We start from the raw sequence: 57,671 nt of genomic DNA on the forward strand, positions 1-57,671 counted from the left end.
TTTTATAAAGTGTATATTCTCAATCGCGAGAGAGTATATGCAGACAAAAGAATAAAGAGGTATTTAATATTGAGTTATTGCTGAAGGCAGCTTGTATGTACGTGTACAAGCTGCTTTTATTTTAATCTGCGATGAATAAAAAGGATGCCTGACAAAAATTTTGTCAGGCATCCTTTTTATGAAAACAATAAAGTTATTTTTTCCGACGAAGTTTTTTTACCAGATTGCGACCAGGCAAAAGATGGATAACTTTTACACCTGTATTTTGAATACGGCGTAAAGGCGCAATTTTGACCTTGATATGAGGTTTCATATCTGAAACAGTACCAAAATCTCCTCTGCACAAATAAGTCATTTTTGTTTCTTCAGGTTTTATAATTTTACGTAAAGCACGAACAGTTTTTTCAGGTGAATTATTTTCCTTGCAAACGAATAAATCAATTGCAGCGTATTTTAAAGCAGGGTACACATGAATGGTGAGGTGTCCTTCATCCAAAGGAATGAAGATGACAAAATGGTTCAGATCAAAAGATTTTACTTCAGTTTGTGAAGGAGTAAGACCATTTTTATGCAAAACATTCTTTAGAGAATCTGATAATAAAGAGGCATTGCTTAATTTTTCCGGATTGCAGTTATACATGTCAATAGCGAGCTGCCGTGCTAAAATTTTCACGCAAATACTCCTTTATTCGAGGAAATCTTTAAGTTTTTTGCTGCGGCTGGGATGGCGCAGTTTTCGTAGCGCTTTAGCTTCTATCTGACGAATACGCTCACGTGTTACACCAAAACTTTGGCCTACTTCTTCCAAGGTTCTGGCCCGTCCGTCATCCAAACCAAAACGAAGCCGTAATACTTTTTCTTCTCGCGGAGTAAGAGTCTTTAAAACATCTTCAAGCTGTTCTTTTAGAAGAACGAATGAAGCTGCCTCAGCTGGGGCAGGTGCATCATGGTCTTCAATAAAATCGCCAAGATGAGAATCTTCTTCTTCCCCTATAGGTGTTTCCAGAGAAACAGGTTCCTGAGCAATCTTCATTATTTCCCTGACACGTTCGACAGTTACTTCCATTTCATTGGCAATTTCTTCAGGGGTAGGATCACGCCCTAAAGATTGCAAGAGCTGCCGTGAAACGCGGATAAGCTTGTTGATTGTTTCCACCATATGAACAGGTATTCGAATTGTACGTGCCTGATCAGCAATGGCGCGAGTTATAGCTTGTCTTATCCACCAGGTAGCATAGGTGCTGAATTTATATCCTTTGTTGTAATCAAATTTTTCTACGGCTTTTATGAGACCTAGATTACCCTCTTGAATTAAATCGAGGAAGAGCATACCACGTCCTACATATCTTTTGGCAATGCTGACGACAAGACGCAAATTTGCCTCTGCCAGCCTTTTTTGAGCATTTATATCGCCATTTTCCATTTGTTTAGCCAATGCTATTTCTTCATCGGCATTCAGTAGAGGCACACGGCCAATTTCTTTGAGATACATACGGACAGGGTCATCAATGTTGATGCCCTCAGGTATGCTCAGATCAATATCATCATCAGTCTTACTGTCAGAATCGTTTTGACCCGCGTCATCAGATAACTTCTCACTTGAATTTTCATCAACAATGTCAATGCCTTTTTTGGTAAATTTTTCATACAGATCATCTATTTCCTCCGGCGAAAGGTCAACGCTTTGCAACGCTTCCATTACTTCACCATAAGTAAGAACGCCGCCTTTTTTCTTTCCCTTTGAAAGCAGGACTTTTATGAATTCGGCACTTTGTGAGATCGCAGCAGGTGTCTGTTTAGTTGTTTGTTGCATACACATGCCTCCTCCCCAATAGTATATAAGAGTACAAACCAGTCTGCATAATGCTCAATTAACTCCATCCATTTCTTTAATAATTCGCTGAATTTCTCTAAGTTCCTGCTGAAACCCATTATCGCCTTTTCGCTCCAGCTCATCAGCTCTTAAACTGTGTTCCAGATAACTTTTTTTCAAATATGATAGATGGATAGTTTTCAGATAATCATCCAATAAATCAGTTTCAGCATTATTTTCATTTTCTACGATACAGCGTGATAATTCGGTGTAAGCAGTATCACTTAAAAGTTCTGAAGCGGTTATGTCACTGACAGGTTCATGATCAGCAGCCTGTCTTACTGTGTAGGATAATATTTCACGGTGATTTTTATCGGTAAATTCATCCATAGAGATAGAAGCCATAATATAATCCACAATATCTGGTTCACGCCAGATTTTGCTGATTATGTATCTGCCGGCTTTGATAATGGCATCGTTACCAGTTCCGTCAATAGATTTCATAGATTTTATCACAGGCAAATTTGAGTGCTTACTTTTTCGTTGATGCTTTTGCAGCTCAGATCGCAGATCCGTTTCATCAATTCCCAGCGTTTGAGCCGTCCGGATTATATAACCATTAGACTCAACTGAATTGTCTACCGAAGCCAGAACGGGAAGGATGAGAGTCACTGCTTTTAATTTGCCTTCAAGTGCCGTATAATCAATAGTATGCACTATGTGATACAAATGAAAGTCAATAAAATTTAAAGCTTCATCAATAAGCTTGGTAAAAGCAGAGGCGCTGTGTTTGCGGATAAACTCATCAGGATCTTTTCCGTCGGGCAGGGTGATAACTTTTACGTTGGCACCACTGCCGTGTGCGATTGATAAAGCCCGTATAGTAGCCAGCTGTCCGGCTGCATCACTGTCATAGCAAAAATAAATATTGGGAGAATACCGCATAAGCTTTTTACATTGTTCAACTGTAAAGGCCGTACCCAATGAAGCAACTGTGTTGCAAATACCACTGCTTGCCAGAGCGATAGCATCCATATAACCTTCAACAACTATAGAATATTCTTGGTGGCGGATAAACTTTTTTGCCTCGTTTAGCCCAAATAATAAACGGCGTTTATTGAATAAAGCCGTTTCCGGTGAATTGAGGTATTTGGGCTGATCATTACCGAGGGTGCGGGCACCGAAGCCCACAGGCTGTCCCTTTTCATCAGCGATGGGAATAATCAAGCGTTCTCGGAACCGATCATAGTGACCTCCTGATTTTTTCTTTACGATTAGACCAACCTGCAGCAACAATTCTACATTGATACCGCGTTTTATAAATGCAGACGATAATTTGTCCCATCCAGGAGGTGCAAATCCCAAATGGAACTTTTCGATAATCTCCTTATTGATACCGCGTTTTTGAAGGTAAAGTATACCAGGTTTTCCATAGCCGGTTTTTGTAAGGCAATTATGAAAAAAGTTCTGAGCCATTTCATGAATTTTGTACAGGCTTTTTATTTCCTGTTCTTTTTTTACTTGTATTGCTGATTTCTTCTTTTGGGGAATAGGAATGTTAAGCCGTTCGGCTTGGAGTCTTATCGCTTCTCCGTAGGAGATATTTTCTATGAGCGATACAAATTTAAATACATTTCCCCCTTTATGGCAACCGAAGCAATAGAAAAAGCCTTCATCCGGTACTACGGAAAAGGAAGGTGTGTTTTCTCTATGAAATGGACAACAGCCCCAATAATTATGACCGCGTTTTTTCAATGAAACATAGGAAGATACAACTTTTAAGATATCGGATGAAGAATAGACTCTTTCCACGAAATCATTATATGAAGTATTGTCTAACATGATATTCACCCGTGTGCTTGAAAATTTAACGAGACAAATAAATAAGATTCTATGTTAATGTTAAATTTCCTTTAATAAAATTTGACTTAAACACAATAATTTGGAAATTGATGGTTTATAAAGAAAACAAAGCGGAAATAGCTTTTGTTTATTTTGTGCAGTTCTCCTATAAATCAGCGTATCCATAGTTTTCATTAATTTGTTTGTTATGAATTAAATTCAATAAAAATTCCTGATATCCTTTTTTTGTTGTAAATTCGTTGTTTTTTTATATCTAATTTGTTAGGATAAGAAATATAGCATTTAGGGGGAATTAATTTGGCTGAAAATATCATATTGGAAAAAGTTCTCAAAGAATTTGGCGAACTGGCGAAAATACCAAGACCGTCCGGGCATGAAAAAAATGTGAGCGATTATATTGTCACAAGGCTGAAGAGTATGGGGCTTGTGGTTTATCAGGATAAATATAACAATGTAATAGCCGAAAAAAAGGCGGCAGATGGTTTTGCTAATGTTCCTTTAGTCATGCTGCAAAGTCATATGGACATGGTTTGCATTGCTGAAGAAGGAATAACATACGATCCGCTTCATGATCCTATAAAAATAAAGAATGACGGGAAATTTTTATCTGCCGAGGGAACGAGTCTGGGAGCTGATGACGGTATAGGCATAGCCAGTATATTTTATCTTTTGGCGCAGAATTTTAAACATGGACCCTTGCGCGCTGTTTTCACAGTAGATGAAGAACAGGGAATGACGGGAGCCCGCGGTCTTGATAAAAAATATCTGCAGGATGTTTCTTACATTATAAATTGCGATTCTGAAGATTATGATGTGGTAACCATAGCCAGTGCGGGCAGCGTACGTGTCAGCTTTGAGAAGAACATTAGGTTTGGTCAGCCAAGGGAAGATTTTCACAGTGCGCATATAGGTATAAAAAATTTGCTTGGCGGTCATTCGGGGACGGAAATAAATAAAAACAGATGTAATGCAATCAAAATGCTGGCACTTGTTCTGTGCAGTCTGTATGAGGAAAGAATAGATTTTGCTCTTGCCGAAATAAAAGGCGGTAGGGCTGATAATGCTATTGCCTCGGAAGCTTTTGCAGATATAGTGTACAATGCAGATCATGAAGGTAAGATAAAGATGATCTTAGAAAGGCAGGAAAAAGAATTTGGTGAAGTATATGGGGCGATAGAAAAAAATGCCAAATTTATTTTTGAGGAAACAGCCATGCCGCCGGCAGTGATCGTGGAAGAAGATGCAAAAGCATTGATTGCGCTTCTTTGTGTTTTGCATAGTGGAGTATATGCTATGTCACAGACAGTGAATGCGCTGCCTGAATTATCTGCTAATATAGGCAGGCTGGGTGTTGCTGACAATAAAGTTTCTGTCCGCTTATTGGCAAGAAGCGCCACAAATGCCAATCTTTCTTTTATAAAAACCGCTTATAGAAATTTGTCTGAAATGAGTGGATTTACTGCTGTATTTGCACCGACTTCACCTGCATGGAAGGGGAACCCGGACAGCGCGCTGGCAGGCATTGCCGCGGAGATATTTAAAGAACAGAATAATAAACCGATGCAGCTTGAATTCATTCATGGCGGACTGGAGTGCAATTATTTTGCCGATAAAAAAAGCGATGCAGATATTATTTCGATAGGTCCTAATAATATTGACATCCACACTCCACAGGAAAAATTGCAGCTTGATACAGTGGTACCGCAGATACTGCTTATGATGGAAATTGTTTCAAGGATTGCAGGAAACGGCAGAAAGGCGGTATGATCGGCAATATGGCTTTGAAGAAACCGCGTATTAATGCTATTGAATATATGCGCGGAATATCTATGCTGGGCGTTATAGGCATTCATGTGGGGTCTCAGTATATAATAAACACCAATGCCAATATACAGCTTATAGCCGTTTTTGAAATAATGACGAGATTTTCTGTACCGATTTTCTTCTTTATTTCAGCTTTCGGGCTTTTTTATAATTTAGATATAAATGCAAAATTTGATTATTCGCAGTTTATGAAAAAACGTTTTAAGACGGTTTTGGTGCCATATTTTGTGTGGTCGTTTTTTTATACAGCTCTTTATGCGGTCAGATATAATGACCCTTCTGTATTGAACCCCTTCCATATGGTTTATTTGTTGTTTTTCGGGATCGCTTCTTATCAGTTATATTTTATGGTTATACTTATATGGTTTTACTTATTTATGCCGCTATGGATATATATGGTCAAGCACAGCAGCAGGAAGAGCCTTTTTCTCTTACTGCTTGCCCAGATAGTTTTTGATTACTATTCCAGCTTTATAATGAATCCCTACGGTATAATAAATCCTCTTATAAAAGATCTGCTTGTGTATCGGTTGAATTATTGGGTTGTTCATTATGTATTCATATTTATTTTAGGCGGGTTTCTGGCGGTACATTTTGAAAAATTTCGGGCATTTATGAAAGAAAGACGTAAATTTATAAGAATGTTTTTTATAGCTTCTCTTGCAGGACTTTTGGGATATTATTATTACTGCATTTTTGCGGAAGGTTATACAGCCTTGGAAGCAATCAATACGGCACATCAGCTTTCACCGGCAGGAATGATTTATACAATAGGGGCGGTTATATTTTTATTCAGTGAATTCTGCAATTGCAGATATCCTGAGTCTGTGAAAAGTTTTTTCTCTCTTTTGGGACAACATTCTTATTTTGCATATTTATGTCATCCCATATTTATATCTGTGCTTGCCGCCGTTATGGTCAAACTTAATCTTGTTATGACAGCGGTAAGCAGCATGATATTTTATGCAGCGGTGGTATTTTTGTCTATCATCGCGGCTGTTTTCTGCAGGTGTTTTTCAGAGAAATATTGTCCGTATATTAATTTCCTGACAATCGGTATATATCCCAAACATAAATAAAATCTTGCATTAGCAGTAAAGTTATGATATATTATTTCTATTGTGTGTTATTCAATGAGCTTATTAAGGAGGCGTATTATAGATGGCAAATGTTTGTGAAATTTGTGGTAAGGGTGAAATGGCGGGAATGAATGTCAGCCATTCTCATTTGAAGACAAAGCGTACATGGAAGCCTAATATTCAGCGTGTGCACGCGGTTGTAGATGGTGAAGTGAAGAGCATCAATGTCTGCACTCGGTGTATGCGTACCAACAGTAAAGTCCAGCGTGCTAATTAATTTGCGCTCTCTACTTTTATAGAGCCCTTATCCCAAAAGGATAGGGGTTTTTTCTATTTGATTTTAATCAGTCAGGAGAAAAAATGTTTTCAGAAAAGATATTACAAGCAAGAGATGAGGCATTGAAGGAATGCCAGCCGTATTTTGTCTGTCCTGATAAAATGGCAGAAAAAAATACGCTGAAGATTTTGAACGCAATGAGGAAAGTAAAAGTTTCTGAAGCCCATTTTAACACTTCCAGCGGTTATGCCTACGATGATATAGGCAGGGGAAAACTTGAGGAGCTTTATGCTTGGGTATTTAAGACTGAAGCGGCGCTTGTCAGAACACATTTTGTGTCTGGAACGCATACTTTGGCAACAGTTTTATTCGGAATTCTGCGGCCGGGAGATGAATTGACGGCGGTAATGGGCGCACCTTATGATACGATGCGAACTGTTATAGGACATGAAAAAGATATTCCGGGATCTTTAAAGGAATTCAACATTGGGTATAGACAGGCAGAATTAACTGAGGACGGACATGTGGATTATGAAGCGGTGAGAAGATGTATAAATGAAAAAACGAAAATGGTTTTAATACAGCGCTCACGCGGATATAGTATGAGACCCACATTGACAGTAAAGGATATAGAAAATATATGCGGTTTCGTGAAAAATGTAAAATCGGATTGTATATGTTTTGTGGATAATTGCTATGGTGAGTTTATTGAAGAAAGAGAACCGACAGAAGTTGGTGCTGATATAATAGGAGGGTCTTTAATAAAAAACCCCGGTGGGGGATTAGCGCCGACCGGAGGGTATATCGCAGGCCGGAAAAAATTGGTGGACCTGGCCTCTTATCGTCTTACCTCTCCGGGAATGGGGGCGGAGCTTGGCGCATCACTTTCAAATAATCGATTGCTTTTTCAAGGTTTGTTTCTGGCACCGCATGTGGTGGCGCAGGCAGTGAAAAGTGCTGTATTTGCTGCAGCTTTTTTCAGCAGGCTGGGATATAATGTACGGCCGGATATCAATGATAAGCGCGGTGATATAATACAGGCCATCGAATTAAAAACAAGAGAAAAACTTATTGCTTTTTGCCGCGGCATACAGAAATATTCACCGGTAGATTCTTTTGCCGCGCCTGAGCCGTGGGATATGCCGGGTTATACGGATCAAGTGATAATGGCAGCAGGAACCTTTATTCAGGGAGCGTCCATAGAACTGAGTGCGGACGGACCGATGCGCAGCCCGTATGCTGTATATATGCAAGGCGCACTTACTTTTGAACATGGGGTTATAGCTGCTATGGGGGCAGCACAAGAAATGGAAAATATAAAGAATGGAAAATAAAAGCATGACCCGGATTTTTTCCGGGTCATGCTTTTATTTTCCGTCAGGCAGTATAAAAAGTTCTTTGTGCTGATTGATTATAGCTGCCATCAGTTGTTTACCGATCAAATCAGGATGAAGTCCGTCCGGAGAGTATTTTTCGGATAGATTGCCATTTTCATCATAAAAATAAGGTTCAAGATCTATATAATATGGCAATGTACGAATGTAATCATTTACCTGTGTCATTTTTTCTTTCCATGCAGGATCGGTATCAACATTAAAAACAGTTTCTATATTTGCGGCATTTAAGGGGGTCAATGTCAGGAATATAGGACGTATATTATTTTTTTTACACTTTGCAAAAATAGCCTGCAGATCATTTATTATCATCTGAGCACTGATACTGCTGTCCCTCAGACTGTTTGTGCCAGCCATGATCAATAAATTGCGCGGAGCAAAGATAAGGACATCTTTGTCAAAGCGTTCGAGTGACATACGGGAAGTATCGCCGCTTTTGGCAAGATTCACTGTAGGAAAATCTAAATAGGTTTGATAATTGTATTCTAAATTAGCAGGAGAATAAGAGATATTGCCGCCTCCGTGGCTTATGCTGTCACCAAAGACGGCAACATCTCTGGTTCGTTCTGCTACGGACGAAACGGTTATTTTTTGAGAATCAGACCATGTACCTATTGGCTGATCTGCTTGATCAATCGCGCGTACACGCCAATAATAGGTGCCAGATTTGATCATTGGCTTCGGGTCATAAGCGCTGAAAAGATTATCAACAACAATGGATTCGAGACGATCAAGGGAGGCAGACGTATCATTTTCCCTTAAAGGTGGATGATCAAGCAGTTCCACTTCGTATCGGCTGGCATTATACATCGGCAGCCAATGATATACAGGATAAAGAGGGACAGGACTGTCAGGCAGAGTATCATAAGAGTCCGGCAATGGCTTTGACGGCGGGGTCAAGCTTTTATCAATATGTATCTGTTGTATTTCAGAGAAAATACCTATAGGATTTCCACGCGCATCCAGGCCTCTTACCCGCCAAAAAATATGAGGGTTATATAAATAGGGAGACAGATCAGCTTGATAGCCGTGTGTAAAAATACTGCGGCTGCTGAAAAGATGATTTACTTGCGAAAGTTCAATGCCATCGGGATCATCGGGAGGACCTGATAATAACTCAAGCTCATAATAAACAGCATCGGGTACCGTGTGCCATATAAGATATGGACGTATACTGGCTGGTGAATCTGATGTATAATTTGTTATAGGCGTGGGAATAAGAGGACTGCCCGTAAAAACAGGATCACCGACAAAAGAAGAATCGGATATGATACCAAATAACCCATGAGCCCTAACCCGGTAATATGTAGGATATATAGTGGGAGGAAGTTCATACTTGTTAGTAAATGAAAAATCTCTTTTTATAAGATGAAAGGGAGTTTTGACAGCGGGATTATCAGGATTCTTTGTAAAAATATCTATTTCATAATAACTGGGATAAGGAAGCCGCTGCCATAATATGAGGTTATTTTTTTCAAATTGTACATGCCAGGGGAAATTTTCCAGATTCATGATATCTGTTTTTTCTGCCAAGAAGATACATACCAAGGTAAAATATAGGATAATAACAGCAAAGGCTATGAATTTTTTCATTTTATCGGCCTCGATAGCTATTTATGTTTTCAAATAATAAGCATGAAAATATATTTTAGCATATTTTTATTAAAAAGTAATTATCAAAAAATTAGAATGTGAGAGAAAAAAATTCTTTAATAAAATATTATAGCGAAAAGATTCAAGAAGGTAAAGTGCAGAAACTTTCATAAGACGGTCTTACTTGACGATATGAAATTTAAATCTTATAATAAAAAAATGTGCTCAGGGACTGTCAGGGATAAATCCTTTTGATAGGTCCCTTTTTGGGTTTGCAGAAGGAGGTATTTATGGACGCGCTTTTTAAAAAGATATCATCTGATCCAAGTGTGGCAGAATTAATAAACTGCTATAACCGCAGCAAGGGTCAAGCATACATATATGGATTGTCCGGTTCACAAAAGCATGCGGCAGCTGCAGCCTGCTATATGCAAAAACCTATGACTATAGTTATTGTCTGCAGTAATAATGAAGCAGCAGGGGAATGGCTGATCGATATGAATGCGCTGCTGCCAAAAGATGCAGTTATAATGGAACTGCCGGTGCTTGATATGATGACTGTTTCTGCCACGGCTAAAAGTATGGAACTGACGGCTAAGCGGATGGAGGTGTTAGGGCGGCTGACACAGGAAGAGCCCTTGATCGTCATCGCCAGTACTGCGGCGGCTGTGCAGAAAAATTTGTCGAAGGCAGACTTCGATAAATACAGCTTGACGATAAAAATAGGCAATCAGATGGACAGGGAAATATTGCTTGCTAAGCTGACAGGACTGGGATACGAGAATATAGATCAGGTAGAGCATATGGGGCAGTTCAGTTCACGCGGCGGAATAGTTGATATTTTTCCAATCAATGCAGTTGATCCTTTTCGTATAGAATTTTTTGATAATACTGTTGAATCGATACGTATCTTTGGTCTAGATTCACAAAGATCGGTAGAAAATGTAGGCTCAGTCACGGTAATGCCATTGGCTCCAGATGAAAATAATGGCAAGAAATCAATATTTTTGTCATACTTGCCAGAAGATTCTGTTATAATTATAGATGAGCCATTGCGCATTCGTGAAGAAATTTCTACTTTGGTCAAAGAAATACCGGAAGTCAAAAATAATATTTTTTCTTGGGAACAGCTTTTGGCAGCAGCCTGCAAAAAAAACGTTATATATTCTTCATTGATGCTGCAAAAAATACAATTTGCCGAACCCGATAAATTGATAAGCATCACTGTAAAGGCAATGGTGCCTTTTCAGCGGCAGCTGGAGATGATGTGTGAAGAATTAAAAAATTGGCTTATCAATAAAAATGATATTATGATTTTAATGGATGATGAACAAAAGGCAGAATATATGCATGATATTCTTAATCAGCATAATATTCCTGCCAATTTTTCGCGCTCCGGAAAATTCACGAGCGGCCTCGTGTGTATAATGACGGGGGTATTGGGGAATGGTTTTGAACTGCCGCATGCTCATTTGGTCGTAATTACAGAAAAAGATATTATGGGAAGGCAGAAAAAACGTGCTGTTCTTCGTCAAAAGAATAAGGGAGAAAAAATAACACATTTCCGTGATATTAATGTAGGCGATTATGTGGTGCATATCAATCATGGCATCGGAAAGTATTTGGGAGTAAAAACAATAACGGTAAATGGTGTGCATCGTGATTATCTGCATATAAAATATGGCGGTGATGACAAGCTTTTTGTTCCCACTGATCAGGTGCATCTGCTGCAAAAATATATTGGCAGTGAGGGGGACGTACCGAGACTGAGCAAAATGGACGGAGTAGCCTGGGGAAAGGCAAAAGCAAAAGCTCAGGAGGCCGTTGAAAAGATAGCCAAGGAACTTGTTAAATTGTATGCAGAGAGGAAAGAAGGAAAGGGATATGCATTTCCGTCAGATACTCCATGGCAGCATGAGTTCGAAGATGCTTTCCCTTATGAGGAAACACCAGATCAGTTGGCATCTGTGAAAGAAATAAAGGCTGATATGGAAAAAGAGAAACCAATGGACAGACTTCTATGCGGCGATGTGGGATTCGGTAAAACAGAGGTGGCCATACGTGCCGCATTTAAGGCTGCCATGGATGGAAAACAGGTGGCTGTCCTTGTACCGACAACGGTGTTGGCACAGCAGCATTATCAGACTTTTTCCAGCAGATTTGAAGAGTTTGCGCCGATAATAGATGTAATATGCCGTTTTCGTACGCCTAAAGAACAAAAACAAACCTTGGAAAAAGTTATGACGGGACAGATCGATATTCTTATAGGCACACACGCTATTTTGAACAGCAAAAAGGTAAAATTCAGCAATCTCGGTTTGCTTATAGTAGATGAAGAGCAGAGGTTCGGTGTCAAGCAGAAAGAGAAGATAAAGCAGCTGAGCAAAAATCTGGATGTGCTTACTCTGAGTGCGACCCCTATTCCGCGTACACTGCATATGTCTTTGGTAGGTGCGAGGGATATGAGTATCATTGAAACTCCGCCAAAAGAGCGTTTTTCGATCCAAACCTACGTCATAGAAAATAATGATGAAATTATTCGTGACGCAATAAAAAGAGAACTGCGCCGTGGTGGACAGGTATATTTTATTTATAATCGTGTTGATACTATAGATAAAATGTATTTAAAACTAACGGACATGCTGCCAGAAGCTAGAATCAAAACTGCCCATGGACAAATGCCGGAAAGTATGCTGGAAAAGGCTATGATGGATTTTTATGAAGGTAAATACGATGTTTTACTGGCGACAAGCATTATCGAAAACGGGCTGGATATAGCTAATGCAAATACAATCATAATTTATGATGCTGATAAATTTGGTCTGTCTCAAATGTATCAAATGAGGGGCCGGGTAGGAAGATCAAAAAATATGGCATTCGCCTATTTTGTTTACCGAAAGAACAGAGTATTGACAGAAACAGCGGAAAAGCGATTGCAGGCTATAAAAGATTTTGCCGAATTGGGTTCTGGTTTTAAAATAGCTATGAGGGATCTTGAGATCCGGGGGGCCGGCAATTTGCTGGGGGCACGGCAGCATGGACATATAGCCAGCGTAGGTTTTGAAATGTACTGCAGACTGCTGGAGGAAGCTGTGGAGCAGATGCGTACGGGTGAAAAGATAAAAGTGCAGGATGAACCTCTGATTGAAATAAAGATTGATGCATATATTGATGGTGATTATATTGATGATGCCATGCATAAAATGGAGATTTATCAGAGAATTGCTGCGCTGCGCAACGATGGGCAAATAAAAGGATTAGAGGAAGAACTGGCTGATCGTTTCGGCAGGATGACTCCGCCTGTTGAAAATTTGCTGAGAATAGCAGAAATAAAAAATTATGCAAGAGATCTTGGGATAAAATCAATAGTAGAAAAGAAGGAGTATATTGATTTTACTTTGCAGCAGGCACATAGTATAAAGGCAGATAATCTGCTAGTCATGCGCAGATATATGGGAGGCCTGATAAAATTTTCTCAGGGAAAAAGCAATATAATACAGCTCAAACTCACGCCTAAGAATATGGCTGATCCATTAAATATAATCATGCGTACATTAAAAAGAATGGAAGGCGAGGATCTGCAGCAGTGAAAGGAGTATTAAAATGGGAAAAATAGAAATAGTGGGACTGGGGCCATCTGGGGCCGAACTGATTACCAGAGAAACATGGAGGGTGATGGCAGGAGCGGAGTTATTATGTCTGCGGACAAAATATCATCCTGCTGCAGACGAGCTGGAAAAAGAAGGAGTCAGCTTTATCACATATGATCGTCTGTACGAAGAAGCTGACTCTTTCGAAGATGTTTATGAACGAATAAGCAATGATATTGTGGAGCGTGCGAAAAGTACCAATGTGGTTTACGCTGTTCCGGGCAGTCCGATGGTAGCTGAACGTACAGTAGGTTTTATAAAAAAATTGGCCTTGGCAAAAAATATAGAATTAAAAATATATCCGGGTATGAGTTTTCTGGAACTAATTTACACGCAACTGGGAATAGATCCGATAAACGGACTGTTAATAACAGATGCTCTTGCCCTGAAAAAGCAGGAAGTAAATCTGGCATCAGGTGTTGTCATAACTCAGTTGTATGATATTCACACGGCCTCTGAGGTAAAGCTGACCTTGATGAATGAACTGCCTGATGATTATGAGGTGGTGCTGCTTTACAGGCTGGGACTGCCGGAGAAAAAAATTACTCGTTTGCCCCTGTTTGAACTTGACAGGCATAAAGAAATTGATTATTTAACAAGCCTTTATGTGCCGGCATTTCAAAGGCAGAAGGATCAGTTTACATTGTCGCCGTTAGAGGATATAATAAATAGACTGCGTGCCCCGGGCGGCTGTCCGTGGGATATTATCCAGACACATAAATCTCTTCGCCAGAATCTTATTGAAGAAGTCTATGAAGTCATTGAAGCCATTGATTTTCAAGATCCCAAGCTGTTGTGCGAAGAATTGGGCGATCTTTTAATGCAGATTGTTTTTCATGCGCGAATGGCAGAGGAAACCGGCTTTTTTTCTATGCAGGATGTTATTGACGGTGTGACAAAAAAATTGGTGCACCGCCATCCACATGTTTTTGGTGATATATCAGTCAGAGATGCCGGAGAGGTGCTGCTTAACTGGGAAGCCATAAAAAGACAGGAAAAAAGTGAGAGAAAATCGATCCTGGATGGAATACCAAAAGATCTGCCGGCACTTATGAGTGCCTACAAGCTCCAGAATAAGGCATCTAAAGCCGGGTTCGATTGGAAGAATGTGAAACCGGTGTGGCAGAAGCTCAGCGAGGAGATAAATGAGTTGAAAGAAGCTGAAGCATCAGGCGATAGGAAAAAAATAGAAGATGAGCTGGGCGATGTTTTATTCACAATAGTTAATTTATCACGTTTTTTGAAGGTCAACGCGGAAATAGCCATGCTAGGCAGCAACGAAAAATTCCGCCGACGGTTTTCTTACATAGAAAAAAAAATCAAGGCGGAAAAACGACAATGGGAGACATATGAAATGGAAGAATTGGATACATTGTGGGATGAAGCAAAAGATTTTGAAAATGCCAGAGCAAAATAAATATTATTAATGGTTATTGTTTGAAATATAAAAAATGGCTTTTATTATGCCGTATTTTGGAAAAAACTATAAATTTTTATAAATTTTATAGATAAAAAAAGGAAACGAGCAAGTTACAGCGAATTGAGAGTATCGTAACAAAATCAAAAGGAGGCTATATTCGTGAACAAATCCGAATTGGTGGCCAGCGTTGCTGAACAGGCTGGTTTAACAAAAAAAGACGCTGAAAAGGCAGTTAACGCTATTTTTGCTAGTGTACAGGATACCTTGGTAAAGGGAGAAAAAGTACAGATAATTGGCTTTGGTACATTTGAAGTAAGAGCACGTGCAGCTCGTAAGGGGCGCAATCCTCAAACTGGTGATACCATCGAAATCCCTGAATCTAAAAATCCTGTATTTAAAGCAGGCAAGGCATTGAAAGATGCTGTGAATTAATTTGTTTGAGGAATGGTCCGCGCTGTTGCTTTGCTTTTAACAAGTTGCAAGTAAAGAGCGGTCAGATTTCGTGCATAATAATTTCTGAATCCCGAATGTGATCTTTTGCACTGGAGATAGAACTTATTAATTGATTTTACTCGCAGAGCCTGGTGATCTACTATCAGGCTCTATATTTTTTTAGGAGAAGAAAAATTGCGGACGATAGTCATAACAGGGGGTACTTCAGGAATTGGGCTGGCTTTAGCAAAATTGTATTTGAAAAACGGGGATGTTGTCACAGCAGTGGGAAGGTCAAAAAGAAATTTTGACATGGCAAGGACATCTGTGCGGGAAGGAAAGGAACATTTCTATTTCATTCAAGCAGATGTGAGTGTATGCGCTCAGTGTGAAAATGCGTCGGAAATGATAGCTGCGCAATTCCCGGTCGTTGATGTACTGGTAAACTCAGCAGGAATATATCAGGAAAAGGCGATTACTGACGTCACAGAAGCAGAGTTTGATGCTGTTATGGGAATAAACATAAAGGGCACATATTTTATGTGCAAATATATTCTTCCTCTTTTGCAAAAAAGTGTTTCTGCGCCTTCCATTGTAAATGTTTCTTCGGATGCGGGGATAAACGGCAATTATTTTTGCAGTGCCTATTGTGCGTCCAAGGGTGCCGTAACTGTGTTTACTAAAGCATTGGCTCTTGAACTTTCTTGCTGTGGTATACGTGTTAATTGTGTATGCCCGGGTGATATAGACACTCCGCTTACGAGAAAACAATTCAAAGATGAAGATGATGCCCGTGCGGCTGCTTCTCTTTATCCGATCGGACGTATTGGTACGGCGCATGAGGCTGCCTCGGTAATATATTTTCTGGCATCGGCAGAGGCATCTTTTGTAACAGGTGCAGCATGGACGGTGGACGGAGGACTTACTTCTTGTTAAGATATACGTATATCAATATTCAGGTTTCTTTATTTTATATTGATTTTATCTATTAACTCAGGTATAATCAAGCTAAATGAAAGAAAGGCTGGTATTCAAATAAATGGAAAAAAATCAGGTTCTGGATAAAGATCAGGCCTTGGAAAATGCCTTAAAACAGATTGAGCGTGACTTTGGCAAAGGGGCAATCATGAAGCTGGGTGAAGCTTCAGTCAATATGAATATAGAAGTAATCCATTCGGGAAATTTGGCTCTTGATATAGCTCTCGGGGTAGGCGGTGTGCCGCGCGGAAGGATAGTTGAGATCTATGGGCCGGAATCTTCTGGGAAAACAACAGTAGCTCTGCATATAATAGCTGAAGCACAAAAAATAGGAGGAACAGCGGCCTTTATTGATGCGGAACATGCACTTGATCCTGTTTATGCAAAAAGGCTGGGTGTCAATATAGATGAACTGCTTATATCACAGCCTGATAATGGTGAACAGGCTTTGGAAATAGCCGATGCTTTGGTGCGGAGCGGAGCAGTTGATGTAGTGGTTGTTGATTCTGTTGCGGCACTTGTGCCTAAGGCTGAAATAGAAGGAGAAATGGGAGATTCGCATGTGGGGCTGCAGGCACGTCTTATGTCTCAGGCGATGCGTAAACTTACAGGCTATATCAGTAAATCAAGGACTACCGTTGTATTCATAAATCAGATAAGGGAAAAAGTTGGCGTTATGTTTGGCAGTCCTGAGACGACAACAGGGGGACGGGCGCTTAAGTTTTATGCTACCATACGCTTGGATGTACGTAAGATTGATACGATAAAACAGGGAAATGATATAGTAGGCAACAGGACACGTATAAAAGTAGTAAAAAATAAAGTGGCACCGCCATTTAAACAGGCCGAGTTTGATATTATGTATGGAGAAGGGATTTCCCGGGAGGGGAGTATCATCGACTTGGGTACCAATTTTGAAATAGTAGATAAGAGTGGTACCTGGTATTCATACAGCGGTACCAGATTGGGACAGGGAAAAGAAAATGCAAAGCTGTTCCTTAAGGAAAACCCGGAAATGAGTCAGGAAATCGAGGACAAGATCAGGGACAAGGTAATGCCGGAAGCTCAGACGGAGATTGAAAAAAACAAAAGCATGCAGAATAAAGAAAAAAATGCAGCAGGCGACAACAAGGTGATCACTGATGCAGACAAGAAACAGTAAGTCCGCACTGGCAAAAGCTATAGATTATTTGTCTGTGCAGGATTATTCCGTAAACCGGATCGTGGATAAACTTTTTCGCTGCGGCTATGAACAACAGGAGATTGATGCTGCTGTTGCCAGGCTTATTGAAAAAAGATACTTGGACGATGAACAGCTTTGCATCAGATATTGGTCTAGGTATCTTGCAGAAAAAAAATACAGTGTTTTGCAGATCAAGGCAAAGCTTAAAATGAAGGGCTTTTCAGCGAATGTTATTGATAGATGTACACCGCAGGAACTATCAGACTATGAAAAAATCACGGCATATAGTATCTGGCAAAGATATATGAAAAAAAATAAGGATATTGATAAATTTATGCAATATCTTTATCGCAAGGGTTTTTCTATGTCAAGTATCCGTTATGCAGCTGATGAATCCGCAAATAGTGAACTTATACAGAGCAATTAAGGCAGGATGGTTATTTTTTGCCTGTTTTTGCGGCAGCAGATATATATGTATAATGAAATGATTGTATAAATGTAAAACTTTATAAGCGCTGTCAGTGAACTGCTGTTGTCTATTGCGGCAGTTTTTTGCTATATATGGTTGACAAGTGCTGAATATACGTACTATCATTTATACTAATAAATTTAGGAAATGATTTAGGAAAAGGAGAATGTAACGTGGCATATTTTTTTGAAGAACCGTCTCATACCTTTGGCGAATATCTGTTAGTCCCAGGTTATTCATCAGATAGATGTATCCCTGTGAATGTTTCACTTCAAACCCCGTTGGTAAAATTTAAAAAGGGGGAAGAGTCAAAAATAAAGATTAATATACCCATGACATCGGCTATAATGCAGGCTGTATCAGATGATACAATGGCTATTGCACTTGCTAAAGAAGGCGGTGTTTCTTTTATATTCGGATCTCAGTCGATAGAACAGCAGGCAGAGATGGTTTCCCGCGTGAAAAATTATAAATCCGGTTTTGTAAGCAGTGATTCCAATATTAAACCGACTACCACTCTCGGTGAAATATTGGAACTTAAAGATGAGACCGGTCATTCCACTATGGCTGTGACGGATGATGGCACAGCTACGGGAAAACTGGTAGGGATAGTTACCAGCCGCGATTATCGCATCACACGTATGTCTATGGACCAAACTGCGGAAGAATTTATGACACCATTTGCTAAACTGGTTTATGCAGATGCTGATACCACGAATTTGTCGCAGGCTAATGATATGATATGGGACAATAAATTGAATATGCTGCCGCTGGTAGATAAAAATCAGCGTCTGCGTTATATGGTTTTTCGTAAAGATTATACAGATAACAAACAAAACAGAAATGAAGTTATCGATAACAAAAAACGTTATCTTGTCGGCGCGGGTATCAATACGCGCGACTACGCAGAACGTGTACCGGCTTTGCTGAATGCTGGTGCTGATGTTCTTTGTATAGACTCATCAGAGGGATTCAGTGAATGGCAGAGTATCACGTTAAAGTATATACATGAGGAATTCGGTGACGATGTCAAGGTCGGTGCGGGAAATGTTGTTGATGCGGAAGGTTTCAGATTTCTCGCCGAAGCGGGAGCAGATTTTATTAAAGTTGGCATCGGCGGCGGGTCAATATGTATTACACGTGAAACCAAGGGGATCGGCCGCGGACAAGCGACGGCTGTTATTGACGTCGCCAAGGCCAGGGATGAATATTATAGAGAAACCGGTGTCTATATACCTATCTGCTCAGATGGCGGCATTGTTCATGATTATCATATGACGCTGGCGTTGGCTATGGGTGCAGATTTTATGATGCTTGGCAGATATTTTTCACGGTTTGATGAAAGTCCTACCAATCGTGTACGTATAAATGGTACGTACTTAAAGGAATACTGGGGTGAAGGCTCAAATAGGGCCCGCAACTGGCAGCGCTATGATATGGGTGGTGATAAAAAATTATCTTTTGAAGAAGGCGTTGACTCATATGTGCCATATGCAGGTTCCTTAAAAGATAATGTTGAACTTTCTCTGAGTAAAATGAGGTCTACCATGTGCAACTGCGGTGCTTTGACGATAAAGGAATTTCAACAAAAATCAAAGCTGACATTGGTTTCTTCAACTAGCATAGTCGAGGGCGGTTCACATGATGTTATTCTGAAGGATAAATTTTCTCACGAATAATTCAGGAAAATGCTAATGATCAATAATTAATGGTATAATAAAAACAGCCATTGCGTTCTGGCAATGGCTGTTTTTTAAATGGAGGCCGAAGATGAAAGTAAAGCTCATAAAATATACATCTGAACCGGAACGGACAGTGGCGATGGCGGCGCGATTGTGTTATTCACCGGTGGGAGCCGAAGAGCTGGCAGAAAAGATGAGTGATGGACAGGTCGAAAAGCTTGTAAAAAAAATAGTGAAAATGGGGCATGCATCAACTCTGGAACATGTTAGTTTTACCTTTGCAATCGAAGGAATATCGCGTGTTCTGACTCATCAGCTTGTGAGACATCGCATTGCCTCATATTCACAGCAGTCTCAACGCTATGTTGCTGAACATGATTTTGAATATATACTGCCTCCGTCTATCCAAAAAAATGAAACGGCAGCAAAAAAATTTACTGATCTGATGCAAAAAATAAGGACAGCGTATGATGAATTAACACAAATGGGCATACCGAAAGAGGACGCCCGCTATGTTTTGGCGAATGCCGCAGAAACTAAGATAGTAGTTACTTTCAATGCAAGATCGCTGCAGCATTTTTTTTCTTTGCGCTGCTGTCATCGTGCTCAGTGGGAGATAAGAGCTATGGCCTATATGATGTTGAAAGAGGTAAAGAATGCGGCGCCTCTGCTTTTTAAAAATGCAGGGGCCTCGTGTGTTGCTACAGGAGTGTGCCCGGAGGGCGATATGACCTGTGGTATGTTTGACGAAATGATAAAATTACGTGAAGAATAATGAATGGAGAAAAAGATGCCTTTTAATAAAAAAAACTCATCGAGTATAAAAAAGAAAAGCACAGGATCTGCAGAGTCTTTTGGCAGAAGAAAAAATACTAAAACTAAGGACCGGGAGGAAAGAAAATTCACTGGCAGGACCGCTAAATTCAGAGATGCTCAAAAAACGGCAGAAGCTTCTGAACAGACACAAGAAATTTCTCCGGATATAATTGCCGGGCGTAATGCCGTAAGAGAGGCTTTGAAAAGCGGCAGACATATTAATAAAATACTGACGGCAGAAAATGCGCATGGCGGTTCAATGCAGGAAATAATATCAATGGCGAGAAATTCCAGAGTTATTATTCATACTGTCAGCCAAAATAAACTTGATGCTCTTTCAGGGGCAGAACATAACCAGGGTATAATTGCATATACGCCGCCTGTTGATTATGCTGAACTTGATGATGTTCTTGCCGGAATTGCCGAAAAAAATGAAGTACCGTTTTTAGTTTTGCTTGATGAATTGGAAGATCCTCATAATTTAGGTGCTGTGCTTAGAACGGCGGATGCTGCCGGTGCACACGGAGTCATAATTTCAAAACGGCGCAGCTGTCCTCTTTCATCCACCGTTGCCAAAGTATCGGCAGGCGCCATAGAATATGTGCCGGTCGTCAGAGTGAACAATATTGCCCAGACTATTGCTGAGCTTAAGACTAAGGGGTTTTGGGTAGCCGGGGCTGATGCTTCGGGTGAGACTTTCTTTTATGATGCCAATCTGACAGGACCATTACTTATTGTAGTTGGCAGTGAAGGAAAAGGAATAGGCCAGCTTGTGCGACAATCTTGTGATTTCTTGGTAAAGATACCCATGAGGGGAAAAATAAATTCGCTCAATGCTTCTAACGCGGCGGCCATACTCATGTATGAGGTCTTGAAGCAGCGTATGAAATAAGAAGGAGAATTTGGTATGAACGTCAAAATGTGCGCACATCTTATTGTCGATGGATATAATGTTATAAATTGCTGGCCGGAGCTGCTGAAGAAGAGCAATGATTTAGAACATGCCCGTGATAAGCTTATTCATATGCTAGTGGAATATGGTGCTTATGAAAAATATGATGTTACAGTTGTGTTTGATGCTTTATATACATCTTCAGTGCAATCATTTGAGCAAATGAATGATCATTTTGAAATTGTTTATACCAAAAAGAATGAAACGGCGGACAGTTACATTGAAAGATTGGCATACGAGCTGGTTCATGAAGGCAGAGATGTATTTGTAGCTACATCTGATGGTGCGGAACAGAACGCCGTTTTGGGTGCAGGGGCATATCGTATGACTGTAAAGGAATTGAGCAAAGCAATCACTGGAGTCAGAAAAAAATTGCGTAATCGTTGTTCAAGCAGTAAACTGACTTCTGCTGCGAGAAATGAGATCGCAGATAGAATTGAACCTGCTGTATTGAAACAACTTGATATAATGCGTAAAAAACATTATGATCGGTAAATATCTTTTTATCCAGTTTCAGCTTTTATTTCGGGCAGAGCACGAAGCTTATTGTCTGCAGATTTCAGCAATAGAAGAATGTTGTCTGCTGAAAAATCCGTGAATATTATTTGATTGTGCGTAGCTAAAGTACATCATGGTACTTTTTGCAGGATTTTTATTTTGCATCTAAATGTTCGGCGGCGCGGTTTACATTTATAATGTCTGGTGTTATAATAAAAATATCAACTTCAGCATGTATTTTAGAGAGTGGGTGCAAACCCACTCTTTAGTATTATAGGCGTTATTATTTTAGGAGGAACAATGGCCGGACGAATTGAGATTGAAGCGGAAAAACTGGTGTTAAATTTGCTTGCGGGTACTGAATACGAATTGGTTGATCTTGAATATGTAAAGGAACGGGATTGGTATCTGCGTATTTTTATAGATAAAAAAGACGGTGTTGATCTTGATGATTGTCAGGGAGTAAGCCGTATGATTGATGACGAATTGGAAAAGAGCGGTTTATTGAAGGAAAGCTATATATTGGAAGTTTCTTCACCAGGGATTGACAGGCCGTTAAAGAAGGATAGAGATTTTGAACGGGAAATGGGAAAACAGGTTGATGTGACAGCCTATAAAAAGATAAATGGAGCAAGGGAAATTATCGGCAGACTCAGTGCTTTTTCTGCCGATGCTATAACTCTTGATGATTCGCTGATAATACCTCGTGCACAGATAGCATCAGTGCGGTTGCATATTGAGTTTTAATATAATTTAGGAGGATATAGATTTGGCTACCAAGAATAAAGGCTTTTTAGAAGCCTTTCGTGAAGTTGGCAAAGAAAAAGGTATAGCATTAGAAGTCCTATTTGATGCTATTGAAGCAGCACTGATTTCCGCATATAAAAGAAATTTTAATTCAGCGCAGAATGTGAGGGTTTCGCTTGATCGCACCACAGGTGAATTTCATGTATACGCCATAAAGAATGTTGAGAGTGAAGTAAAAAATGATATCACTGATATTTCTCTGGAAGCAGCTCAAAAAATACATCCTGATTATCAGGTGGGAGATGTGATCGAAGAGGAAATCACGCCTGCCAACTTTGGACGTATTGCTGCTCAAACGGCTAAACAAGTGGTTGTACAGAGAATACGTGAAGCTGAAAGAGGTATCATTTACGAAGAATATTCCAATCGTTCTAATGATATTTTAACCGGCATAGTGCAGCGTGTTGAAGGTAAAAATGTGGTTGTTGATCTGGGCCGTACGGAAGCTATGCTTACACCTGCGGAAAAAATTTCATCGGAACATTATACACCTAATGGACGTATGAAATTTTATGTAGTAGAAGTCAAAAAAACCACAAAGGGGCCGCAGGTACTATTATCACGCACACATCCGGGGCTTTTAAAAAGACTTTTTGAATTGGAAGTGCCCGAAATAAGCGATGGTACTGTGGAAATAAAGTCTGTGGCAAGAGAGCCTGGAATGCGTTCTAAAATTGCTGTTTATTCAAAAGATGAGAACGTTGATCCGGTAGGATCATGTGTAGGACAAAAGGGACTTCGGGTACAGGCTGTCGTTGACGAATTGCACGGTGAAAAAATAGATATTGTTAAGTGGAATCAAGATCCGGCAAAATATATTGCAAATTCTTTAAGTCCTGCCAAAGTTATTTCTGTAGCAATAAAAGAAAATGAAAAAATATCAAAAGTGATTGTGCCGGATTATCAACTATCTCTGGCAATTGGCAAGGAAGGTCAAAATGCACGGCTGGCTGCGAAATTAACAGGCTGGAAAATAGATATCAAGAGTGAATCGCAGGCAGTTGAAGGCGGTCTTGCTGAAGGAATGGAAATAGTCACGGTGACAGGTGAAGACTCTTTTTCAGTGGATTGAGGTAAAGGGGCAGATTTATGACTGGCAAAAAAAAATTACCGGAACGTATGTGTGTTGGCTGCCAGCGAATTCGCAGCAAAAAAGATATGATAAGAGTAGTCAAAAACCCGGAAGGTGATTTTTCCATTGACCGTACAGGAAAAAAATCAGGCCGCGGAGCATATATATGTGCTGATATTCAATGTTTGGAAGCGGCTATAAAAGGACATCGTTTGGAAAAATCATTTAAAAGTCCGATAGACGCTGATATATATGAAAAATTAAGGACAGGATTTTTTGACACAAATGAAGGATAATATGCTGCAAAATTTGCTTAATTTATTAAGTATGGCATCACGTGCCAATAAGATAATCTCTGGAGATTTTGCTATAGGCAAGGCAGCGGCAGGCGGAAAAGTCAGACTGCTGCTGGTTGCCGGAGATACGGCGCAAAATACCAGTTTAGAATATAAAGAAATTGCATCTAAATATAGTATCCCGCTTATTTTTTTGACTACGACTAAGACCGATTTGGGACATTGTATCGGTAAAAATGAGCGAGCTGCGGTTGCTGTTTGCGATGAAGGTTTTATGAAAGCTGTGACTAAAATATTAAAATGACATCAAATAATGGGGGTGGATCGATGTCCAAATACAGAATATATGACCTGGCAAAAGAATTTGAAACTGACAGTAAGACAGTTTTGAATATGTTAAAAGTCCATAATGTAATAGTAAAAAGCCATGCTAGTACAGTGGGTGATGACGAACGAAAAATTATAGAAAAAAGTTTTCTGCGAAAGAAAAATATAATTGAGAAAAAAATTGAATCTGTGCGGGAGAATATATCAATAAAAGATAATCGGCAGAAAAATATAAAAAAAATTGATAATGACAGGTCTGATAATATAAATAATATTAATGAAAACCTCGCTTTGAAAAAGCAGGGTTATGAAAAAAAACAAGTATATAAAGGTAATGATAATATAAAAACTACAATACAAAAAACAGCAGACAGCAATGTATACAGTAATGAAAGTGCAAAGGTACCTATTGAGAGAACACATAAAAATCAGCAGGCGTCTGAACATGACAGTCAAAGAAATCTGATGCACGCCAGTCAGGCCGCTGCTATTAATAGCAATGACCATAAACCAGTTGACAGAGGAGATAACCGAACAGCTGCTGGTAACAGATCTGGACAAGGCAATGGGAGTGGTATGGGCCAAAATAGCAGACCAGGGCAGAGTGACAGTGCTGGGCGCAACAGCAGACCGGGACAAAATAATAGTACCAGTCAAAATAATAGACCTGGTCAGAACAACAGTGTCGGTCGCAGCAGACCAGCACAAAATAATAGTACTAGTCAAAACAGATCTGGTCAGAATAATAGTGCTGGTCGCAGCAGACCGGGACAAAATAATAGTACTAGTCAAAACAGACCCGGTCAGAGTAATAATGCTGGCCGCAACAGCAGACCGGGACAAAATAATAGTACCAGTCAAAATAGCAGACCAGGGCAGAACAACAGTGTCGGTCGCAGCAGACCAGGACAAAATACTACTACTGGACAAAATAGACCCGGTCAGAATAACAGTGCTGGTAGAAACAACAGACCAGGACAAAATAATAGTACTGGTCAAAATAGCAGTACTGGACAAAATAATAGACCCGGACAAAATAATAATGCAGGTCAAAATAATAGATATGGCAGCAGTCAAAATATAGGATCAAATAGAAACAGCAGAAAAAATTGGAGAAATAATAGAAATAACAGAAATCATCCTATACAGCAGAAACAGGAAATAGTGAGACCTAAGGTAATAAAAGTAGGAGAAACTATTTCTGTAAAAGAGTTGGCCAGTAAAATGACTTATACGGTCACCGATGTTATAAAGAAGCTTATGATGCTGGGAATAATGACAACTATCAATCAAGAAATAGATTTTGATACAGCTGTACTGGTCGCTGCAGAATTCAGCATAAACGTTGAAGAACTGCCGCCGGAAGTGGACTTGACGGAGATTCCCGAAGTTGAAGATGCAGAAAAAGATTTGTTGCCGCGTCCTCCTGTAGTTACGGTTATGGGACATGTTGACCATGGTAAGACATCTTTGCTCGATGTGATAAGAAAAACGTCTGTAACTTCGAGTGAAGCTGGCGGGATAACGCAGCACATCGGAGCTTATCAGGTTATGTGCAAGGATAAAAAAATTGTATTTCTTGATACACCAGGACATGAGGCTTTCACGGCAATGCGTGCGCGCGGAGCACAGGTTACAGATATAGCGATCCTTGTTGTGGCTGCCGACGACGGCGTTATGCCGCAGACATTGGAAGCTATAAATCATGCTAAGGCAGCCAAAGTTCCTATTGTAGTGGCAATAAATAAAATTGATAAACCGGGAGCAAATCCGGAACATGTTAAGCAGCAGCTCGCAGAGCATGAACTTGTTGCTGAAGACTGGGGTGGGGATATTATAATGGTTCCCGTCTCAGCTAAGAAAAAGATGGGTATAAATGATCTTCTGGAGATGATTTTACTAGTTGCGGAAATGCAGGAGCTGAAAGCAAATCCAAACAGAGAAGCCCGTGGTATAATCATAGAAGCTCAGCTTGATAAAGGCCGCGGTCCCGTAGCTACAGTGCTTGTTCAAAGCGGCACACTGCATGTAGGAGATTCTATTATTGCAGGTACTGCCTTTGGTAAAGTCCGTGCCATGATCAATGATCGCGGTGAAAAAGTGAAGAAGGCTGGACCATCTGTTCCAGTTGAGGTCTTGGGCTTGTCAGATGTACCTGCTGCCGGTGATGAAATGGCTGTTTTGGAAGAACATATGGTACGTACAATAGCGGAAAAGCGTATTGGCAAACAACGTACAGAACTTATCAATAATAAGAAAGTATCACTTGATGATTTATTCCAACAGATAAATGAAGGAAACATAAAGGATCTTAATATATTATTGAAGGCTGATGTGCAAGGGTCTCTGGAAGCATTGAAGACTTCGTTGCTTGGTCTTAATAAAAGTGATGAAGTGCGAGTGAGTATAATTCACTCAGGTGTTGGCGCAGTGAATGAATCAGATGTTATGCTGGCGTCTGCGGCAAATGCTCTGATCCTTGCTTTCAATGTGCGGCCGGATGGCAATGCAAGGAAACTTGCCGATACTGAAAGTATAGATATTCGTACTTATCGGGTAATATATGAAGCAATAAACGATATCGAAGCTGCCATGAAGGGTATGCTTGCACCGAAATATAAAGAAATTATTCAGGGAAAAGTAGAAATACGCCAAGTGATGAAATTCTCCAAGGCTCTCGTGGCAGGTTCCTACGTCCTTGAAGGGAAAATTTTTAACACATCGAAAATACGTATTCTTCGCGATAATGTGGTCGTGCATGAAGGACAGATTGAGTCGTTGCGCCGATTTAAAGATGATGTAAAAGAAGTGGCTGCGGGATATGAATGCGGTATAACTATCGAAAACTATCGTGACTTTAGAGAAAAAGATATAATCGAAGCTTACAGCATGGAAGAAATAGCTCCGCAGAGCTTATAAGAGCTGATACAGAAGGTTGTGAAAAAATGGGCGTTCGTGTTGAGAAGATACAAGAACAGATAAAACAGGAAGTCAGCGATATAATATTGAGAGGTCTTAAGGATCCGCGGATCGGTTTTGTCACAATCACGAAAGTAGATGTGTCAAGCGATCTGAAAAATGCCCGGATATATGTAAGCATTCTTGGCAGCCAGGAACAATTTAAGGGAACATGGGAAGGTTTAAAACATTCGACAGGTTATATCAGACAGGAACTTGCCAAGCGCATAAGAATAAAGTTTATTCCAGAGATAGCTTTTTATCCCGATACCAGTATTCAATATAGTGCTCATATTCAAGAGCTTATTAATAAGATACACAATGCAGGAGAAGGGAAATCTGAGAATGGAAATAACGATCAGTGAAGCCGCGGCAAAGATAAAAAAGGCAAACAGCATAATAATAGCACCGCATGTGAACCCTGATTGTGACGGACTTGGCTCTACACTTGGTCTCTATCATGCGCTGACTAAAAAAGGCCATAAAGTACGAATTTTCGTAGATGATGATATACCTGAAGCATACCATTTTCTGCCTGGATGGGAACTTTTTAAAAAACCTGATCAGAAAATAACCGGTGCAGATTTATTTATAGTTCTTGATGCTGAACCGGAACGTACGGGACGTGTAAATAAAATCACAGATGCACCTATTCTCAATTTTGACCATCATCGTTCAAACACAAGAACCGCCGATTTTTTATATTTAGCTCCATACAGGGCAGCAACAGGAGAAATTATTTATGAATTATTGGCAGAACTCGGCATAGAATTTGATTATAAGATGGCGGTGTCCGTTTATGCTGCTATAGCCACAGATTGCGGGTTCTTCCGTTATTCTAATACTACAGAATTTACGATGAAGGCTGCGGGAGATCTCCTTGGCTATGGCGTCCGCCCGAACATTATATCAGAAGCTTTGGAACAAAGAAAATATGCTGATGTAAAGGCGATTGCAGACGTTATTAATACAATAGAATTGTATAACGAAGGGAAAATAGCAGTAGCCGGCGCTGATAAAGATATTGTGGAAAAATGCAGCAGTACAGAAGGTTTTGTGGATCTTGTTCGTGTTATAGAAGGTGTTGATGTAGCTGTGCTGATAAAATATGCCGCTGATAATGTGACGCGTATAAGCATGCGATCAAAAAAAACCGATGTTGCTGCAGTAGCTGAAAAGCTGGGCGGAGGCGGTCATGTGAGAGCTTCCGGCTGTAATCTGGAGATGTCTTTTCACGAAGCAAGAAAAAAGGTTATTCAAGCATTGACCAGGGAAATGGCAGGGCAGGAAAATGCCGATTAACGGATTTGTGAATGTGCTTAAGCCTCCGGGGATGACATCACACGATGTAATAAGCTGCATGCGTCGTATTTATAGAACAAAAAAAATTGGTCATGCAGGTACGCTTGATCCGGCAGCGGCCGGAGTTCTGCCGGTTGCTGTCGGTCATGCCACACGCCTTTTGGAATATATGGCCGATACAGATAAAAGCTACAGAGCTGAAGTAGTGCTGGGAATAGGGACCGATACTGATGACGATACAGGCAGTATTCTCAGGCAGGAAAATTTCATTATGCCTGAGACAGCTTTGCTGAAGACTGTTTTGAAAAGCTTTTGCGGTGAGATAATGCAGGTCCCTCCGGCATATTCGGCTATTAAAATAAATGGACAAAAAGCGTATGAACTTGCGCGTCAAAATATAGAAGTGAAAATTGCGCCGCGTCGTATAAATATATATGGCATTGAACTTTTGGGATGTATGGAAAATGGATTTTCTATGGATGTGGATTGTTCCAAGGGAACATACATACGCTCTTTGTGCGCTGATATAGGCAAAGCCCTGAATATACCGGCTGTTATGGGATTTCTTCTGCGCACCAGGGCAGGAGCTTTTAGGCTTGCTGAAGCGAATACGCTTGAGGAGCTTTCTCAAGATCCGGCTGCCTTTGTACAGGGAATGGATATATTGCGGGGAACGATGGAAACCTGCGATATAAATGATGAAATGCTTGCTGATTTTTACCAGGGGCGGAAAATAGAATATAATGGTGAAATCAATGACGGTACGGCTCTGCTGATATATTGCGGTGATATATTCGCCGGCATAGGAAAAGTAAGCGATGGTGGAGCGGCTATAGCACCCCATAAGGTATTTAACAATAAATAAAAAGCTCGGCATTTTTGCCGAGCTTTTTATTTATTATTGCTGGTGAGCCGCATTATATTGTCAAAAATTTCTTCACAGGAGCATTTATCCTTTGTTAAAATAATTGTGTTATATAAATTAGGATCAGGAGCCCATTTAGCTATGTGTGCTCTGTCGAAGACGTAAAAAAGAGATAGGACAGGAATGCCGAGTGCCAATCCTAAATGCATGGTACCGGTATCAACACTTATAAGTCCCATACTCAGTTTTAAAACGGCAGCTAAGAGCGGGATAGATGTTCTGTTGGTCAAATCAATATATTTGTCGGTATAGCGCAGTAATTGGCTGCTGTAATCAGCAGCACGTGAGCCGGCTCCTAAAAATAATATCCGATAGCCGGCGGCATGCAATTTTTCAACGAGTGCCGCGCAGATCTGTACAGGCATATCTTTTTCAGTTCTTTTTGAAACGGTGCACAGGCAGATGTATTTTTTTGCAGCAGGAGATATAGAAAACTGCTGTAAAAGCGAAAATGCCTCCCGAAAAACTTGCTGTGGCGGTTTATACAGCATAGGTATATTTTTCAAAGGCAAGTCTGTATATTGCTCAAGTAAAACAGTGTTGCGTTCCTGGACACGCTGCAGGCCGTGATAATCAATTTTCTTGTTGGATAGGAAAATACGGAGCGGCCCATTGTTTTCTGCATACACTTTTTTTGCACCTAAAAGACGTGATAAAATTATACCGCGTTCATTACCGTAGATAACAAATGCGGCATTAAATCCTTCTGCAAAAAAAGTTTTGTATTCGTAATAGAATTTCAAGGCACCGGACACGCCGCGATGTTTTCCTTTTTTGTCATAAATAATAACTTTATCCACACCATCAAGATATAAGGCAGCATCCGCAAATGGTTTATTAGTGATAAATGTTATATGGCTGCGTGGGAAAATATTTTTTATATTGCGGCACAAGGGACTTGTTAACAATATATCACCAAAAAAGGATGTGTTGATAATTAGAAATTTTTCCATATGAAAATGTATTATCTCCTTAATTTTTTATATAGATATTTGCAATACCATTTCAGAGAATTGACCTTTTGACCTGAATAAAGCAAAGCTTTTGCATAAACTTTCATTTCTTTATAATTCAAGGGCATCTGCAAAGGCATATCAGCCCAGGGCGTTTCTTTTTCATATTGAGCATAAAGATCTTTACGAAAGACAGTGCTTGCTCTGCTTATAGGCCAGGCAATATTCCATGGTTTTGGATGTGCCGCAAAATGCAGAAAAACAATTTTTTCCTTGTCTTCGGCAAAACTGTCAATACAGTTATATCTTTTCGGCAAATAGATAATTTTGTTGTGCAAGGCTATGTTCAGAGCATCCTGGTCAAGATAGCGGAATCTGACCGGATCATTTTTAAATAATGCGAGGACCTTATCCATCACATGAAAAGAATTCCATTCTTTTATATTTATGATCAACATACCTGCGTTAAAATATGTATGTTCTTTTAAGGATAAAGCGCTGCAGCGTTTTTTGTTCATCCATTCCAAATCAGGTACGGCTGCAGCAATTGCATTCTCCAGATTGCAGCTGAAGATATATTCTATTGAACTGAGGCATATTATATCGGCATCAAGGTAACAGACACGTTCTTCTTCGTTTAAGATGGAAGGAAGTATAAAGCGAAAATATGTCGAAACCGGTAAATGAACAAAAGTAGGCAGCGTGTTGAAAAAAGAGGTGTCTATCTCGTAGAGTACAATATCGGTCTGTATAAGTTCTGCCAGGTTTCTCAGCTTTTTTTTATTATCAGCGGAAAGTGTTGATGTCAGAATGTGAAAACGAAGATGCAGATTAGGATTGTGGCGGCATATAGAAAGTACTGAAGCGGCTGTGCAGCGCATATAGTTATCATCTATACCATAACCGATATGGACAATATTTTCTTTGCTTTTGCTGAACAAGTGATCATATTTGTTGCATAGGGTATCTGTAAGCATGATTATTCCTGCCTTTTCATATCTTCTTGCGTAATTTCCAAAGACCATACAGGCAAGACCATTTCAGCCAGCCTTTGAAATTTCCCGTTTTTTTCATCGTTCTGGCCATGAATTTCGCCTGTTTGTACGTATTGGGATTTTGTATTGATACGGCTTTCCACGGAGACATCATTTGATATTTTATCCATAAGGATGTCAAGAAATGGAACTGTCCCCAGCTTTGCCAGGGTTTGACGCTTCCGGAGTAGTGGAGAAAAACGGTATCATCCGCCGGGTTTTCATTCATATCCGCAAGGTGGTAGATCATGTTATAACAGTGCGGAAGAAATAATATCTTATCGGCCAAAAGCATATTTAAGACATCCTGATCATAAAATTTAAAATTACTTTTTTGTTGCAGCATTGTAATAGATTGTTCAGAAATATGATTTTTATTCCATTCATCTACATTGATCAGCATCATACCGGAGTTAAAATATTTTTCTCCGGTAAAGCCGAGATTTTTTTTTGCATAACCAGTCATAAAATCATAATCGGCAGCAACTGCTGAAACCACACCGTCAAGATCAATTTGGAAAAGCTTCTTTAACGGTTGCAGACAAAGAATGTCAGAATCAAGATATAAACACTTGTCCGTTTTGTTCTGTAATTCACCGCAAATTATGAAACGATAGTAAATTGCTTTTGACCAGGTGAATAAGATAGGGAGATGGCTGAATTTATCTCCATCAATGTAATATATATAAACTGCAACAGTTTTATATTCCTGACCCAGTAGAGCAAGACAATTTATATCGGCACTGTTCAGCTTGTCGGTAAATATATGAAAGACTATATTTGTGCCGGGGTTGTTCTTCACAATAGACGTCATCAATACACCCATGCCGAGTGCAAATTCTGCATCTATACCAAAAGCGATATTCATGCCGGTTCTTATAGATACATCATTGGCTATATTTTTTTTTGCTTTGATAATATTGCTGAAAAAATCCATAATTTATTCCTTTGTCTTAAATTGTAAATACACAGAGCAGTATAATCAGGGTGAACTTGTGCTTTATTTTGCTTTACGTTAAAATAGTTAAAGAGGTGAATTATGAAGAATTTATTTATAGTAAATACGCCATTTCATTTGCTGACATCATTTATTTTGAGCAGGAGCATTTTTGCCGCTGATGATAATTATTTGGCACTTATTCATCCGCATGGTTATTCTAAATGGGCAGAGAACCCCTTGATGGCATATATGGCATCAGACAAGAGCGGATATGTGAAAGTATTTTATTTATTAAACTGGCTTTCACATAAAAATAAAGAAAAGAGTTATAAAAAACAAGCTGATGAAGTAAAAAACAGCATCGGTAAAATTGGCATAGAAAGAGCTTTCCTTGGCAGCGATATTGATCCGCAAAATCAATTACTGGTAGCGGCATTGGGAATGAAAGATTTTTATCGCTATGAAGACGGGCTTTTTTCCTATTATAATGAAGATCGCCGCAGACCTAAAACACATGAAATTTTTCATAAATTTAAAATATGGCTCTTAAAAAAATCAGCTGGCATAAAAAGCGATATGTATATTAATACAGCAACAGCAGGAGACAGTCATGCCGGTGTTGTAGATTATATGTACGCACCGGAGCTTCTCGGACGTTATTCACCCAAGACAGTAAAAATAACCGAGAATATGATACATACTGCTATAGCAGATCTAAAAATGCATGATCTTTTGCAGGAAACTTTTACAGCAAAATGTGTATTGTTTTTGAGCCAGCCGCTGGTTGAAAAAAAATGGTACACAATAGAGCAGGAATTGACATGTTTAAAAAAATTGATTCAACCATTCGATGATAAGGCAGTGCTTTTGTATAAACCTCATCCCAATGACAGTAAGTATAAGATAGATTATTATCGACAGAATTTTCCTCAGATGCGCATCTATGAGGGGATTGAACCGGCAGAACTGCTTTTCGCCCGCGAAAAAAAGCTCATTGCTGTGGCCAGCTATCAGTCAACTGCCTTAATGTATCCTGCTATGTTTTCCGGCAGGCCGTTCAAATCCATAAGTCTTGCTGATTTCGGGCAAAGCCCTGTTCTGCATGCATATAAAGAGATCATGGAAAAAGCGGGAATATTTTTTCCTCAAACGACAGATGAGCTGGTAAATTATATGCAAAAGTAAATAAATGGAGACTTAATTCAGACGGCGTTTTGACGCCGCCTGAATAGTAGTCGAAATTATCCAGGGAGTTAGCCGCTCTTTACTCACCGCTTGCAAAAGCGGGAGTATTAGAGCGGGTTAGTCATCGGATAAAATCAGGATTAGTGAAAAATAAGTTCAAGGATAAACAAATATCCCTGAACTTATTTTTGGGGCTGGGAACATTCGTTGTACAGAGAAATAATCTCATCAAACATTTTTTCAGGAGAAAAACGGGAAATAATATCGTTTCTGGCGGCTTGACCCATCTGAAGACGCAAGATAGTATTTGCTGCTAATAATTTGAGTTTGCTGTACAAGATCTCACAATTTCCGCTGGGGATGAGGTATCCTGTTTTACCATCGGTAATAACTTCACCTGTGCCGCCGACATCATAGGCGAGCGCGGGTTTTTTCATTGCCATTCCTTCAGCGAGGACCAGACCAAAGGTTTCAAAACGTGATGGCAGAACAATCACATCGGCAGCAGACAGATAATTTTCCACATCGGGTTTATGACCAAGAAAATGTACTCGGTCTGTCAATCCATTTTTCCATATTTGATAACGCAATTTCCACTTGCCCTTACCGGTACCGATAATCAGTAAATGCCAGTCTGCAGCACCGGTTTGTTCTGATAAAAGTTTGATAAGATGCTGATGGCCCTTATTGCGGAGATTTTTTATCCGGGCAGTAATTGCCAGGCAGAAAGTTTTGTCAGCTATATTTAATCTCTTGCGAAGATCATTACGATTATCGTGAGGAGAAAATTTTTCGGTATCAACACCATTATAAATAACTTTTACTTTTTCCGGTATGGCACCGTTTTCTAAAGCAATGTGGTATACATATTGACTCACGGCTATTATTTTATCACACTGCATAAGAATCCTTTCTTTTCTGCTGCCGAACAAGCCGTGTGCAGTATAAAGAACCGGCAGATCAGGCAAATATTTTAACTTGCATTTTACTGCCGTGATACCTGCAGCAGCAGAATGAGCATGGACAAGCTCTATATCATATTTTTTTATTATGAATTTGAGAAAAAATGCCGCAAGAGAAGTGTTCAGCCGCAATGGCAGGAATATCTGAGAAATTCCCTTGGCAGCCAGCTTATCGGCAAGCTGTCCGCCGCCGGAAACAACGATAACATTATGACCGTTTTTCTGAAGAAGGGGAGCAAGCATAGCAACGTGACTTTCGGCACCGCCTATATTCATTCTTGGTACAAGAAGAAGAATATTCATTTTTCAAAACTCGATTTTTCTGGCAGAATTTTTTCAAAGGAAGCGATAATATGTCTTTTTATATTGGCAAAATCAATATTATCATTATCGTTCACACAGAGCATAGGCATGTCTTGTGATTCAATAGCAGTATATAAATCAGCATTATCTGCTTCCTGTCCGTATATTTCAAATACCTGTCCCTTAGCGTGACGGCCTATGGGCTCAAAGTCGCCCTTTATAAGCTGCCAATATCGAATAAGCCATTGATCAACATCACTGCGGCTGCGGAATTTATTGCAGCTGCTTTCATCAAGTACATCATTTTCTGCAGACCAGATATCATTATAAGTACTTTTTAAAAATGAATAGGGCAGGTGATTGTTAGAAAAACCGCGAAAATGATGCTCTCCTGAGAAAATAAAATTGCGCAAAGCATTCCAGCCATATTTAGGGGATATCCATTTCCAAAAATGCTTGCGGACTTCTGCCTTTTTATCAAAATTAGCATTCAGTACAGCCATACTGTTAAATTTTATAAAAGGCATCATATCGCCTTTTACAGGAGAACTTATGGCAGTGACAATACAAAAATCTGTTGGCAGTCCGTTTTTGAAAAATAATTCTTTTGGTACCGGTTTTAGAATAAACATGTCGTCATTAAAAGATACAAAGCGTTCGGCAAGACCTTTTATACGATGTAAATTCAGCTCTAAAGGACTGGAACTGAAAGTAGGAAGATATTGTGGAAGAAGATAATTATCGTGGCGGACGATATTTAATTTGGGATGTTCAGTATTTAACCATGCCGGTAAATGTCCGCAGGTTATAAAATGGATTTTATTTACCCAGGGCGCAAACTTTTCTACACCACGGAACCAATATTGCAGATTGTCCCAATCGCGATACCGGCTGAGACGCTTATCTCCATTTATATCAGAAGAATAGGCATTCTTTTGTTTCTGCCAGGATGGATCATTGCCGTCCACCCAGCAAATAGTAAAATCTATTGGCTGATTATTTTCTTGCATTTTATTTGCCCTTTTCTGTATAAGTTTTTGTCGCTCGATGACGCTCTACCGATTTCCATCGATTGTGCAGCCAAAACCATTCCGCAGGATGTTTTATTATATGATCTTCTATTTGTTTTGTTATTATCATGGTAGCTGTGCGTATATCTTCATGTTTATTTTGGGTTTTCGCCACAAAGATAGGTTTATGGATAATTATTTGATGAGTGAGTCCGGGGCCTTTGACTATAAAAACAGGAATTATAGGAGCATTGTTGCGGCGGGCAATAGTCGCTGCTCCGTGAGCACATGAAGCATCTCTGCCTAAGAAAGGCATAACTATACCGTCTTCAGCAGCATCCTGATCCATTATGAGGCCAATGAGCCAGCCCTTAGAGATCATCTTGAACATGTTTCGGACATCATACTTATACATGACATATACACCTATCAAGGCACGGTATTCGTTCATAAAACGATCAGCGCCGCGATTGGATTGTTCCTGAGCTACACCGACAAGCTTATAGCCATTTTGAGATAAAGCGCCGCCTAAAAGTTCCCAGTTACCGCTGTGAGCAGCTGCAAGAATACCGCCGCGGCCAAGCTTCAAAGCCTCATCAAGATTTTCTGTACCGGATAAAGTGATATATTTATTCATATTATATTTCATGATAGGAAAACGCAGTACATCGATTATCATGGGACCAAATTTTGTCCAGCTTTTTTTTACGATTTGTACAGCTTTCTTATGAGATATATTAAGGCTGAGTACAGCATTTCTTACAGCCATATTTTTTCGTTTAGGCGGAATTAAAAACCATGTTATATGACCAATGGCCCTGCCTATCAGGTACGATATTTTTTCTGGCAATAAACAGAACAGTTTACTGAATAGTTTCAATACATAATAAAGAGCGATGAAAATCACCTTCCTGTTATTAGCTGGTCTGACTTTTGATAAGAAGGTTCAAAAGTGTGGGATGCCGCTGTCCGGCAAGTTTTACTGTGCTGAATAAATTAAAATCAGCGTAAAACTGCTGTCAATTTATTTATTACCTGCTGAGGCTCAATAGAGGCAAGACAATCACGGTTAAAGCGGCATTTCCGTTTCCAGCAGTGTCGGCAGTCATAGGCTACTTCAATATAATTGTTTTTTTGATTGTAGGGTCCGTTGCGATTGGCATCTGTAGGTCCCATGATCATAATAGCAGGTTTGCCAAGAGCAGCCGCCATATGAAGACTGCCAGTATCACCGCCGACGGTGGCAGAGGCATTTTTAATTATGAATGCCAATTCTTTTAAAGCTGTTTGTCCCACCAGGTCAACGGTGTTGTTTTGTGTCAGATTTTTTATTTTATCTGCGATAAGACGGTCTGTTTTTCCGGCACCGGCTAAAAGCGGAATTATTTTTTTACCGCAGCACCAATCAATTAATTCTGCGAAATAGGAAGCAGGCCAGCGTTTATTGGGCCAATTGGCACCGACCACCAAAACCACATAAGGATCGCTGAGATTCACTTTATTTTCAAACAGCAGAGAACGGGCTTTAGCAATATTGTCTTCTGTTATGCCCAGCGGAAATACTGGATTATCAGCATTCCCGCCTAATCGGCGGACAACATCCAAATATCTTTCCACTATATGACCATTATGGTTTTTTCCGCTCAGCGGTGTACTTATGATTCCGCTGCCTTCACGCATATCCGTGTAACCAACTTTTTCTGCAGCATGGGCCAGCCAAGCAATAAGAGCTGATTTTAAAAGTCCCTGCAGATCAATACTGATATCATAGCGGCGTTTATTGAGACGTGCAGAAAAAGGTTTCATATATTTAAGAAAATCAATAGGCGAATTTAATTTCTTCCGATCGAAAATAATAATTTCATCAATTGCCGGACAATCGTTGACTATGTCGGCAGCTACGGGAGAAACTACCCAAGTAAGATGACAGTCCGGCCAAGTTTTTTTTACAGCTGCCGCCACAGGCAACGCATGGATGACATCACCGATAGCACTGAGCTTTATTATAAGAATATTTTTCATGGTCAGCTGCAGATCTCTTGTACTTTCTTTATGATGTTTGTTGTGGAGCAGCCCGGCAATAATTTGATAAACTCGGCGTGGCCGCCATATTTTTGCAGGGTTTTTGCCTCGGGCAGGGTAGACAGAGAGTAATCGCTGCCTTTTACATAAATGTCCGGCCGTACCTTTTCTATAAGCTTTTCAGCGTTGGTTTCATCAAACAAAACCACATAAGTCACAGATTTTAGAGCATTTATCACAATGGCTCGTTCATTTTCGGGGACAATAGGTCTTTTATCGTTTTTCCAACGTTTTACGGAGGCATCGGTGTTCAGACCGACAATGAGGCAGTCACCATATGAAGCAGCCTTCTCCAGATATGTTATGTGTCCGGCATGGATAATATCAAAGCAACCGTTGGTTAAAACTATTTTTTGACCGGATTTTTTTAAAACAGAGCAAAGCATTGCTATATCATCATTTTTTATAATCATAAGCTCACTTTTCCAAAATATTTTTCAGTTCTTTTACCGCTACTGTGGCTGTACCCATCTTGCGTACAGCTATGCCGGCAGCATAATTGGATAATTTTGCTGCCAGAGAAGGATCATAGCCTGCCGCTACGGCCAAGATAAATGCGGCTACACAAGTATCACCGGCACCGGAAACATCGTAAACTTCACTTTTATCAGATACGGGGATGCGAGTTGCTTTGCCGTTTTCTTCAAATAAAACCATTCCTTTTTCACCGCAGGTTACTAAAATACCTTTAGCTTTTAATTTCTTCAACAAGAGAAATCCAGCATTATAAAGATCGGTCTCTGTATTTATTGCAGAATTTACGGCGCTGGCCAGCTCAGCATCATTTTGCTTCACGTAAGTGACACCTGCGAAGGATTCTATATCGTAGCGTGAATCGACTATGCAGGGAACATTGTTTTTCTGTGAATAATTTATGGCGAGTTCACGTACCGCGGGTGTAATTGTACCACTGCCATAATCACTGAGAACAATGCCGCCGATTTTTGGCAGCAGCATACGCAGTTTTTCTAAAAGCAGTGTCTCGTCAGAAGGGCTTATCGGTGTATTATTATCATGATCTATGCGTACTACCTGCTGACTGACGGTTGCTCTTCCTCCGGCAATTATCCTGGTTTTAGTTATAGTGGTGCCTTTAGCTGAAACCAACATACCGTCGATGCCGACACCGTTAACCGTCAAAATATTTTTAAGGCCTGCACCGGCGCTGTCACTGCCTAGTAATCCCACCGCGGAAACGCATCCGCCCAGTGTAGCAATATTATTTACTACATTGGCAGCGCCTCCGGCAACAATTTTCTCTTCTGCCTGTTTGAGAACTAAGACAGGTGCTTCACGAGAGATTCGGTCGATAGTACAGTGCAGGTATATATCTGCGACCATATCGCCGATGACGGCTATATGTTTATTTTGCATACCGCTCAGAACAGCGGATAATAAATTTTTTCTGTTTTCCATTTTGTATCACCAATGAACAAGATTGAATTTTATATGCCATGAATTTCTTTTTTCCCGGTATCTGAGTTCCATATCAAGGCAATGAAAGTCATGATACCAGTAATAATCCCTATCCATCACCTTCATACCGTCTCCGGCATCAAATTCGTTGGCAATGACAATTCTGTCCTTGTCAGTAAGCTCGTAGCTGAATCCGGCAGTGACTTTTTTTGAATAATCATCATAACCATAATCAAATAACGAGTTTTGTGTTGTTGACTGCGAATAATGATAAGCAGTATATGCTACAAGTTTGGGGCTTATATCAGCCATCACTGTAGCATTATAGTAGAAATTATTTGAGTTGCTTGAGTCATAGGATTCATAGATCCAGGAATAGCCTATGTTTGGATAAAGACGTATTTTGGGAGATCCAAGATTGATGGGGGCATGCGAAAGGCTGACAGAATGACTTCTGTGCCAGCTTGATTTTATATCATCGTCCCATTTGCCGTATTCCGTGGAAAAGCCAAAGCTAAGCGGTGTGTTGGCAATATGAGTATTATAATCAAAAATCATAGTTGGTTCTTTTTTTATCCATACATTGTTGCTGTCTTCGTAATAACCGTCTTCAAGACGTACAGAAGCTTTGCCGTCTGCCCATTGCAGTCCATAGACATTGCGAAGATCATGCTTGGTATAATAATTGAAATCAATATAGGCTTTGATTTTTTCATTAAGATTTTGGTCATAATAATAATTTATATGCAGGCCATCATCACTGTCATAATTTACATGCACGGGGATGGTACTGTTTTTGTCTGAAGCATTTTTCCCTATTGCTGTTATATAACGGTCTTTTTTATAGATTACCTGCCCTTTGATCCAAAATTTTGCATTATAGGCTATCATATGATCGTCCGGCCATATTTCAATCTTATCGGCAGACATATAGTAGTCCGGTTTTTTTGCCGGACAACGTGTGATGGAACCATCATATATGATCATCTCTTCGGGATAAAATTCCATTTTTTTCCCGGATACTTGTTCAGTATCTATGGATCCCTTTACATTTTCCATTTTGCCGAGTTTTGTATTGTAATTGTATGTGGTATTATAGCCATCCATGACAATATTCGGTTCACCGGCTGCAAGATCTCCGGATTGGGCCATGTGAGCCTTATCGGGAATAGCTGCATCACCGCTTTTGGCATTACCTGACATGGAGTCAGTGGTAATCCGCGAATAATCGTGGGTTATGCGGACATTCCCTTTAGCAAATACATCGCCTGTGCCGCTGTCATAAGAAATATCATTGCCTTCAAATATTATAGGTGCTGGTTTTGAAGGATCGAGTGGACGTATAAATTTTTCATTATCTATGTCAGCACGCAGTTCTTTAAGTTCTTTGTTTTCTCTATGCTGGCGGGCATAATCTTTCTGTTCTTGAATATAATTCAGCAGATCGATATCTGTATCATCTGCATAGGCATGAGTCTGTGCTGCATTGAAAACGGCAGCAAAGGCAGTTAATGCCGATAATAAATAAATTTTTTTGTGCATATAATTAAATTCTCCTAAAAATAATATCAACTGTTGTATATTCGTGAACAAAAATAAAACTCCTGCTTAATATGGTCAGTCATACCAGATAATATTAAGCAGGAATTCTATTTTGAAAATGAAATATATGTTACTGTCTTTTATATTTGCTGCTGAGTTCTGCCAGATACAAAGCTGTTTTTGGGTCTATGCGGTCGCTCGACAGCCGCCAAGTCCAATTTTTGCCAACTGTGCCGGGCAAATTCATTCGAGCTGATGAATCAAGCAAGAGTACATCCTGAAGAGGTAATATAACTATGCGGGCTTCACTGGCATAAGCGTACTCTATCAATTTTTGACAAAGCTGATCCGACGATGCGGCATACAGTTTCAACTGTGCTGATAAAATAGCTCGTGCTTCCGGTGTAAGATTTTTTTTCAGCCATCCTATGGTAGTATCATTATCGTGAGTGCCTGTGTATAAAATATTATTTTCTGCACAGGAAAAGCTTATATTTTTTTCTGTGCTTAAATGCAATTCAAACTGCAATACTTTCATCCCCGGAAAACCGCAGTCATTTTTTAACTTATCTGCATCTTCCGTTATAATACCAAGATCCTCTGCAATAATAGAAATTTTTCCCAGCTGTTTTTCCAGAGACTTAAAAAAAGACAAACCGGGACCTTTTTCCCAACAGCCCGTACGGGCTGTTGAGGCCTTGCTGTTTACAGACCAATAGGAAGCGAAACCGCGAAAATGATCAAGCCGAATTACATCCGTCATGAGAGAGAGAGTACGAAATCTTTCTACCCACCAGCAATAATCGTCCTCGGCCATTTTATCCCAGCGATAGTGTGGATTTCCCCAAAGCTGACCATCCTCAGTAAAATAGTCAGGCGGCACACCGGCAACCGTTAAGGGATTACCGGTTTCATCAAGATTGAACATAGCTTGATGTGCCCACACATCAGCACTGTCATGCGAAGGGAAAATAGGCATGTCACCGATGATTTTTATATTGTGTTTAGCCGCATAATTCTTTAATTCCCGCCATTGGCTGAAAAAAATATATTGAACGAATTTTATGTAGGCTATTTCTGTCCGATGTTTAGAAGAAGCCTCAGACAAGGCTTCCTGAGAATGATTTCTCAATGGAGCCGGCCATTTTATCCATGAGGCGTTATAATGTTTTTTCAGCGCACTGTAAATGGCATAATCTTCCAGCCAATATTTTTGTTCACGGCAAAATGAATAGAATTCCTCACAGGGAGAAAATAATGAAAAGGCTTTTCTGAGCAATGTATCCTTACTTGATTCTACAGAAGAAAAATCAACACTGTCAGAATCATCAATATGATAGATATCTTCCGGCATAAGTAATCCGTCACGGAGCAGACTGTCGGGAGAAATAAGCAATTTATTGCCGGCAAAAACAGAAGGTGACTGATAGGGAGAGGCACCGTAACCTACAGGATTTAATGGTAATATCTGCCAATATTTTTGGTTGCTGTTTTTCAACCAATCGATAAAAGAGAATGCGCTGCTGCCTATATCGCCGATCCCGTAAGGTGAATATAAGCAGCTGGGATGTAGAAGAAGACCGCAGCTGCGTTCATATTGGAGCGGTTTCGTTACCTGCCTTAGGACCATACCGGATAATTTTTCTATATCCAGTGTCAGGATATCATCCTTCAGCAATATTTCTTCAGCTTCAGATAATACATCTTTTACCGCGGTATGGCAAAAACCATGCAGATCAAGTGTGAGATGAGCGGTGTTCTCATAGCTGCGGTTGATTATTATAATAAAGCAGTCATTTTTGGCAGATTGTCCAAAAACATCACTGCCTGTACGGATACAACGTAAATAGACTATTACATCGTCTTGAGCATAAAGAAACAAAAGTTCGCCTGTTCTAAGGGCAATATGCTTATTCCTCAGCGCAATCAAGGTTTTGAACCATGCCCGTAATTCATTATTGCCCTCACTCCAGTTATAGGTACCGCGATTATATGGATCACGCAGTCCCTCCATCCCTATTTCGTCACCATAATATATAGACGGTACACCTGGATAAGTCATCTGCCATAAAACGGCAAGCTTGCTTCTGAGCATTCCCAGCCTGTAGTGAGCAGGATCAAGCTGGTAATTTCTTTGAGCTGCGGCAGATATAGTCTCATAATTGGAGGCTTCACCTAATAAACTGATGACGCGTTCAACATCATGGCTTCCTACTAAATTCATCATTGCATAGTAATTATGATAGGGGTAATTCTCTTTTTGACTGGACAGATAACAACAAGTCTTTTGGGCAGATATTCTGCAAAGCAGAAAATCCAGCACTGTCTTGCGAAATGGGTAATTCATGGCTGAATCCATTTCTCCGCCGCAAAGATATTCCCGCGAAATGCCATAACTGACTTTATTTGAGGCATCTTCCCAGACTTCACCGATAAGAATGGCATCCGACTTGATGCTTTTCATTGTTTTATAAAAGTGCCGTGAAAATTTTTGTGGTAATTCGTCAATGACATCAAGGCGCCACCCGTTTATACCATTTTTCAGCCAATGCCGCAGCACGCTGTTTTCACCGTCTATGATGAAATTCATATACGACGGTGAAATTTCGTCAACATTAGGCAGTGTATCAAATCCCCACCAACTGTCATATTCATGAGGATAGCTGCGGAACGTATACCAATCGTAATAAGGCGAGTTTTTGGATTGATAAGCGCCTATGGAAGAATACGTATTTTCTCTGTTGAAATATATACTGTCACTGCCAGTATGGCTGAAAACACCGTCAAGAATAATTCGTATGCCCATTTTCTGCGCTGAAGTACACAAGTCAATAAATTCTTCGTTAGAACCTAGAATTGGATCTATTTTGTGATAATCACCCGTATCATAATGGTGATTGCTGGCAGATTCAAAAACGGGATTAAGATAGATCACCGAAATACCTAATTCCTGTAAATAAGGCAGTTTGGCTTTGATACCGGCCAAGTTGCCGCCAAAAAAATCATAGGAAATGATATCTTTTGTGTCAACGTCTTTATAATAATAGGGCTTATCATGCCAATCAGCATGATAGACAGCGTTTTTTTTAGAAACAATGGCATTTCCGCAGCGGTAAAAACGATCAGGAAATATCTGGTACATTACAGCATTTTTGAACCATGCCGGAGTAGCGGCATCAGCCTGATAAACGGTTACCTGAAAAGAGGACGGAGAGCGTTGATAAATACATCCTTTTCCGCCGGTATTTTCGGTGCTGTTCCCATAAAACAGTGTCTCATCGGCAGTATCAATGATAAAATAATACCATAAAAGACACCCTTTATCTGGCAATGTCAGCTGAACCGTGTAATGCTTGGAATTTTGAAGAGAGTTGTGCAATGATATTATTTTTTCGCCGGATACTTCCTGCCATAAACGCAGAGATATTTTCAAAATCTTTGTTTCGGAGATAACATCGATCGACAGAAAAAGATCTGTACTTGTACGGCATGCTCCAAAGGGATAACGATAATAAGCATTATAGGAATCATGCAGCAGTAAAATTTCCTCAGGCAAGAAATCACCCTCTCAACTATTTATTTTTGAGCAGATTCGTATATACGTCTTTATATTGTTTGGCAGAATTAGTCCAGCTGTAATCCGATGACATGGCATTTTTTATAATGCGCCGGCGTAATATGATATCATCGTATTTTTCTAAGGAGCGTTTAATGGCAAAAAGCAGCTCATGAGCATTATAATTATCGAATACGAAGCCATTACCGTTGTTCGTATAACTGTCATAGGGGATAATAGTATCCTTCAATCCTCCAGTGGAGTGAACGATCGGAATACTGCCATAATGCAGTGCTATCATTTGTGAAATACCGCATGGTTCATATCTGGAGGGCATTAGAAAATGAGAAGATGCGGCATAAATTTGATGAGCCAGTTCATCGCTGAATACAGTATTGACGGAAACTTTTGTCGGAAAACGCCATTGGAGGCCGTGAAACCATTCCTGATATTTGTAGTCGCCTGTTCCGAGCAGAATAAATTGAATATTCTCATACTGCAGAAGTTCATCGAGAATTCTTGTGAGCAAATCTATTCCCTTTGCTTCAACAAACCGAGATATAAAAGAGAGGACCGGAACATTTCTGTCGATAGGTAAGCCCAGTTTTTCCTGCAGATTTACTTTGTTTTCTGTTTTTTTCTCCAAAGCGTTGACAGCAGTATAAGGAACAAAAATATGAGGATCTGTTGCGGGATTATACTCGCTTTGATCTATACCGTTGACGATGCCGCAGAGACAATTGCTGCGGCGGCGCAGTACGCCATCCATTTGTTCTCCAAAATAAGAATTTTGGATTTCTTCTGCATAAGAACGGCTGACCGTGGTCAGAGTATCGGAATACAAGAGTCCGCCCTTCATGAAATTGATATTATCATAGAACTCCAGATCACCGTTATCAAAATATTTTTCACTTAGCCCTAATACATCTGTCAGAAATGTTTTGGGAAATACACCTTGATATTTTAAATTGTGTACAGTATAAACTGTTTTTATATTACTATATCTGCTATCGTGTGTGTATCCCAATTTTAAAAATACATTGATAAGACTGGTTTGCCAATCGTTTGAATGAATGATGTCAGGCCAAAAGTCTATTTCGGGCAGCATTTTTAGAACAGCACGGCAGAAAAAGACAAAACGTTCCGCGTCATCATCATAGCCGTATATATTTTCTCTTTTAAAATAGTATTCGTTGTCTACAAAATAAAAGGTAACTCCGTTAAGCTTTAATTTTTCAATACCAAAATATTGTTCTCGCCAAGAAACATTGACTGTCCCCGCGTATATATTTTTCATCTTTGACTGATATTGCTTTGCTATCGCGCTATATTTAGGCAGCACTACCCTAACATCAATGCTCTGCTTATTAAGCGCCTGAGGAAGCGATCCGGCTACGTCACCTAATCCGCCGGTTTTTATGAAAGGGGCTGCTTCTGCAGCAGCATAAAGAATTTTCAACATGAGAACAATCCTCCATTCTATAATTATTGAATATATATTGATAATTTGCCAAAAGAGAGCAATCAGATAAAAAAATCAGTGAGATGTTTTTTGCAGTTTAGCTTTTATGCGGGCTATTTTTCTTTTATTGCATCCATGTGAATTTTTTGCAGGCGAAATCAGTGGATGTTTTTGGAAAAGTGTACTGTTACTCTTTTCCGATAAAAATAATTTGTAGGATTCATCACTAAGATGTAAATATACGCAGGCGAGCGGCGGTATGGTGAGCGAAATCGAAAAAGGGTGGCTATTCCACGGAATTGCTTCTGCCTGTATTATGTCTGTGTTGGTAATGCCTGAACCGCCGAAGACAGTGTCATCACTGTTGAATATCTCTGTGTAGCCGCCTTTTATGGGAATGCCGATTCGATAGCTATAATAGATCTGCGGAGTAAAATTGAAAACAGCAATTAAGAAGTCAGTGCAATTTGTCGTTTTGCGCATAAAAGCGACAATGCTGTTTTGCTTGTCATCGCAGCTAAGCCATGTAAAACCATTCCAATCAAAATCTATCTGCCACAGAGAAGGTGAATCAATATAAAGTTTGTTCAGAGTCTTCGAATAGTGCAAAAGCTTATTATGCATCGGGTATTTTTCAGTTAGATGCCAGTCAAGGCTGTCATCGTAATTCCATTCAATGAATTGACCGAATTCTCCGCCCATAAACAATAATTTTTTCCCTGGATGGGCGATCCAGTAGGCAAAAAATACTCTTAACCCGGCAAATTTTTGCCAATAATCTCCTGGCATTTTTTCGATGAGGGAACATTTGCCGTGTACTACTTCATCATGAGACAGTGGCAGAACAAAATTTTCAGAAAAGGCATACATTAAAGAGAAGGTGATCTTGTCGTGATGCCATTTGCGATATATGGAATCAAGACTTATATAACTGAGGATATCATTCATCCAGCCCATGTTCCATTTATAATTGAATCCCATACCTCCGCTGTGCACAGGGCTGCTCATTTGGGGCCAATCAGTAGATTCTTCCGCTATCATCAAGGCATCGGGATAATATTTAAAGACAGCTTGATTAAGCTTTTTTATAAATTCTATAGCTTCCAGATTTCCGTTTTCGCCATATTTATTGGGCTGCCAGCAGTCATCATGCCGCTCATAGTCAAGATACAGCATATTGGCAACAGCATCTATTCTCAGACCATCGATATGATATTCCGTCAGCCAGAATATAGCATTAGAAATAAGGAAACTGTGTACTTCAGTACGCCCATAGTCAAAATTAGTAGTGCCCCATTGTTTGTTCTCACTGCGCAGTTTATTATCAGATTCGTAAAGATTTTTCCCGTCAAAATTTTTCAAACCGTGTTCGTCATTGCAGAAATGTCCCGGAGCCCAATCCATGATCACGCCGATACCATTCTGATGGGCCGTATCTATTAAAAAGCGAAAATCATCAGGAGTTCCATAACGGCTGGTAGGTGCATAATAACCTGTTGCCTGATATCCCCAAGAACCATCAAAAGGGTGTTCATATAAAGGTAAAAATTCTATGTGTGTATAATGCATATCCCGTACATAATTTATCAGCTCCACAGCCGCATCCCTATAAGACAGATAATGATTGGCAGGAGCACGGCGCCATGATCCAAGATGCACTTCATAGATAAGCATTGGTTTTTCATATGATGAGTGCGCTGCCTTTTTTTCCTGCCATAAAATGTCATGCCATTCATATCTGCACATGTTATATAAGCAGGAAGCTGTGTTAGGTTTTTTTTCTGCATAGAATGCATAGGGGTCTGCCTTGTAGATAAGTCTGCCATCGGCAGTTTTTATAGCATATTTATATAGTGAATTTTCAGTCAGATGAGGAATGAATATATGCCAGATTTCTCCGTCAGATAATTTTTTCATGATATGTGAATTTTTATCCCAGCCGTTAAAATTACCTACAACACTAACTGACTCAGCATCAGGCGCCCATACGGTAAAGCGCACACCGGATATATTGCCGCTGTTTGTGAAATGGGCCCCGAAAAGTCCGTAGGAGTGATAATTGGTACCTTGATGATATAAATAAATATCATAAGGCTTTAAATCTGATATTATCATAATATATCCTCACTTTCTGTAACTTTTAATATATGCTTAATAGTTATAAAACAGGTTTTTTTGATAAAAAATAAAATTTGACTGGATGCAGACCAATTTATCAAGAAGGCAATTTTATCATATTCATTCCCCAAATATCATCGGCATATTCTTTTATCGTTCTGTCGCTGGAGAAAATGCCGGAGTGAGCAATATTGATAAGGCTGGATCTTTGCCAATTGAGAGTATCTATATATTTCTTTTCAATAATTTCATGGGCAGCGCAATAAGCGGGGAAATCTTTGAAAATAAAATACTCGTCATTGCTGCCAAAAAAATAGTTATATAGAGAATGAAAATCACCATTGCTGGTGAACGGACCGGATAAGAGCTGATCAATAACACAGTGAATGTCAGGATTGCTGTTATATTCATCCCATGCTGAGTAATGACCGTTTTGATAATAAGATAATATTTCATCGGCATTGAGACCGAAAATGACGCAATTATCATCACCAACTTCATCATGTATTTCTACATTTGCCCCATCCAGAGTCCCCAGTGTGATGGCGCCATTCATCATGAATTTCATATTGCCGGTGCCGGAGGCTTCCTTACCGGCGGTTGAGATTTGTTCGCTGACATTAGCCGCCGGAAATAATTTTTCAGCCAGTGAAATGCCGTAATTTTCCAGAAAAACTATTTTAAGTTTTTGGTTGACATTTTCATCGGAATTTACGATGGCCGCAACGGTATTGATAAGACGTATCGTTTCTTTTGCTATGTGATAACCCGGTGCGGCTTTTCCGCCAAAAATAAAAGTACGGGGAAATATATCAAGATGCGGATTTTGACAAAGCTTATTATAAAGATGCATCAAATGGAGTATGTTCATGAGCTGACGTTTGTAAGAATGTATACGCTTTACCTGAACATCGAATATGGACAGAGGATCAATAATTATGTTGTATTTGGTTTTTATAAGTTGTGCCAGTTCATTTTTATAGAATTGCTTGACATCAGTTAATTTTTTCAGCGCAGATGGATCATCAACATGTTTAAGAAGATCAATGAGCATATTTGGCGCAGTTTTCCATTTAGGCGATATGAGCTCATCTATAAGTGATGTAAGTTTTGGATTTGAAGCAATGAGCCAGCGCCGATGAGTTATACCATTGGTTTTATTGTTGAATTTATTAGGATAGTAATCACTGAATTGTTTCATACTATAATTTTTTAGAATATCCGAATGAATCTTGGCTACACCGTTGACGCTGTGGCTGCCTACTATCGCCAGCCTGGCCATATGGACGAGTCCATCCTGAAGTATAGAAAAAGTGTGGATGATATCTTCATTGCCCGGATAACGCCGGCGTACGCTTTCCAAAAAACGTCTGTTTATTTCTTCAATAATCATATAAATACGAGGCAAATGAGGGCGGAACATATCTATGGGCCATGTTTCCAAAGCCTCAGGCATGATAGTGTGATTGGTATATGCCATGGTCCGCATAGTTATATCCCATGCCTTTTCCCACGAAAGTTTCTCTGAGTCGATGAGAATGCGCATTAATTCGGCAACAGCCATAGCGGGATGGGTATCATTGATGTGTATGGCAACCTTTTGTGGAAAATCAAGCAAAGATAAGTTGCTCTTCTTATAATGGCGTACAATGCTTTGAATACCGGCAGAAACCAAAAAATATTCCTGCGTCAGGCGGAGCAGTTTTCCCTTATTTGAGCTGTCATCTGGATAGAGACAGCTGGTTATTGCCTTAAGGCGATATTGAAATTTCAATTTTTCCTGCAGTTGTTCATGTGTCAAAACACCGCTTTGAGCAAAGTCCTGACTGACTTCTGCGTTCCAAAGCCGCAAAGTGTTTACTATGCCGTTGTGATAGCCGACTATAGGAACATCATAGGGAACCGCTGAAACGGTAGTATAATTTTCATAGATAAGTTTCAGATTTCCGTCCGGCATTTCTTTCATGTAGGCATTGCCGCCGAAGGGAACGAGTATTTCCTTTTCAGCTTTGCGGTATTCCCAGGCAAAGCCATTTTTAAGCCAGTTATCAGGTATTTCGACCTGGTTATTATTGATGATTTTTTGTTCAAACAATCCATATTGATATCGAATACTGCAGCCGTGTCCGGCAATGCCCAATGATGCCATGGAATCAATAAAACAAGCTGCCAGACGTCCCAGACCTCCGTTGCCGAGGCCGGCGTCAGGTTCTTCATCAAACAGGTTATCTAAGTCGATGCCAAGATCGGCCATTGCAGAACGACAGATGGCACCAATGTCCAGATTGAGTATATTGTTATTGAGAAGCCGTCCCAATAAAAACTCTATGGAAAAATAGTATATCTGTTTTTCTTTATGTTCACTATAATATTTATTTGTCCTTATCCAGTTTTCGCTTATGTATTGCCGGATAGTATTAGCCAATGCCTGATAAAGATTTTCATTTGTAAGATCTTCCATATCGCGTCCAAACATTATATTTGCTGTCTGTAAAAATAAATGTTCAAATCTGTTTTTTTCTTCCAGAAGTTTATTAGTCAACATTCGCTTGACACCTCTCCTTTTTCTTTGAGCTAAAAATAAGATGCTCTTTCCGAAGAATATTTGAATAATCTGCTGTGCATCCTGCTAAAGAACTGAATATATTGCATCAGATATTCCAGTTATGCATTTTTGCAGCAAAGGCTATCTGAACAGCAATAAAGGTATTTATACTACTGTAAAGACAGCCCTGCTGCATCATATTACTGTATTTTTTTCTACAATCAATGGATAGCTTTCTGCTCCTTTTAAGTATTTTTCTGCTGAGATAGTGACATTTTTATCACATATAACATTTTCCAGACAAGAATTTTTATGGAGTTGGCAGCCTTGCATAATGATACTGTTTTTTATTTTAACGCCTTTTTCTATTCTTACATCACGAAAAAGAATGCTGTTTTCAACAAGCCCCTCTATTGTACAGCCATTGGAAATAAGAGAATTATGCACATTGGCTCTGGATTTATATTGAGCAGGGACATCATCTTTTGTTCTTGTATAAATGGGAGCGTTGTCAATGAAAAGTTCATTCCATATTTGAGGATTGAGCAGATCCATACTGGTTTGATAATATCCATATAGTGAGTTTATACATGAAACATAGCCATCATAACAACAACCATAAATATTGTAATGAGCTGTCATTCTCATTATTCCGTCCAATAAAAAGTCTGAACCGCCTCTTTCATATGAATGTTCTACTATTTCCAAAAACACTTTTCGTGACATGAGGTAAGTCCCCATGGAGACATCGGCGTCTTCTCCGGCAGCAGGGCAGTTGGCAATATCAGACACAAGTCCGTTCTCTTTGGTTTTGATAACAGTGCAGGGGGAGTGCAGTTTTCTGCCGGGACGGTAATAAAGCATTGTTATATCAGCATTTGTGTTTTGATGAAATCGGAGAACATTATTAAAGTCAATATTAAATACAGTATGTGCTCCGGACAAAAGAATATATTCTTGAGGACTGCGGCGCATAATATTGAGGTTTTGATAAAATGTCTTCAGTTCCGATTGACGAATGTCATCATCGTCATTTGAAGGCAGGAGATAAAACAATCCTTCATGGCGTCTTGCCAGATCCCAATCTTTGCCGGAACGCAAATGGTCAAGAATGGATGCGGCTTTATCAGGCAGCATAATACCAACGGATATGATCCCCGAATTAACCATACTGGATAAAATGAAATCTATAAGCCGATATCTCCCTGCAAAGGGAATAGTCGCAATGGGACGTTTCCTCGTTATCTCTTTGATCAGACGGTTGTCTTCATGCAAATTTATCAAACCCAATACATAATTCATTTATATTCTCCTGCGCTTTAACCTACTTGTTTATTATCACTGCCTATAGAAGTGATTGTTTCACCTTCTGCAATAACCGTAATGGAACCATTGTCGGAAAAAATGTGACAATCATTCATAATTTCACAATTCTCAGCTACAATTGCTTTTTCAACGACTGCACCTGCATGTATTATGCTGTATGGCATTATTACGGAATTGACAATCCTGGCTTTTTTCCCTATGTGAACACCAGGAAAAATAACGGAATTTTTTATACTTCCATCGATAACAGCTCCGCCGCTTACAAGGGAATTTGTTATTTTTGCATTTGCACCTATGAAGTGAGGCGGCAAAGGGTTGTGAGAAGAATAAATACGCCATGAACCGCCTAGATCAAAAGAAGGAGTTTCCTTGAGAAGATCCATATTTGCCTCCCAGAGACTTTCTATTGTACCAACGTCTTTCCAATACCCGTCAAATGAATAAGAAAATAAACGGACATGGTCAGCAAGCATTTTTGGAATTATATTTTTACCGAAATCATGTTCGGATAAGCAGTCTGCGTAATCTTCTTCTAAATAACGTTTTAGTAATCTCCAGTTGAAAATATATATGCCCATAGAAGCCAGTGTACTTTGCGGATTTTTAGGTTTTTCCTCAAAAGCGGTTATACGCCCATTGCGGTCTGTGGTCATTATGCCGAATCTCGAAGCTTCTTTGTGCGAAACTTTTATGACACTTATTGTCGCTTCAGCCTTATTCATCTTATGTTCTTCCAACATCCATGAATAGTCCATGGTATAGATATGGTCGCCTGAAAGTATCAGAACATAGTCGGGATCATATGTTTCGATGAAATTTATATTTTGATATATTGCATCGGCAGTGCCCTTATACCAATCTGCTTCCTTTTCACGCGCATACGGCGGTAAAATGTATACTCCGCCATTTTTTCTGTCCAAATTCCATGCTTCACCTGTACCAAGGTATGTATGCAGTTCCAAAGGCTTATATTGAGTAAGCACTCCGACTGTTTCTATACCTGAATTTGAACAGTTGCTGAGTGGAAAGTCGATGATGCGGTATTTTCCACCAAAATGGACAGCTGGCTTTGCAACTCTTTTTGTTAAAACACCGAGACGGCTGCCCTGACCACCTGCCAGAATCATTGCCAGGCATTCTGTTTTCATAAAAATCCCTCCTTAATAAATAGTATATGCTGCAAAATAGAGCCTGAAATATGAAAATGAAATAAAGCAAGAGATATTTATATTTTAAAATATTCACTTGTCTTAGAGTAAATATTTAAAATCAGTTTTAAGTTTATATTAAAAAATTTCCCATAATTAGAAATATAATAAAAATATCTTTAAAAACACTAATAATTAATAAAAATATGTGTAGAAAGAATCAATCATGCAGATAAAAGCAGTTTTATGGAAGTAATATACTCTCTTGCCAAGGTTGTTAAATCGATGCCGGCAGAGGCAGCATCATCCGGTGTCAGTTTTATGATATTTATATCGTCATAATAGATATAGATATTGCTGCCGTCACTGTCCAAAATATAATAATCAGGATTATAGGCAGGCTGCATAGATATTTTGTAGATATTACCGGCCAAAAAATAAGTCCTTTCAAGCTGGGAAAGCCCCTCAGCAGAAACTTTCAGTGGAGGTGTTTGTCCTGAAGCGTTGGCTATATATGCTGAAGAATCTGTCTCCTTTACCTGGACCGGAATTTTCAGGGTATCCAGATATTTTTTCATATTCTCTATTCGTTTCAGAATGCCGGGATGATCAGAGAAGAGATCGGTCTTTTCTCTGGGCGATATAGAATCCAGTTTCATAAGCCCAATCAGCATGCTGTAAGGGTTATAGCCAGCTGCCAGTGTTTCATCAAAGCCGATTCTATCAGCCTGTGATTCATCGCTGCGGCTGTATCCTGCTGTAATAGCGGATAAAATAGCTGGTTCTGCAGTTAAGCCGTTCTCTGTTTTGGCTAACAGGATCGTTGCCAGTATTGTCAAACCTATATTTTTTTGCAGCTGGTTGATGGAATGCCTTTTTACTATATGAGCAACTTCATGTCCGAGAATACCGGCAAGTTCATCATCTGTCTGCATCTTATCGGTAAGTCCCCGGAATACATAAATAAATCCTCCAGGCAGGGCAAAAGCGTTTACATCATCAGAATCAAGAACTTTGAAAGTGTATTTTAAATCTTTTCTGCCAGATACAGCGACAATATTCTGACCGATTTTATTGACACGTGCCTGGAGTGCAGCATCATCAACGAGTTTGTATTTTTCTTCAACATATTTTGCTGCATCTGTACCTATGGCTATCTCTTGACTGACAGATATCAGATTCGCAGATGCACTGCGGATGAAAATGAAATTGCAGAATAAAAAAGATAATACTGCGAAAGACATGAAAGAAGCAGCCATTCTTTTCATAATTCCAAACCACCCCGTGCTTTTAATATATAAAATCTTCTGTGCACTATATAATAAATCCTGCTTATATAAAAAATTTTTAATATTTTTCTTCAAATACAATTTTTTATTTTCAAACCTCTGGAAAATTTACTTTGCATAGACGGTTTTAAGTCAAAATGCGTTTTCAGAATCTCAGCAAGCGAGAGCACATCTTCTTTCCTGCCATACTTGAGCTCCAACTCTATTTCCTGTATCGGTTCAGTAATTGACAGTCCATATATATGACCTGTATCAATAGCAGCTTCCAGTTTTGATTGATTAAAAAATACAGTTGATTGTTGGCGTAAAAAAAAATTTTTTACGATAGGAATAAGTTGATCATCATAAATTAAATTTATTTTATCACGTATATTTTCTATATCGTCAAAAATTTTTAAATTGGGGCAGATTGAACCTACCTGACGATTAATTTCTAAACGGCGGGCAAGAAAATCACTGGATTGATTTTTCCCCTTTATAGTAGCGATATAAGTATTATTTTCTTTGCGTACCCGATAAACAATATGATTTTTTTGAAGAAAGGCATTTTCAGTATCATAATAGCATGCCGACATATGAAAAAATTTTGGAGGACCTGGTCGATAAAGTTCAGATATGAAATGACTGAGATAACGAAGATCTTTACTATTATTTATTTGCAATTTTACTTCAATTTCTTCATTTTTTGACATAATGCAACACATCCTAAAGTTTTTTGAAACAGAATGATAAGTATATTATTCCTGCATATCTTTGGCAGATGATAAATCAGCTCACAGCAATAACAGTATTATAGATCCGAAAAAGAGCGTCAGGCTAAGTGATCTCAGAAGTGAAACGACGGCCTGGCTATGCGCAGGGATCAGCCTGCATATAAAATACTGGAGCATCCATGTACAAAATGACATGCCGAAGAAGAAACCTGGTATATCCCAAGAAAAAATACTGTAAACGGAAATTACGGCCGCAATGAACAAGGCAGTGTACTGCCCTCTGCTGAGGGCATTTTTTGCAGGAACGGCAGGTACTTTGGGACGAATTTTCTGAGAGCAGCTGTTGTAAGCTTTTTCTGCTTCATCAAAATCTTTTTGGGAAAAATTTTTATATATCATCTCATCCTCCGCTGCATAAATTTTTTTAAGGATTTACGCGTTGTTCAAAACATAAAATTTATAATCACCATTTCCGCTGACATCAAGTCTGTATTCATGATGGGGCAGAAGTGTCGCACGATGACCTATACTTACTATTGTGATCTGCGGCAGTTCCTTTTTCAGGAGAGTGTACATATGATTTTCTGTGGCTTCATCTAATGCAGAAGTAGCTTCATCCAAAAATACCCATGCAGGTTTTTTTAAAAATATTCGCGCAAAAGCCAGACGCTGCTGTTCACCGAGAGAAAGAATGCTGCTCCAGTCATTTATTTCTTCAAGCTGGTCAGCAAGTTTGCTGAGTTTACATGATTTTAGCAGCTGATCAATATTTTTGGTGTCAATTGCCGGAACTGCCTGAGGATAGTATAATGATTGACGCAGTGTACCCAGAGGCAGATAAGGTTTTTGCGGTAAAAATAATATATTTTCCTGAGAGGGAATAGTGATTTTACCTTCGGCAAATGGCCAAATTCCGGCTAAGGTGCGAAGCAAAGTGCTCTTACCGCTGCCGGATGCCCCTGTTATTATCATACTTTTTTCTGCGGACAGCTTCATACAGAGATTTTTTATGATGGTTTCTCCGTGAGGAAGTCTGACCGTGAGCGCGCTTATGTCTAATTCATCATCCAAATTTACGTTGACATCCGCTTGAAGTGTATCGGCAGTTTCCATGTGTTCGGCAAAGGTGCTGAGACGGCGGATGACGGAAGACCACTGTGCTATGTCGGTATAAGAGCTGACCAAATAAGATAAGGCATCCTGCACCTTGCCAAAGGCGGTCAGAGTCTGAATGAGCCATCCTATCGGCAGCATTTCATTGAAGTAGCGAGGAGCAGCTATTAAAATAGGAAGAATGATTGCTATTTGGGAATAACTGACAGTTATTCCGGTAAGGATCTTTTGGCGATTCATTATTTGCTTAAAGTTACCTATGACAAACATAAAGCGCTTTTGAAAATTGATTTTTTCAGGTAATTCGCCGCGATAGAATGCGATGCATTCACTGTTTTCTCTCAGACGCACCAGAGAAAAACGAAAATCGGCTTCATATTTCTGTTGATTGAAATTCAAACTAATTAATTGATGTCCTGTTTTATGCGTTATAAAAGTTCCTATTATAGAATACAAAAGTGTTACCCATACCATAAAGCCGGGAATAGATATGGCTTGTTCGCCAAAGGAAACGGTGAAGCTGCCTGAGAGCTGCCACAACATGGCTATAAAAGATATCAATATCATGACTTGCTTGAAAAGTCCTATGCCGAGAGAAAGTGTGAGACTGACGAAAAGATTTATATCTTCTTGAATACGTTGATCAGGGTTGTCTGTATTGTTTTGACCTGTCTGCAGCTTATAATAAGTTTGCTTGTGCATCCATTTTTCTATGTATTGTTTAGTCATCCATGTACGCCATTTTATCTGCAGCATCTGCTGCAGATAAAATGCGTAAACCGCAAGCACAATGAGCAGCAGGGCGAGAATGCTGAATTTCCCAATAGAGTGCCAAAAAGCTTGATAGGAATAGTTTTGCAAAATAGTATAGAATTCGTTATACCAATCAGTGAGCTCCAGCATCAAATATATGGATATTAAATTAAATAGGACGACGGTAGCTAAAAGCCCTCTTGCTTTCCATTTTTCTTCTGATTGCCAGTAATCCTTAAATAGAAGCCAGAATATTCTTGAGGATTTTTTTATAGAATCAATCTGCATATGTATGCCCCCGATAACTTGAAATAAAGTATGGTTAAAAGTATAATAAAAAAATAGATTTATTGCAATGACAGAAGGCTGGCATGAGTATTTATCCGAGAAAACATTTGCAGGATAAAAATCGTTCAAAATAGGAGACTACAGATGAAACATGATCTTTTTTTTGCGGGAATAGGTATGTTTATTGTAATATTATTATTTGCCGGCTACCGTTATCTGCCGCAAAGACGAGTTTTTTATTTGTTTACAGCCATTGTTCTTTGCGGCACAGGAGCTGTTTTTTTATTTTGGAACGGACAGACACAGAATAATAATATGACTGA

48 protein-coding genes (1 of these 48 running past the window's edge) are annotated in these 57,671 nt (G+C 39.5%); 24 read left to right on the plus strand and 24 right to left on the minus strand.

The window, feature by feature from the left end; all coding sequences use genetic code 11:
- Positions 1-193: 193 nt before the first annotated feature.
- From I6758_RS07680 to dnaG, 3 genes are read right to left on the minus strand one after another with little or no spacing between them, the layout of a single operon-like run.
- Positions 194-673, minus strand: a complete 480-nt coding sequence (locus I6758_RS07680) for an S-adenosylmethionine decarboxylase family protein (protein WP_196604630.1) — start codon at positions 671-673, stop codon at positions 194-196.
- A 12-nt stretch (positions 674-685) separates the two neighbouring features.
- A complete protein-coding gene (gene rpoD / locus I6758_RS07685) occupies positions 686-1,813 on the minus strand; it encodes an RNA polymerase sigma factor RpoD (protein ID WP_196604631.1) in 1,128 nt (375 codons plus the stop codon).
- A gap of 54 nt (positions 1,814-1,867) precedes the next feature.
- Positions 1,868-3,655, minus strand: a complete 1,788-nt coding sequence (gene dnaG, locus I6758_RS07690) for a DNA primase (protein ID WP_196604632.1) — start codon at positions 3,653-3,655, stop codon at positions 1,868-1,870.
- Between the two features lie 318 nt (positions 3,656-3,973).
- On the opposite strand from dnaG, the gene pepD reads away from it, so the two are divergent.
- The 4 genes from pepD to I6758_RS07710 all read left to right on the plus strand — a co-directional run bounded on the left by pepD (position 3,974) and on the right by I6758_RS07710 (position 8,190).
- The gene (pepD, locus tag I6758_RS07695; protein WP_196604633.1) at positions 3,974-5,443 is read left to right on the plus strand and encodes a beta-Ala-His dipeptidase; all 1,470 of its coding nucleotides are present in this window, start codon (positions 3,974-3,976) and stop codon (positions 5,441-5,443) included.
- Entirely contained in the window at positions 5,440-6,579 is a 1,140-nt protein-coding gene (locus I6758_RS07700) for an acyltransferase (RefSeq protein ID WP_231038583.1), read from the plus strand. The genes pepD and I6758_RS07700 overlap by 4 nt, the downstream gene beginning before the upstream one ends.
- Before the next feature lie 82 nt (positions 6,580-6,661).
- Entirely contained in the window at positions 6,662-6,856 is a 195-nt protein-coding gene (gene rpmB / locus I6758_RS07705; RefSeq protein ID WP_196604634.1) for a 50S ribosomal protein L28, read from the plus strand.
- Between the two features lie 83 nt (positions 6,857-6,939).
- Entirely contained in the window at positions 6,940-8,190 is a 1,251-nt protein-coding gene (locus tag I6758_RS07710; protein ID WP_196604635.1) for a methionine gamma-lyase family protein, read from the plus strand.
- Between the two features lie 33 nt (positions 8,191-8,223).
- On the opposite strand, the gene I6758_RS07715 is transcribed toward I6758_RS07710, so the two are convergent.
- The gene (locus I6758_RS07715) at positions 8,224-9,843 is read right to left on the minus strand and encodes a GDSL-type esterase/lipase family protein (protein ID WP_196604636.1); all 1,620 of its coding nucleotides are present in this window, start codon (positions 9,841-9,843) and stop codon (positions 8,224-8,226) included.
- 290 nt (positions 9,844-10,133) lie between these two features.
- On the opposite strand from I6758_RS07715, the gene mfd reads away from it, so the two are divergent.
- From mfd to truB, 18 genes are all read left to right on the plus strand, one after another.
- Complete coding sequence (mfd, locus tag I6758_RS07720; RefSeq protein ID WP_196604637.1) at positions 10,134-13,433, plus strand: transcription-repair coupling factor; 3,300 nt, start codon at positions 10,134-10,136, stop codon at positions 13,431-13,433.
- Positions 13,434-13,446: 13 nt separating this feature from the next.
- Positions 13,447-14,910, plus strand: coding sequence for a bifunctional methyltransferase/pyrophosphohydrolase YabN (gene yabN / locus I6758_RS07725; protein WP_196604638.1), 1,464 nt, complete (start codon positions 13,447-13,449; stop codon positions 14,908-14,910).
- 162 nt (positions 14,911-15,072) lie between these two features.
- The gene (locus I6758_RS07730; protein ID WP_132548939.1) at positions 15,073-15,345 is read left to right on the plus strand and encodes an HU family DNA-binding protein; all 273 of its coding nucleotides are present in this window, start codon (positions 15,073-15,075) and stop codon (positions 15,343-15,345) included.
- Between the two features lie 195 nt (positions 15,346-15,540).
- Positions 15,541-16,281, plus strand: coding sequence for an SDR family NAD(P)-dependent oxidoreductase (locus I6758_RS07735; RefSeq protein WP_231038584.1), 741 nt, complete (start codon positions 15,541-15,543; stop codon positions 16,279-16,281).
- Between the two features lie 103 nt (positions 16,282-16,384).
- Positions 16,385-17,485 (plus strand): recombinase RecA, encoded by a 1,101-nt coding sequence (gene recA / locus I6758_RS07740; RefSeq protein WP_196604639.1) that lies wholly within the window; start codon positions 16,385-16,387, stop codon positions 17,483-17,485.
- Positions 17,466-17,933 carry a regulatory protein RecX gene (locus tag I6758_RS07745; RefSeq protein ID WP_196604640.1) on the plus strand — a complete coding sequence of 156 codons (468 nt, stop codon included), beginning with the start codon at positions 17,466-17,468 and terminating at the stop codon, positions 17,931-17,933. The genes recA and I6758_RS07745 overlap by 20 nt, the downstream gene beginning before the upstream one ends.
- A gap of 215 nt (positions 17,934-18,148) precedes the next feature.
- Positions 18,149-19,654: an IMP dehydrogenase gene (locus tag I6758_RS07750; protein ID WP_196604641.1), complete on the plus strand. Its 1,506-nt coding sequence runs from the start codon at positions 18,149-18,151 to the stop codon at positions 19,652-19,654.
- A 91-nt stretch (positions 19,655-19,745) separates the two neighbouring features.
- The gene (gene thyX, locus I6758_RS07755; protein WP_196604642.1) at positions 19,746-20,432 is read left to right on the plus strand and encodes an FAD-dependent thymidylate synthase; all 687 of its coding nucleotides are present in this window, start codon (positions 19,746-19,748) and stop codon (positions 20,430-20,432) included.
- Positions 20,433-20,435: 3 nt separating this feature from the next.
- Positions 20,436-21,365, plus strand: a complete 930-nt coding sequence (gene rlmB / locus I6758_RS07760) for a 23S rRNA (guanosine(2251)-2'-O)-methyltransferase RlmB (RefSeq protein ID WP_231038585.1) — start codon at positions 20,436-20,438, stop codon at positions 21,363-21,365.
- A gap of 15 nt (positions 21,366-21,380) precedes the next feature.
- The gene (locus I6758_RS07765) at positions 21,381-21,920 is read left to right on the plus strand and encodes an NYN domain-containing protein (protein WP_231038586.1); all 540 of its coding nucleotides are present in this window, start codon (positions 21,381-21,383) and stop codon (positions 21,918-21,920) included.
- Between the two features lie 303 nt (positions 21,921-22,223).
- Positions 22,224-22,670, plus strand: coding sequence for a ribosome maturation factor RimP (locus I6758_RS07770; protein WP_196604643.1), 447 nt, complete (start codon positions 22,224-22,226; stop codon positions 22,668-22,670).
- A 22-nt stretch (positions 22,671-22,692) separates the two neighbouring features.
- A complete protein-coding gene (gene nusA / locus I6758_RS07775) occupies positions 22,693-23,802 on the plus strand; it encodes a transcription termination factor NusA (protein WP_196604644.1) in 1,110 nt (369 codons plus the stop codon).
- Between the two features lie 17 nt (positions 23,803-23,819).
- Entirely contained in the window at positions 23,820-24,098 is a 279-nt protein-coding gene (gene rnpM / locus I6758_RS07780; RefSeq protein ID WP_196604645.1) for an RNase P modulator RnpM, read from the plus strand.
- A complete protein-coding gene (locus I6758_RS07785; protein ID WP_196604646.1) occupies positions 24,088-24,402 on the plus strand; it encodes a L7Ae/L30e/S12e/Gadd45 family ribosomal protein in 315 nt (104 codons plus the stop codon). The genes rnpM and I6758_RS07785 overlap by 11 nt, the downstream gene beginning before the upstream one ends.
- A 23-nt stretch (positions 24,403-24,425) precedes the next feature.
- Complete coding sequence (infB, locus tag I6758_RS07790) at positions 24,426-27,344, plus strand: translation initiation factor IF-2 (RefSeq protein ID WP_196604647.1); 2,919 nt, start codon at positions 24,426-24,428, stop codon at positions 27,342-27,344.
- 26 nt (positions 27,345-27,370) lie between these two features.
- Entirely contained in the window at positions 27,371-27,748 is a 378-nt protein-coding gene (gene rbfA / locus I6758_RS07795; protein WP_196604648.1) for a 30S ribosome-binding factor RbfA, read from the plus strand.
- On the plus strand, positions 27,729-28,685 hold the full coding sequence (locus I6758_RS07800; RefSeq protein WP_196604649.1) for a DHH family phosphoesterase: 957 nt from the start codon (positions 27,729-27,731) through the stop codon (positions 28,683-28,685). The genes rbfA and I6758_RS07800 overlap by 20 nt, the downstream gene beginning before the upstream one ends.
- Positions 28,675-29,550 carry a tRNA pseudouridine(55) synthase TruB gene (gene truB, locus I6758_RS07805; protein WP_196604650.1) on the plus strand — a complete coding sequence of 292 codons (876 nt, stop codon included), beginning with the start codon at positions 28,675-28,677 and terminating at the stop codon, positions 29,548-29,550. Before I6758_RS07800 ends, truB begins: the two co-directional genes overlap by 11 nt.
- A 26-nt stretch (positions 29,551-29,576) precedes the next feature.
- Here the strand turns inward: truB and I6758_RS07810 are convergent, their stop codons facing one another.
- The 3 genes from I6758_RS07810 to I6758_RS07820 are packed head-to-tail and all read right to left on the minus strand — an operon-like array spanning position 29,577 to position 32,534.
- On the minus strand, positions 29,577-30,563 hold the full coding sequence (locus I6758_RS07810) for a glycosyltransferase family 9 protein (RefSeq protein ID WP_196604651.1): 987 nt from the start codon (positions 30,561-30,563) through the stop codon (positions 29,577-29,579).
- Positions 30,564-30,574: 11 nt separating this feature from the next.
- Positions 30,575-31,540 (minus strand): glycosyltransferase family 8 protein, encoded by a 966-nt coding sequence (locus I6758_RS07815; RefSeq protein WP_196604652.1) that lies wholly within the window; start codon positions 31,538-31,540, stop codon positions 30,575-30,577.
- Between the two features lie 16 nt (positions 31,541-31,556).
- Positions 31,557-32,534 carry a glycosyltransferase family 8 protein gene (locus I6758_RS07820; protein WP_196604653.1) on the minus strand — a complete coding sequence of 326 codons (978 nt, stop codon included), beginning with the start codon at positions 32,532-32,534 and terminating at the stop codon, positions 31,557-31,559.
- 102 nt (positions 32,535-32,636) lie between these two features.
- Between I6758_RS07820 and I6758_RS07825 the strand changes: the two genes are divergently transcribed.
- Entirely contained in the window at positions 32,637-33,722 is a 1,086-nt protein-coding gene (locus I6758_RS07825; protein WP_196604654.1) for a polysialyltransferase family glycosyltransferase, read from the plus strand.
- 182 nt (positions 33,723-33,904) lie between these two features.
- Here I6758_RS07825 and I6758_RS07830 read toward each other — a convergent pair whose 3' ends face one another.
- The 17 genes from I6758_RS07830 to I6758_RS07910 all read right to left on the minus strand — a co-directional run bounded on the left by I6758_RS07830 (position 33,905) and on the right by I6758_RS07910 (position 57,348).
- Positions 33,905-34,987 carry a glycosyltransferase family 4 protein gene (locus I6758_RS07830; RefSeq protein ID WP_196604655.1) on the minus strand — a complete coding sequence of 361 codons (1,083 nt, stop codon included), beginning with the start codon at positions 34,985-34,987 and terminating at the stop codon, positions 33,905-33,907.
- Positions 34,984-35,997: a stealth family protein gene (locus tag I6758_RS07835; RefSeq protein ID WP_196604656.1), complete on the minus strand. Its 1,014-nt coding sequence runs from the start codon at positions 35,995-35,997 to the stop codon at positions 34,984-34,986. The genes I6758_RS07830 and I6758_RS07835 overlap by 4 nt, the downstream gene beginning before the upstream one ends.
- A gap of 1 nt (position 35,998) precedes the next feature.
- Positions 35,999-36,904: a lysophospholipid acyltransferase family protein gene (locus I6758_RS07840; protein ID WP_330998032.1), complete on the minus strand. Its 906-nt coding sequence runs from the start codon at positions 36,902-36,904 to the stop codon at positions 35,999-36,001.
- 95 nt (positions 36,905-36,999) lie between these two features.
- Positions 37,000-38,019 carry a lipopolysaccharide heptosyltransferase II gene (waaF, locus tag I6758_RS07845; RefSeq protein ID WP_196604657.1) on the minus strand — a complete coding sequence of 340 codons (1,020 nt, stop codon included), beginning with the start codon at positions 38,017-38,019 and terminating at the stop codon, positions 37,000-37,002.
- 2 nt (positions 38,020-38,021) lie between these two features.
- Positions 38,022-38,492, minus strand: coding sequence for a D-glycero-beta-D-manno-heptose 1-phosphate adenylyltransferase (gene rfaE2, locus I6758_RS07850; RefSeq protein ID WP_196604658.1), 471 nt, complete (start codon positions 38,490-38,492; stop codon positions 38,022-38,024).
- Between the two features lie 4 nt (positions 38,493-38,496).
- On the minus strand, positions 38,497-39,495 hold the full coding sequence (locus I6758_RS07855; protein WP_196604659.1) for a bifunctional heptose 7-phosphate kinase/heptose 1-phosphate adenyltransferase: 999 nt from the start codon (positions 39,493-39,495) through the stop codon (positions 38,497-38,499).
- Between the two features lie 6 nt (positions 39,496-39,501).
- A complete protein-coding gene (locus I6758_RS07860) occupies positions 39,502-41,037 on the minus strand; it encodes an LPS-assembly protein LptD (RefSeq protein WP_196604660.1) in 1,536 nt (511 codons plus the stop codon).
- A gap of 130 nt (positions 41,038-41,167) precedes the next feature.
- Positions 41,168-44,593, minus strand: a complete 3,426-nt coding sequence (gene malQ, locus I6758_RS07865) for a 4-alpha-glucanotransferase (RefSeq protein ID WP_196604661.1) — start codon at positions 44,591-44,593, stop codon at positions 41,168-41,170.
- A 16-nt stretch (positions 44,594-44,609) separates the two neighbouring features.
- A complete protein-coding gene (gene glgA, locus I6758_RS07870) occupies positions 44,610-46,055 on the minus strand; it encodes a glycogen synthase GlgA (protein ID WP_196604662.1) in 1,446 nt (481 codons plus the stop codon).
- A 75-nt stretch (positions 46,056-46,130) separates the two neighbouring features.
- Positions 46,131-48,170 carry a 1,4-alpha-glucan branching protein GlgB gene (gene glgB / locus I6758_RS07875; RefSeq protein WP_196604663.1) on the minus strand — a complete coding sequence of 680 codons (2,040 nt, stop codon included), beginning with the start codon at positions 48,168-48,170 and terminating at the stop codon, positions 46,131-46,133.
- 100 nt (positions 48,171-48,270) lie between these two features.
- A complete protein-coding gene (locus tag I6758_RS07880; protein WP_196604664.1) occupies positions 48,271-50,718 on the minus strand; it encodes a glycogen/starch/alpha-glucan phosphorylase in 2,448 nt (815 codons plus the stop codon).
- Positions 50,719-50,913: 195 nt separating this feature from the next.
- Positions 50,914-52,020: a glucose-1-phosphate adenylyltransferase subunit GlgD gene (gene glgD, locus I6758_RS07885; RefSeq protein WP_196604665.1), complete on the minus strand. Its 1,107-nt coding sequence runs from the start codon at positions 52,018-52,020 to the stop codon at positions 50,914-50,916.
- 17 nt (positions 52,021-52,037) lie between these two features.
- The gene (locus I6758_RS07890; protein ID WP_196604666.1) at positions 52,038-53,192 is read right to left on the minus strand and encodes a glucose-1-phosphate adenylyltransferase; all 1,155 of its coding nucleotides are present in this window, start codon (positions 53,190-53,192) and stop codon (positions 52,038-52,040) included.
- A 224-nt stretch (positions 53,193-53,416) separates the two neighbouring features.
- Positions 53,417-54,460, minus strand: a complete 1,044-nt coding sequence (locus I6758_RS07895; RefSeq protein ID WP_196604667.1) for a M48 family metallopeptidase — start codon at positions 54,458-54,460, stop codon at positions 53,417-53,419.
- A 92-nt stretch (positions 54,461-54,552) separates the two neighbouring features.
- Positions 54,553-55,173: a CYTH domain-containing protein gene (locus I6758_RS07900; RefSeq protein WP_196604668.1), complete on the minus strand. Its 621-nt coding sequence runs from the start codon at positions 55,171-55,173 to the stop codon at positions 54,553-54,555.
- Positions 55,174-55,254: 81 nt separating this feature from the next.
- Positions 55,255-55,593: a hypothetical protein gene (locus I6758_RS07905; RefSeq protein ID WP_196604669.1), complete on the minus strand. Its 339-nt coding sequence runs from the start codon at positions 55,591-55,593 to the stop codon at positions 55,255-55,257.
- A gap of 33 nt (positions 55,594-55,626) precedes the next feature.
- Complete coding sequence (locus I6758_RS07910; protein WP_196604670.1) at positions 55,627-57,348, minus strand: ABC transporter ATP-binding protein/permease; 1,722 nt, start codon at positions 57,346-57,348, stop codon at positions 55,627-55,629.
- Between the two features lie 144 nt (positions 57,349-57,492).
- Between I6758_RS07910 and I6758_RS07915 the strand changes: the two genes are divergently transcribed.
- A protein-coding gene (locus tag I6758_RS07915) for a hypothetical protein (RefSeq protein WP_196604671.1) crosses the window boundary here: on the plus strand, positions 57,493-57,671 show its beginning. 478 nt of this gene lie beyond the right edge of the window; the window shows 179 of its 657 coding nt (coding positions 1-179); it begins with the start codon at positions 57,493-57,495; its stop codon lies beyond the right edge, outside the window.

It is taken from the genome of Pectinatus haikarae, assembly GCF_015732185.1.
Taxonomy (GTDB): domain Bacteria; phylum Bacillota; class Negativicutes; order Selenomonadales; family Selenomonadaceae; genus Pectinatus; species Pectinatus haikarae.

Bases quoted from the DNA above. Each gene is read 5' to 3' on its own strand.
- waaF (WP_196604657.1), bottom strand. From the start codon at position 38,019: ATGAAAAATATTCTTATAATAAAGCTCAGTGCTATCGGTGATGTCATC.
- recA (WP_196604639.1), top strand. From the start codon at position 16,385: ATGGAAAAAAATCAGGTTCTGGATAAAGATCAGGCCTTGGAAAATGCC.
- I6758_RS07715 (WP_196604636.1), bottom strand. From the start codon at position 9,843: ATGAAAAAATTCATAGCCTTTGCTGTTATTATCCTATATTTTACCTTG.
- I6758_RS07815 (WP_196604652.1), bottom strand. From the start codon at position 31,540: ATGCTTACAGATACCCTATGCAACAAATATGATCACTTGTTCAGCAAA.
- I6758_RS07745 (WP_196604640.1), top strand. From the start codon at position 17,466: ATGCAGACAAGAAACAGTAAGTCCGCACTGGCAAAAGCTATAGATTAT.
- I6758_RS07900 (WP_196604668.1), bottom strand. From the start codon at position 55,173: ATGTCAAAAAATGAAGAAATTGAAGTAAAATTGCAAATAAATAATAGT.
- I6758_RS07890 (WP_196604666.1), bottom strand. From the start codon at position 53,192: ATGAAAACAGAATGCCTGGCAATGATTCTGGCAGGTGGTCAGGGCAGC.
- glgA (WP_196604662.1), bottom strand. From the start codon at position 46,055: ATGTTGAAAATTCTTTATGCTGCTGCAGAAGCAGCCCCTTTCATAAAA.
- I6758_RS07830 (WP_196604655.1), bottom strand. From the start codon at position 34,987: ATGAATATTCTTCTTCTTGTACCAAGAATGAATATAGGCGGTGCCGAA.
- rlmB (WP_231038585.1), top strand. From the start codon at position 20,436: ATGGAGAAAAAGATGCCTTTTAATAAAAAAAACTCATCGAGTATAAAA.
- I6758_RS07860 (WP_196604660.1), bottom strand. From the start codon at position 41,037: ATGCACAAAAAAATTTATTTATTATCGGCATTAACTGCCTTTGCTGCC.
- I6758_RS07835 (WP_196604656.1), bottom strand. From the start codon at position 35,997: ATGCAAGAAAATAATCAGCCAATAGATTTTACTATTTGCTGGGTGGAC.
- I6758_RS07785 (WP_196604646.1), top strand. From the start codon at position 24,088: ATGAAGGATAATATGCTGCAAAATTTGCTTAATTTATTAAGTATGGCA.
- rpmB (WP_196604634.1), top strand. From the start codon at position 6,662: ATGGCAAATGTTTGTGAAATTTGTGGTAAGGGTGAAATGGCGGGAATG.
- glgD (WP_196604665.1), bottom strand. From the start codon at position 52,020: ATGAATTATGTATTGGGTTTGATAAATTTGCATGAAGACAACCGTCTG.
- I6758_RS07700 (WP_231038583.1), top strand. From the start codon at position 5,440: ATGATCGGCAATATGGCTTTGAAGAAACCGCGTATTAATGCTATTGAA.
- thyX (WP_196604642.1), top strand. From the start codon at position 19,746: ATGAAAGTAAAGCTCATAAAATATACATCTGAACCGGAACGGACAGTG.
- I6758_RS07880 (WP_196604664.1), bottom strand. From the start codon at position 50,718: ATGTTGACTAATAAACTTCTGGAAGAAAAAAACAGATTTGAACATTTA.
- infB (WP_196604647.1), top strand. From the start codon at position 24,426: ATGTCCAAATACAGAATATATGACCTGGCAAAAGAATTTGAAACTGAC.
- rpoD (WP_196604631.1), bottom strand. From the start codon at position 1,813: ATGCAACAAACAACTAAACAGACACCTGCTGCGATCTCACAAAGTGCC.
- I6758_RS07825 (WP_196604654.1), top strand. From the start codon at position 32,637: ATGAAGAATTTATTTATAGTAAATACGCCATTTCATTTGCTGACATCA.
- rfaE2 (WP_196604658.1), bottom strand. From the start codon at position 38,492: ATGATTATAAAAAATGATGATATAGCAATGCTTTGCTCTGTTTTAAAA.
- I6758_RS07765 (WP_231038586.1), top strand. From the start codon at position 21,381: ATGAACGTCAAAATGTGCGCACATCTTATTGTCGATGGATATAATGTT.
- I6758_RS07800 (WP_196604649.1), top strand. From the start codon at position 27,729: ATGGAAATAACGATCAGTGAAGCCGCGGCAAAGATAAAAAAGGCAAAC.
- I6758_RS07910 (WP_196604670.1), bottom strand. From the start codon at position 57,348: ATGCAGATTGATTCTATAAAAAAATCCTCAAGAATATTCTGGCTTCTA.
- truB (WP_196604650.1), top strand. From the start codon at position 28,675: ATGCCGATTAACGGATTTGTGAATGTGCTTAAGCCTCCGGGGATGACA.
- I6758_RS07820 (WP_196604653.1), bottom strand. From the start codon at position 32,534: ATGGATTTTTTCAGCAATATTATCAAAGCAAAAAAAAATATAGCCAAT.
- I6758_RS07895 (WP_196604667.1), bottom strand. From the start codon at position 54,460: ATGAAAAGAATGGCTGCTTCTTTCATGTCTTTCGCAGTATTATCTTTT.
- dnaG (WP_196604632.1), bottom strand. From the start codon at position 3,655: ATGTTAGACAATACTTCATATAATGATTTCGTGGAAAGAGTCTATTCT.
- glgB (WP_196604663.1), bottom strand. From the start codon at position 48,170: ATGATAATATCAGATTTAAAGCCTTATGATATTTATTTATATCATCAA.
- mfd (WP_196604637.1), top strand. From the start codon at position 10,134: ATGGACGCGCTTTTTAAAAAGATATCATCTGATCCAAGTGTGGCAGAA.
- I6758_RS07770 (WP_196604643.1), top strand. From the start codon at position 22,224: ATGGCCGGACGAATTGAGATTGAAGCGGAAAAACTGGTGTTAAATTTG.
- I6758_RS07905 (WP_196604669.1), bottom strand. From the start codon at position 55,593: ATGATATATAAAAATTTTTCCCAAAAAGATTTTGATGAAGCAGAAAAA.
- I6758_RS07710 (WP_196604635.1), top strand. From the start codon at position 6,940: ATGTTTTCAGAAAAGATATTACAAGCAAGAGATGAGGCATTGAAGGAA.
- I6758_RS07855 (WP_196604659.1), bottom strand. From the start codon at position 39,495: ATGGAAAACAGAAAAAATTTATTATCCGCTGTTCTGAGCGGTATGCAA.
- yabN (WP_196604638.1), top strand. From the start codon at position 13,447: ATGGGAAAAATAGAAATAGTGGGACTGGGGCCATCTGGGGCCGAACTG.
- rnpM (WP_196604645.1), top strand. From the start codon at position 23,820: ATGACTGGCAAAAAAAAATTACCGGAACGTATGTGTGTTGGCTGCCAG.
- rbfA (WP_196604648.1), top strand. From the start codon at position 27,371: ATGGGCGTTCGTGTTGAGAAGATACAAGAACAGATAAAACAGGAAGTC.
- I6758_RS07810 (WP_196604651.1), bottom strand. From the start codon at position 30,563: ATGGAAAAATTTCTAATTATCAACACATCCTTTTTTGGTGATATATTG.